This is a genomic window from Microbacterium sp. A93, assembly GCF_051842835.1.
Genome location: NZ_JBPXMT010000014.1, coordinates 113,266 through 169,161, shown reverse-complemented (window position 1 = coordinate 169,161; position 55,896 = coordinate 113,266). Strand labels below are relative to the sequence as shown.

At 69.7% G+C, this 55,896-nt stretch carries 50 protein-coding genes, 1 pseudogene and 1 riboswitch (2 of these 52 cut by a window edge); of the genes and pseudogenes, 31 read left to right on the top strand and 20 right to left on the bottom strand.

All coding sequences use genetic code 11. The annotated features are described in order from the left end of the window. The 6 genes in view from ACSU1G_RS29270 to mnhG are tightly spaced (each overlapping or abutting the next) and all read left to right on the top strand, a layout consistent with a single transcriptional unit that may run on beyond the window. Positions 1-503 carry the 3' end of a Na+/H+ antiporter subunit A gene (locus ACSU1G_RS29270; RefSeq protein ID WP_439284273.1) on the top strand. 2,641 nt of this gene lie to the left of the window's left edge, so 503 of the gene's 3,144 nt are visible here — the last part of the coding sequence; the start codon falls outside the window, past its left edge; it ends in the stop codon at positions 501-503. Next, positions 500-1,255, top strand: a complete 756-nt coding sequence (locus ACSU1G_RS29265) for a Na(+)/H(+) antiporter subunit C (protein ID WP_439284271.1) — start codon at positions 500-502, stop codon at positions 1,253-1,255. Before ACSU1G_RS29270 ends, ACSU1G_RS29265 begins: the two co-directional genes overlap by 4 nt. After that, the gene (locus ACSU1G_RS29260) at positions 1,255-3,024 is read left to right on the top strand and encodes a Na+/H+ antiporter subunit D (RefSeq protein WP_439284270.1); all 1,770 of its coding nucleotides are present in this window, start codon (positions 1,255-1,257) and stop codon (positions 3,022-3,024) included. Before ACSU1G_RS29265 ends, ACSU1G_RS29260 begins: the two co-directional genes overlap by 1 nt. After that, the gene (locus ACSU1G_RS29255; protein WP_439284268.1) at positions 3,021-3,680 is read left to right on the top strand and encodes a Na+/H+ antiporter subunit E; all 660 of its coding nucleotides are present in this window, start codon (positions 3,021-3,023) and stop codon (positions 3,678-3,680) included. Before ACSU1G_RS29260 ends, ACSU1G_RS29255 begins: the two co-directional genes overlap by 4 nt. Next, complete coding sequence (locus ACSU1G_RS29250) at positions 3,677-3,964, top strand: monovalent cation/H+ antiporter complex subunit F (RefSeq protein WP_439284266.1); 288 nt, start codon at positions 3,677-3,679, stop codon at positions 3,962-3,964. The genes ACSU1G_RS29255 and ACSU1G_RS29250 overlap by 4 nt, the downstream gene beginning before the upstream one ends. Then, positions 3,957-4,403: a monovalent cation/H(+) antiporter subunit G gene (gene mnhG / locus ACSU1G_RS29245; RefSeq protein WP_439284264.1), complete on the top strand. Its 447-nt coding sequence runs from the start codon at positions 3,957-3,959 to the stop codon at positions 4,401-4,403. Before ACSU1G_RS29250 ends, mnhG begins: the two co-directional genes overlap by 8 nt. Before the next feature lie 8 nt (positions 4,404-4,411). On the opposite strand, the gene ACSU1G_RS29240 is transcribed toward mnhG, so the two are convergent. Next, positions 4,412-4,693: a DUF4235 domain-containing protein gene (locus tag ACSU1G_RS29240; protein WP_439284262.1), complete on the bottom strand. Its 282-nt coding sequence runs from the start codon at positions 4,691-4,693 to the stop codon at positions 4,412-4,414. 142 nt (positions 4,694-4,835) lie between these two features. Continuing rightward, positions 4,836-4,941, top strand: a riboswitch (TPP riboswitch). Positions 4,942-5,032: 91 nt separating this feature from the next. On the opposite strand from ACSU1G_RS29240, the gene ACSU1G_RS29235 reads away from it, so the two are divergent. From ACSU1G_RS29235 to ACSU1G_RS29225, 3 genes are read left to right on the top strand one after another with little or no spacing between them, the layout of a single operon-like run. Further along, positions 5,033-5,674, top strand: coding sequence for an ECF transporter S component (locus ACSU1G_RS29235; RefSeq protein ID WP_439284260.1), 642 nt, complete (start codon positions 5,033-5,035; stop codon positions 5,672-5,674). A 3-nt stretch (positions 5,675-5,677) separates the two neighbouring features. Next, on the top strand, positions 5,678-7,336 hold the full coding sequence (locus ACSU1G_RS29230; protein WP_439284258.1) for an ABC transporter ATP-binding protein: 1,659 nt from the start codon (positions 5,678-5,680) through the stop codon (positions 7,334-7,336). 5 nt (positions 7,337-7,341) lie between these two features. Beyond that, on the top strand, positions 7,342-8,151 hold the full coding sequence (locus tag ACSU1G_RS29225) for an energy-coupling factor transporter transmembrane component T family protein (protein WP_439284371.1): 810 nt from the start codon (positions 7,342-7,344) through the stop codon (positions 8,149-8,151). Positions 8,152-8,236: 85 nt separating this feature from the next. On the opposite strand, the gene ACSU1G_RS29220 is transcribed toward ACSU1G_RS29225, so the two are convergent. Beyond that, positions 8,237-9,436 carry an aminotransferase class IV gene (locus ACSU1G_RS29220; protein ID WP_439284256.1) on the bottom strand — a complete coding sequence of 400 codons (1,200 nt, stop codon included), beginning with the start codon at positions 9,434-9,436 and terminating at the stop codon, positions 8,237-8,239. A gap of 56 nt (positions 9,437-9,492) precedes the next feature. After that, complete coding sequence (locus tag ACSU1G_RS29215) at positions 9,493-12,177, bottom strand: MMPL family transporter (RefSeq protein WP_439284255.1); 2,685 nt, start codon at positions 12,175-12,177, stop codon at positions 9,493-9,495. 222 nt (positions 12,178-12,399) lie between these two features. Between ACSU1G_RS29215 and ACSU1G_RS29210 the strand changes: the two genes are divergently transcribed. Then, positions 12,400-12,987, top strand: coding sequence for a TetR/AcrR family transcriptional regulator (locus ACSU1G_RS29210; RefSeq protein ID WP_439284253.1), 588 nt, complete (start codon positions 12,400-12,402; stop codon positions 12,985-12,987). A 9-nt stretch (positions 12,988-12,996) separates the two neighbouring features. After that, complete coding sequence (cls, locus tag ACSU1G_RS29205) at positions 12,997-14,496, top strand: cardiolipin synthase (RefSeq protein ID WP_439284251.1); 1,500 nt, start codon at positions 12,997-12,999, stop codon at positions 14,494-14,496. Between the two features lie 43 nt (positions 14,497-14,539). Here cls and ACSU1G_RS29200 read toward each other — a convergent pair whose 3' ends face one another. Further along, the gene (locus ACSU1G_RS29200; protein WP_439284249.1) at positions 14,540-16,729 is read right to left on the bottom strand and encodes a chorismate-binding protein; all 2,190 of its coding nucleotides are present in this window, start codon (positions 16,727-16,729) and stop codon (positions 14,540-14,542) included. Then, entirely contained in the window at positions 16,726-17,238 is a 513-nt protein-coding gene (locus ACSU1G_RS29195; RefSeq protein ID WP_439284248.1) for a MarR family winged helix-turn-helix transcriptional regulator, read from the bottom strand. The genes ACSU1G_RS29200 and ACSU1G_RS29195 overlap by 4 nt, the downstream gene beginning before the upstream one ends. Before the next feature lie 112 nt (positions 17,239-17,350). Between ACSU1G_RS29195 and ACSU1G_RS29190 the strand changes: the two genes are divergently transcribed. After that, entirely contained in the window at positions 17,351-19,864 is a 2,514-nt protein-coding gene (locus tag ACSU1G_RS29190; protein WP_439284247.1) for an MMPL family transporter, read from the top strand. A gap of 100 nt (positions 19,865-19,964) precedes the next feature. Here the strand turns inward: ACSU1G_RS29190 and ACSU1G_RS29185 are convergent, their stop codons facing one another. Continuing rightward, a complete protein-coding gene (locus ACSU1G_RS29185; RefSeq protein WP_439284245.1) occupies positions 19,965-20,495 on the bottom strand; it encodes a Dps family protein in 531 nt (176 codons plus the stop codon). 380 nt (positions 20,496-20,875) lie between these two features. Between ACSU1G_RS29185 and dnaK the strand changes: the two genes are divergently transcribed. The 5 genes and pseudogenes from dnaK to ACSU1G_RS29160 all read left to right on the top strand — a co-directional run bounded on the left by dnaK (position 20,876) and on the right by ACSU1G_RS29160 (position 26,190). Then, on the top strand, positions 20,876-22,762 hold the full coding sequence (dnaK, locus tag ACSU1G_RS29180) for a molecular chaperone DnaK (RefSeq protein ID WP_439284243.1): 1,887 nt from the start codon (positions 20,876-20,878) through the stop codon (positions 22,760-22,762). 164 nt (positions 22,763-22,926) lie between these two features. After that, the gene (locus ACSU1G_RS29175) at positions 22,927-23,604 is read left to right on the top strand and encodes a nucleotide exchange factor GrpE (protein WP_439284370.1); all 678 of its coding nucleotides are present in this window, start codon (positions 22,927-22,929) and stop codon (positions 23,602-23,604) included. 62 nt (positions 23,605-23,666) lie between these two features. Next, entirely contained in the window at positions 23,667-24,668 is a 1,002-nt protein-coding gene (locus tag ACSU1G_RS29170; RefSeq protein WP_439284241.1) for a DnaJ C-terminal domain-containing protein, read from the top strand. Further along, positions 24,665-25,081 (top strand): annotated as a pseudogene (locus tag ACSU1G_RS29165) (heat shock protein transcriptional repressor HspR); the annotation flags it as partial. The gene ACSU1G_RS29170 and the pseudogene ACSU1G_RS29165, both read left to right, overlap by 4 nt. Positions 25,082-25,392: 311 nt before the next feature. Continuing rightward, a complete protein-coding gene (locus tag ACSU1G_RS29160; RefSeq protein ID WP_439284240.1) occupies positions 25,393-26,190 on the top strand; it encodes an alpha/beta hydrolase in 798 nt (265 codons plus the stop codon). Positions 26,191-26,318: 128 nt separating this feature from the next. On the opposite strand, the gene ACSU1G_RS29155 is transcribed toward ACSU1G_RS29160, so the two are convergent. From ACSU1G_RS29155 to ACSU1G_RS29145, 3 genes are all read right to left on the bottom strand, one after another. Then, positions 26,319-28,343, bottom strand: coding sequence for a BCCT family transporter (locus tag ACSU1G_RS29155; RefSeq protein WP_439284238.1), 2,025 nt, complete (start codon positions 28,341-28,343; stop codon positions 26,319-26,321). Between the two features lie 144 nt (positions 28,344-28,487). Further along, positions 28,488-29,453: a tRNA (guanosine(46)-N7)-methyltransferase TrmB gene (gene trmB, locus ACSU1G_RS29150; RefSeq protein WP_439284236.1), complete on the bottom strand. Its 966-nt coding sequence runs from the start codon at positions 29,451-29,453 to the stop codon at positions 28,488-28,490. 46 nt (positions 29,454-29,499) lie between these two features. Then, on the bottom strand, positions 29,500-31,506 hold the full coding sequence (locus tag ACSU1G_RS29145; RefSeq protein WP_439284234.1) for a penicillin-binding transpeptidase domain-containing protein: 2,007 nt from the start codon (positions 31,504-31,506) through the stop codon (positions 29,500-29,502). A 76-nt stretch (positions 31,507-31,582) separates the two neighbouring features. On the opposite strand from ACSU1G_RS29145, the gene ACSU1G_RS29140 reads away from it, so the two are divergent. After that, the gene (locus tag ACSU1G_RS29140) at positions 31,583-32,023 is read left to right on the top strand and encodes a YccF domain-containing protein (protein WP_439284232.1); all 441 of its coding nucleotides are present in this window, start codon (positions 31,583-31,585) and stop codon (positions 32,021-32,023) included. A gap of 68 nt (positions 32,024-32,091) precedes the next feature. Here the strand turns inward: ACSU1G_RS29140 and ACSU1G_RS29135 are convergent, their stop codons facing one another. After that, entirely contained in the window at positions 32,092-32,901 is an 810-nt protein-coding gene (locus ACSU1G_RS29135; RefSeq protein ID WP_439284230.1) for a DedA family protein, read from the bottom strand. Between the two features lie 72 nt (positions 32,902-32,973). Between ACSU1G_RS29135 and ACSU1G_RS29130 the strand changes: the two genes are divergently transcribed. Further along, on the top strand, positions 32,974-34,635 hold the full coding sequence (locus ACSU1G_RS29130; protein ID WP_439284229.1) for an alpha/beta-hydrolase family protein: 1,662 nt from the start codon (positions 32,974-32,976) through the stop codon (positions 34,633-34,635). 48 nt (positions 34,636-34,683) lie between these two features. After that, a complete protein-coding gene (locus tag ACSU1G_RS29125) occupies positions 34,684-35,238 on the top strand; it encodes a VOC family protein (protein WP_439284227.1) in 555 nt (184 codons plus the stop codon). A gap of 84 nt (positions 35,239-35,322) precedes the next feature. Here the strand turns inward: ACSU1G_RS29125 and ACSU1G_RS29120 are convergent, their stop codons facing one another. Then, positions 35,323-35,964, bottom strand: a complete 642-nt coding sequence (locus ACSU1G_RS29120) for a class I SAM-dependent methyltransferase (RefSeq protein WP_439284225.1) — start codon at positions 35,962-35,964, stop codon at positions 35,323-35,325. A 76-nt stretch (positions 35,965-36,040) separates the two neighbouring features. On the opposite strand from ACSU1G_RS29120, the gene ACSU1G_RS29115 reads away from it, so the two are divergent. Then, positions 36,041-36,667: a hypothetical protein gene (locus ACSU1G_RS29115; RefSeq protein ID WP_439284223.1), complete on the top strand. Its 627-nt coding sequence runs from the start codon at positions 36,041-36,043 to the stop codon at positions 36,665-36,667. Between the two features lie 71 nt (positions 36,668-36,738). Here ACSU1G_RS29115 and ACSU1G_RS29110 read toward each other — a convergent pair whose 3' ends face one another. Further along, the gene (locus tag ACSU1G_RS29110; RefSeq protein ID WP_439284221.1) at positions 36,739-38,841 is read right to left on the bottom strand and encodes a glycoside hydrolase family 15 protein; all 2,103 of its coding nucleotides are present in this window, start codon (positions 38,839-38,841) and stop codon (positions 36,739-36,741) included. Between the two features lie 60 nt (positions 38,842-38,901). On the opposite strand from ACSU1G_RS29110, the gene ACSU1G_RS29105 reads away from it, so the two are divergent. Beyond that, positions 38,902-40,335 (top strand): glucose-6-phosphate dehydrogenase, encoded by a 1,434-nt coding sequence (locus ACSU1G_RS29105; protein ID WP_439284219.1) that lies wholly within the window; start codon positions 38,902-38,904, stop codon positions 40,333-40,335. 77 nt (positions 40,336-40,412) lie between these two features. Here ACSU1G_RS29105 and ACSU1G_RS29100 read toward each other — a convergent pair whose 3' ends face one another. Beyond that, positions 40,413-41,060, bottom strand: a complete 648-nt coding sequence (locus tag ACSU1G_RS29100; protein WP_439284217.1) for a sugar O-acetyltransferase — start codon at positions 41,058-41,060, stop codon at positions 40,413-40,415. Positions 41,061-41,094: 34 nt separating this feature from the next. Here ACSU1G_RS29100 and ACSU1G_RS29095 point away from each other — a divergent pair, with 34 nt between their 5' ends. Further along, the gene (locus ACSU1G_RS29095; RefSeq protein WP_439284215.1) at positions 41,095-41,619 is read left to right on the top strand and encodes an SRPBCC domain-containing protein; all 525 of its coding nucleotides are present in this window, start codon (positions 41,095-41,097) and stop codon (positions 41,617-41,619) included. Positions 41,620-41,751: 132 nt separating this feature from the next. Here ACSU1G_RS29095 and ACSU1G_RS29090 read toward each other — a convergent pair whose 3' ends face one another. The 5 genes from ACSU1G_RS29090 to ACSU1G_RS29070 form a co-directional block, all read right to left on the bottom strand. After that, entirely contained in the window at positions 41,752-42,519 is a 768-nt protein-coding gene (locus ACSU1G_RS29090) for an amino acid ABC transporter ATP-binding protein (RefSeq protein WP_439284213.1), read from the bottom strand. 11 nt (positions 42,520-42,530) lie between these two features. Continuing rightward, a complete protein-coding gene (locus ACSU1G_RS29085; RefSeq protein WP_439284369.1) occupies positions 42,531-43,316 on the bottom strand; it encodes an amino acid ABC transporter permease in 786 nt (261 codons plus the stop codon). A 71-nt stretch (positions 43,317-43,387) separates the two neighbouring features. Then, on the bottom strand, positions 43,388-44,230 hold the full coding sequence (locus ACSU1G_RS29080) for an ABC transporter substrate-binding protein (protein ID WP_439284212.1): 843 nt from the start codon (positions 44,228-44,230) through the stop codon (positions 43,388-43,390). Between the two features lie 97 nt (positions 44,231-44,327). Then, complete coding sequence (locus ACSU1G_RS29075) at positions 44,328-44,687, bottom strand: cupin (protein WP_439284210.1); 360 nt, start codon at positions 44,685-44,687, stop codon at positions 44,328-44,330. 92 nt (positions 44,688-44,779) lie between these two features. Continuing rightward, complete coding sequence (locus ACSU1G_RS29070; protein ID WP_439284209.1) at positions 44,780-45,274, bottom strand: small multi-drug export protein; 495 nt, start codon at positions 45,272-45,274, stop codon at positions 44,780-44,782. Between the two features lie 154 nt (positions 45,275-45,428). Here ACSU1G_RS29070 and ACSU1G_RS29065 point away from each other — a divergent pair, with 154 nt between their 5' ends. Both ACSU1G_RS29065 and ACSU1G_RS29060 read left to right on the top strand, forming a co-directional pair. Continuing rightward, on the top strand, positions 45,429-46,754 hold the full coding sequence (locus ACSU1G_RS29065) for a sensor histidine kinase (RefSeq protein ID WP_439284207.1): 1,326 nt from the start codon (positions 45,429-45,431) through the stop codon (positions 46,752-46,754). Then, entirely contained in the window at positions 46,751-47,353 is a 603-nt protein-coding gene (locus ACSU1G_RS29060; RefSeq protein ID WP_439284205.1) for a response regulator transcription factor, read from the top strand. The genes ACSU1G_RS29065 and ACSU1G_RS29060 overlap by 4 nt, the downstream gene beginning before the upstream one ends. Here the strand turns inward: ACSU1G_RS29060 and ACSU1G_RS29055 are convergent. Further along, positions 47,350-48,108 (bottom strand): SDR family NAD(P)-dependent oxidoreductase, encoded by a 759-nt coding sequence (locus ACSU1G_RS29055; RefSeq protein WP_439284203.1) that lies wholly within the window; start codon positions 48,106-48,108, stop codon positions 47,350-47,352. The genes ACSU1G_RS29060 and ACSU1G_RS29055 overlap by 4 nt on opposite strands. Before the next feature lie 146 nt (positions 48,109-48,254). Here ACSU1G_RS29055 and ACSU1G_RS29050 point away from each other — a divergent pair, with 146 nt between their 5' ends. Continuing rightward, positions 48,255-48,926, top strand: coding sequence for an SDR family NAD(P)-dependent oxidoreductase (locus tag ACSU1G_RS29050; RefSeq protein ID WP_439284201.1), 672 nt, complete (start codon positions 48,255-48,257; stop codon positions 48,924-48,926). A 31-nt stretch (positions 48,927-48,957) separates the two neighbouring features. Here ACSU1G_RS29050 and ACSU1G_RS29045 read toward each other — a convergent pair whose 3' ends face one another. After that, positions 48,958-49,920 (bottom strand): PaaX family transcriptional regulator, encoded by a 963-nt coding sequence (locus ACSU1G_RS29045; RefSeq protein WP_439284200.1) that lies wholly within the window; start codon positions 49,918-49,920, stop codon positions 48,958-48,960. A gap of 289 nt (positions 49,921-50,209) precedes the next feature. Here ACSU1G_RS29045 and ACSU1G_RS29040 point away from each other — a divergent pair, with 289 nt between their 5' ends. The 5 genes from ACSU1G_RS29040 to ACSU1G_RS29020 form a co-directional block, all read left to right on the top strand. Next, positions 50,210-51,547 (top strand): CaiB/BaiF CoA transferase family protein, encoded by a 1,338-nt coding sequence (locus tag ACSU1G_RS29040; RefSeq protein WP_439284198.1) that lies wholly within the window; start codon positions 50,210-50,212, stop codon positions 51,545-51,547. Next, positions 51,544-52,779, top strand: a complete 1,236-nt coding sequence (locus tag ACSU1G_RS29035; RefSeq protein WP_439284196.1) for a CaiB/BaiF CoA transferase family protein — start codon at positions 51,544-51,546, stop codon at positions 52,777-52,779. The genes ACSU1G_RS29040 and ACSU1G_RS29035 overlap by 4 nt, the downstream gene beginning before the upstream one ends. Then, on the top strand, positions 52,766-53,197 hold the full coding sequence (locus ACSU1G_RS29030; protein WP_439284194.1) for a Zn-ribbon domain-containing OB-fold protein: 432 nt from the start codon (positions 52,766-52,768) through the stop codon (positions 53,195-53,197). The genes ACSU1G_RS29035 and ACSU1G_RS29030 overlap by 14 nt, the downstream gene beginning before the upstream one ends. After that, the gene (locus tag ACSU1G_RS29025; protein ID WP_439284192.1) at positions 53,184-54,362 is read left to right on the top strand and encodes a thiolase C-terminal domain-containing protein; all 1,179 of its coding nucleotides are present in this window, start codon (positions 53,184-53,186) and stop codon (positions 54,360-54,362) included. The genes ACSU1G_RS29030 and ACSU1G_RS29025 overlap by 14 nt, the downstream gene beginning before the upstream one ends. Positions 54,363-54,425: 63 nt before the next feature. Then, on the top strand, positions 54,426-55,896 hold the 5' portion of the coding sequence (locus ACSU1G_RS29020; protein ID WP_439284190.1) for an ABC transporter substrate-binding protein. It continues 80 nt past the right edge of the window; the window shows 1,471 of its 1,551 coding nt (coding positions 1-1,471); its start codon is at positions 54,426-54,428; its stop codon lies beyond the right edge, outside the window.

Genomic DNA, 55,896 nt, shown 5'->3' with positions numbered 1-55,896 from the left:
TCCACGTGATCATCCTGCTCTCCATCTACCTGTTGCTGGCCGGGCACAACACCCCCGGCGGCGGCTTCGCAGGTGGACTGATAGCCGGCCTGGCCCTGACCATCCGCTACCTGGCCGGAGGGCGCTATGAGCTGGAGCAGGCCATGCCGATCCCGGCCGGCGTGCTGCTGGGCTCAGGCCTCGCCGTGGCCTCCCTGACGGGCGTGGCCCCACTGTTCTTCGGCGGCCAGGTGTTCCAGTCCGCCATTCTCGAGTTCTCGCTGCCGGTGTTCGGGGACATCAAATTCGTCACCTCCACCATCTTCGACATCGGCGTCTACCTCGTCGTGGTGGGCCTGGTCATCGACGTCCTGCGGTCCCTCGGCTCCCAGGTGGACCGCCGTTCCGAGGCCGAGGCGACGGCCCAGACCGAGGTCGAGCGCCGGCGTCGTGAAGCCCGCGCAGCGTCTCAAGGAACCGCCGGAACCGCCGGGACCGCCGGAACCGGGACGGTGAGCTCATGAGTGTGAACCTGTTGCTGCTCGTGGTCATGGGCGTGATGTATTCCGGGGGGATCTACCTGCTGCTGGAACGGACCCTCACCAGGGTGCTGTTCGGCATGATCCTGATGACCAACGCCACGAACCTGCTGATCGTCACGGTGGCCGGTGCGCCGGGCCAGGCACCGCTGGTCGAGAACGGGGTGGACCCGGAGGCGTACACGGATCCCCTCCCGCAGGCCCTGACACTGACCTCGATCGTGATCTCCTTCGCCATCACCGCCTTCATGCTGGGCATGATCTACCGGTCCTGGAAGCTCGGGCGCCGGGACGAGGTCATGGTGGACACCGAGGACGTCAAGGTGGCCGAGCAGCCCTCCTTCGACGCGGAGGAGGACGCCGAGCTGTTGGAGGAGCCCTCGGAGTTCCTGGACGAGGACGAGGACCCGAACGCGGACTACGAGCACGCCACCGCCATCAACCCCTCCACGGGGCCCCTGGCCGTGCGGCGCCGCCCGGACGGCACGGTCAAGGTCAAGAAGGACGCCAACCGGCAACCGTCCGGCCGCCGGCCGCGGCACCGGCACGAACCGGAGGAGGGGGAACATCCCGTGGGCTCGCAGGGGCATGATGACCACCTGCCGGATGAGGACGAACGCGCGGGCAGCCCCCGTTCGCGGCCCCAGGGCCGCAAGCCGGGCCGGCCGGGCGGCCCAGACAAACCACGCAGGCCCGGCCGACTCGGCAGGCCGGACAACCGGAAGGACGGTGAGTGATGGAGTTCGAGATCGTCTCGCTGGCCCCGCTCGCTGTCCTGCTGCCGATCCTCGGCTCCGCGTTGGCCTTCGTGCTGGTCCGCCGCCCGAAGGCGCAGATCGCCGCGACGGTCACCACCATCACGCTGACGCTCACGCTGGAATGCCTGCTGCTGGCCACCACCTGGGACACGGGGGCGGTCGCCGTGTTCATCGGCGGGTGGGAGGCCCCCTGGGGCATCACCCTGGTGGTGGACCGCTTCTCCGCCCTGATGCTGGTGATCTCCTCGGCCATCGTGCTGGCCGTGCTGATCTACGCCTCCGCCCAGGGCATCACGGACCAGGACCAGGGCGGCCCCGTCTCGATCTTCCACCCCACGTTCCTCATCCTGGTGGCGGGTGTCTCCAACGCCTTCCTGGCCGGCGACCTGTTCAACCTGTACGTGGGTTTCGAGATCCTGTTGACGGCCTCCTATGTCCTGCTGACGCTGGGAGGAACCGGGCCGCGGGTGAGGGCCGGCATCACCTATGTGGTGGTCTCGGTGATCTCCTCGGTGATCTTCCTGATTGCCATCGCCATGATCTACGGTGCCACCGGCACCGTGAACATGGCCGACCTGGCGGTGAAGCTCGCTGAGCTCGACCCGGACGTCCAGATGGTGCTGCACGTGATGCTGCTCGTGGGCTTCGGCATCAAGGCCGCCGTGTTCCCGCTGTCCTTCTGGCTGCCCGACTCCTACCCCACCGCCCCCGCGCCGGTGACCGCCGTGTTCGCCGGGCTGCTCACCAAGGTCGGCGTCTACGCGATCATCCGCACCGAGACACTGCTGTTCCCGGGAGACCGGGTGAACGCACTGCTGATGTGGGTGGCCCTGCTGACGATGATCGTCGGCATCCTCGGGGCACTGGCGCAGAACGACATCAAGCGCGTGCTGTCCTTCACGCTCGTCTCCCACATCGGTTACATGGTCTTCGGCGTCGCGATGTCCAGCATCCTGGGTCTGGGGGCCACGGTGTTCTACGTGGTCCACCACATCACCGTGCAGACCGGGCTGTTCCTGGTGACGGGCCTGATCGAGCAGCGGGCCGGGTCTGCCAACATCGACCGGTTGGGCGGGCTCGCCCGCATCTCGCCGGTGGTCGCCGTCCTGTTCTTCGTCCCGGCCATGAACCTCGGCGGCATCCCGCCGTTCTCCGGGTTCCTGGCCAAGATCGGCCTCCTGCAGGCCGGCGTGGCCATGGGCGAACCCCTGGCCTGGGCGCTGGTGGCCGGATCCGTGGTGACCTCGCTGCTGACCCTGCTCGTCATGGCCCGGGTGTGGACGCGGTCCTTCTGGCGCCGCGTGGAGGATGTGGAGCACCCGCCCGCCAAGCTGATGCTGGCCCTCGAGGACTCCGAGGCGCGGCGTCACGGCAGGCCCCACGTGCCCACCTTCCCCAAGGGTCCGGCCCGGGGCATGGTGTACCCGACCGCGGGGCTGGTGGCGCTCGGGCTGGCGTTCACCGTGTTTGCCGGGCCGCTGTACGCCTTCTCGGACCGGGCCGCCACGGACATGCTGGCCCGCACCCCCTACATCGAGGCCGTACTCGGCGCGGAGGAAGCCGAGCAGGCCGAACAGGACGTGGGGAGTCTCCTGGAGCGGGGCATCATCTCCCCGGGGCAGGAGAACTCCGGCCCGGGGGACCTCGACTCCATCCGGGGGGACTCCGAGGGACACCACACCGGATCGCGGCCCCCTGAAGGAGCCGACGCCCCGGACGCCGTCACCACCGGTGGGGGGCGGCCATGAGTACGGAACCAAGCGGCCAGACCGGCCGGGACAGCTCGGACAGCCCACGCTCCTTCTGGAGCCAGTGGCCCATCCTGATCGGCCTGAGCCTCACTTGGGGTGCCCTGTGGCAGGACTTCTCGCCGGGCGTGCTGCTGGCGGGCGCACTGTTCTCCACGTTGATCCTGTGGTTCTACCGCCTGCCGCGGGTGAACTTCGCGGACCGCTTCAATCCCTGGTATGCCCTGGTGTTCACGGGCCGGTTCTTGTGGCATGTGGTGACCGCCTCGATCTCGGTGGCCCGGGACGCCATCGTGAAGGGCCCCCGGATCGTGAACTCCGTGGTGGCCGTGCCGTTGCGCAGCCATGACGACCTGATCGTCACCCTGACGGGCCACGCGCTCGCGTTGGTGCCCGGTTCCCTCGTGATCGACGTGGACCGGCCCAGCTCCACCCTGTTCCTTCACTGTCTGAACGTGGAGAACGCCGAAGCGGTCGAGGCCTTCCGTGACGAGGCACTGCGGACCGAGGCAGCCATTGTCCGGGCCATCGGCACCAAGGCGGACCTGGAGCTGATCCGCCGGGACGAGGCGTCCCGCACCTCAGGTGCCGGAAGGACCCTGGGAGCCCGTGCAGGCCAAGCCACCCGTCCAGACCGGGGGAGGGAGCGCTCATGACCCTGTTGGAATGGGCGGGAATCGTCTGCGTCGCCCTGCTGGGGGCAGGGGCCCTGGCCGCGATCTACCGGATCGTGCGCGGGCCCTCGATCCTGGACCGGGCCATCGCCACCGACGTGTTGCTGATCGTCATCTCCTCCGCGCTGTGCGTGGACATGGCCGTGCACCACCACACGGACCACCTCGTCTTCGTGGTGGTGGCCTCGGTGATCGGGTTTGTGGGCTCGGTGACGCTGTCTCGGTTCGTGACCGACGCGAAGAAGGAGCCGAGCGAACATGCTTGAGACCGGTACCACCCTGGAGGTGATCATGGACGGAATCGCCGCCGTGCTGCTGGTGCTCGGCGCCCTGATGTCCACCGTGGCCGGGATCGGCCTGTTCCGCTTCCCGGACCAGCTCTCCCGGATGCACGCGGGCACCAAGCCGCAGGTGCTGGGCCTGCTGCTGGTGCTCATGGCGATGGCGTTCGCCGGGCGGGCCTGGGTCTGGGTCCCGGTGCTGCTGCTGGCCTGGGTGCTGCAGATGCTCACGGCCCCGGTCTCGGCGCACCTGGTGGGCCGAGCCGGCTACCGCACCAAGCACCTCCAGCCGGAGTACCTCTACGTGGACGAGTTGGCCCACGTGGTCGCCAGCCATGACGACGCCGGCCGGCCGGCCGCCTCGGTGCCGGACCAGCGGACCGTGCCCCAGGAGGACCCGAACGACGACCACGGGCGGGACTGAGGCCGGCCTCAGACCTCGCCGTGTCCGGCCCTGGACGCCGAGCGGGCCTGCAGACGCTTGACGGCCGAGTTGGCGCCGCGCTTGGAGGTCACCCGGATGATGGCCGAGATGCCGGCCGAGATCACTGCGAAGGAGATGGCGCTGAGAAGGTGCTCCTCGGTGTCGTCGAGGTCCTTCGGGGCGTCGTTGCCGGTGACCGCCTTCCAGCCGAACTCCACGAGTTTGGCGCCGACGATTCCTCCGCCGATGGTGATGCCGGTAGCGATGAGCTTTTCCATGAGGTTGTTCACGTCGGTTCCTCCAGTACTCCAGGACGATGTCGGTGGTCGGTGTCAGCCTAACGGCTCGGGGCCCACCGCCGCGCCCGTATTTGTGGCCCCGCACTTACACCCACGCACCCCAGCATCCGGGTGGACTATGATGGCCGGACACTGTGAACGACAGGGGAGCACCGCACCGGTGCTGAGAGTGCGCGGACGCGCAGACCCTCGAACCTGCTCCGGCTAACACCGGCGAAGGAAGTCGAGTTCTCTGATGAAACGTCAGAACACCGTCCACCGAGACCCGGCTACCGGGTCCTGGCGGAGTGCCGTTTCATCCCCCTCCTTGGATCCTTGAGGAGGACAACCATGGTCCCTGTACAGACCGAATCAACCGCATCAGACGTCAAGAACTCCCACCAGCCGCGCCGCTCCTGGCGGGTGGTGGACATCGTGGTGGCAGCCGTCATCGCGGTGGCCTGCGGCGTCATCTTCTGGGCCTGGAACCTGGCCTATGCCGGGCTGAGCCCCGCCTTCGCGGCCTTCCCGCCCTCCTCCGCCCTCCTGGCGGGGATGTGGCTTTTCCCGGCCGTCTTGGGCGGACTCATCATCCGCCGCCCCGGCGCCGCGCTGTTCACGGAGCTCGTGGCCGCCACGGTCTCGGGGCTGCTCGGCTCCCAGTTCGGACTCACCGTGCTGGCCTCGGGGCTGATCCAGGGCCTGGGCGCGGAGCTGGTGCTGCTGCTGTTCCTGTACCGCCGCTTCACGCTGCCCGTGGCCCTGTTGGCCGGGCTGGTGACCGGGATCTTCGGTGGTATCAACGACGCCTTCATCTTCAACTGGTTCCCGGACTACACGCTGGAGTGGAAGTACCTCTACGTGGTCTTCGTGGCGGTGTCCGGCGTGGTGATCGCCGGGCTGCTGTCCTGGCTGGCCACCCGCGGGCTCGCCGCCACCGGGGCACTGTCCGCCCTGCCGTCCCGCCGGGCGCACCAGGAGCCGGTGGTCTGATCCGTGCCTGGAGCCCTCCTGGAGGCCGCGGGCTGGGGCTGGCGTCACGCCGGCCGGTCCGGGGCCGCCGTCGCCGGTCTCGACCTGACGGTTCCCGCCGGGCAGAAGGTGCTGCTGGCCGGCCCTTCCGGGGCCGGCAAGTCCACCCTGCTGTACGCCCTGGCCGGGGTGCTGGATCCGGCCGACGAGTCGGAGGAGACCGGCCGGCTGCTGGTGGATGGGGTCCCCTCTCGGGAGCTGCGCGGCCACGCCGGCCTGGTGCAGCAGGATCCGGAGACGCAGGTCATCCTGTCCCGGGTGGGCGATGACGCCGCCTTCGGCGCCGAGAACCTGCAGGTCCCGCGGGAACAGATCTGGGCCCGGGTCCAGGACGCGCTGGCCGCGGTGGGGCTCGGTGAAGAGCAGGGGATCGCGCTGTGGCGGGACACCTCCAAGCTGTCCGGCGGGCAGAAGCAGCGGCTGGCCCTGGCCGGGCTCCTGGCCATGCGGCCGCCCGTGATCCTGCTCGATGAGCCCACGGCCAACCTGGACCCGGCCGGCGTCCTGGAGGTCCGCGACGCCGTGCTCGCCGTGGTCGAACGCACCGGCGCCACCCTGGTGGTGGTGGAGCACCGGCTCGCGGTCTGGGCCGAGCACGTGGACCGCCTGCTCGTGCTCGAACCGGGTGGCGGCATCAGCCATGACGGCACCCCGGCCGAGCTGCTGTCCGCGGGACCCGGCTCGGTGCGGGATGAGCTGGTCGCCGCCGGCCTCTGGGTCCCCGGCCACGTTCCCACCCCCGCCCCGAGCAGCTGGAGGTCGATGGATGACCCGACACGCCGGGAAACGCCCGATTCCAGGTCACCCATCGACCTCCCGCTGCCAGGCGGGCGGGAGGCATGGCAGGAGGGCACGACGCCGGCTGGTCCCGGTGCGCTGCCGGCGCACCGACTGCTGAGCGCGAGAGGCCTGGCCGTCTCCCGGGAACCGGTGCGGCCCGGGTGGCGCCGCCGCTTCGGGCCCGCGCCCGAGCCGGTCCAGCAGGAGCTGGACCTGACGCTGGAAGCCGGTGAGGCCGTCGTCGTGACCGGGGCCAACGGCTCCGGCAAGTCCACCCTGCTGCTGACCCTGGCCGGGCTGATCCCCGCACACGCCGGCACGCTCACCGCCGGGCCGGAGCTGAAGGGCGAGCGGGGGGAGCAGTTGCCCGAGGATCCGTACCGGTGGAAGGCCGCCGATCTGGTGAGCCGGATCGGCACCGTGTTCCAGGAACCCGAGCACCAGTTCGTGGCCACCACGGTGCGGGACGAGCTGCTGTTCGGTCCGCGCCACGCCCGCGATCCCCGGACCGGGCGGCGACTCTTCTCGGACGAGGAGGCCGCGAACCGGGCGGAGGCCCTGCTGAGTGCACTGCGGCTCACCGCGCTGGCCGAGGTCAACCCGTTCACGCTCTCGGGTGGGGAGAAGCGGCGGCTGTCCGTGGCCACTGTGTTGGCCGCCGGGCCCCAGGTGGTGTTCCTCGACGAGCCGACCTTCGGCCAGGACGCCGCCACGTGGGCCGTGCTCGTGGGCCTGTTGCGCGGGATCGTGGACGAGGGCCGCTCGGTCATCGCCGTGACGCACGACAGGGACTTCGCCGCCGCGCTTGGGGCCCGCACGCTCACCCTGGAGGCCGCGGCGTGACCGGGCTGCGCGTGCCCAGCGTGACGGTGGCGCCGTCCCGGCCGGTCGCGGTGTCCGCGTTCGACCGGGCCAACCCGCTGGCCAAGCTCGTGGCGCTGCTGCCGGTGACCGCGGTGCTCGTGGCCACCATGGACTGGGTCTCCTCGGGAATCGTGCTGGCCGCCGCCCTCGCCCTGCTGCCGGCGTCCGGGATCCGTGTGGGCGAGTTCCTCCGCCGCGCCTGGGTGCTACTGGCCGCGGCCCTGGTCTCGGCGTGGGGCACCGCGCTGGTGGGGGAGGACTCCGGTGCCGTGCTGCTGGCGGCCGGGCCCGTGACCCTCTCGGAGGGTTCGGTGCTCGCCGGGCTGGCCACGGGCCTGCGTATCCTTGCCGTGGCCCTGCCCGGGGTGATGGTCTTCATCACCACCGATCCCACCGACCTGGCGGACGCCCTGTCCCAGAAGTTGCGACTCTCCGCCCGGTTCGTGCTCGGCTCCCTGGCCGCCTTCCGCCTGCTGGGCGTGCTGACGGAGGAATGGCGGACTCTGGGCCAGGCCCGCCGGGCGCGCGGCGTCGGGGCCGGCGGCAACCCGTTCGGGCGGCTCGGCTCCTGGCTGGGACAGGTGTTCGGCCTCATGGTGCAGGCCATCCGCCGCGCCACGAAACTCGCGGTCACCATGGAGGCCCGCGGTTTCGGCGCCGGGGAGCGCACCTGGGCCCGGGACTCGAGCTTCGCCCGGATCGACGTCTGGGTGATGCTGGGCGGCTTCGCGCTCGCCGCACTGGCGCTGGGACTGGCGCTGGCGAGCGGCACCTTCAACCTGGTGTGGACCTGAGCCCAGAACGCGTCTGGGCCTCACCCCCGAACATCAGTTGCGGGATCTGGTGGGGGTGTGGGCCGCCACACCCCCACCGAAGCCATCAACTGATGGGGGCCGGGCCCGCCCCGTTCGGCCCGTGGTCACCCGGGGCGATGTCCTCGGCCAGGAAGGCACTGAGCTGCTCGGTCAGCTCTGCGTCCTGGGGCAGCTCCTCGCCGTCCAGATGCGTCACGGGTGCCACCAGGCGCACGGAGGACACCAGCCACACGGCATCGGCGTCGAACAGGTCCGACGGCTCCAGCGGACCGTAGCCCAGCGCCCACCCGGCCTGCGCGGCGGCGGCGAAGATGGTGCCCTGGGAGGTGCCGGCCAGGATGCCGGAGCTGCGCAGCGGCGTGGAGAGCTCCACGCCTTGGGTCCCGTCCGCCTGCGGGACGCGACGGGCCATCAGCACGGTCGAGGTGGGCCCCTCCAGCACCTTGCCGTCCGAGGAGGTGAAGATCACGTCATCGGCCCCCTGGGAGGCGGCGAAGCGCAGGGCGGCCATGTTCACGGCGTAGCTCAGCGACTTGGTGCCCATCAGCAGCCACGGGGCCCGCTCGGCAGCCCCGGAGTCGAAGCCCCGGTCCAGCAGCAGGACCTTCAGCCCCCGTTCCCGCGCCGAGGACATCCCCGCGGAGACGGGGGAGACCAGTACCCAGTAGGTCCCGGTGAGCTGCGCCGGTGCCGGCCGGCCCGGTTCCGGGGCCTCGGCCAGTTCTCCGTCGGAGCCTACGTCGGCCGCGCCCCGCACGTAGTGCCCGCCCCCGGGCGCCCCCTCGGGGCCGCGGGTGGCGACCAGCTTGACCACGGCATCCGCGCCCGGCATGCCCTGCGCGAACGATTCCAGCCCTGCTGCCGCCGCGCGACGCCACGCGTCTGCCGGGGGGAGGGGGATCTCCAGGGCCGCGGCGGAGGAGGCCAGGCGCTCCAGATGTGAATCCTCCTTGCGGACCCGGTACGCCGCGCCGGAGCGGGAGCCGGAGCCGGAGGCCACCGCCGTCATCGTCTCGAACACCCCGTCGCCCCGGGTCGCCCCCTGGTCGGTCACGAGCAGCGCCGGCAGACGTGGATCGGCGACCCGCAGGCCCACACCGGGACCTGGACCGGGACCTGGACCTGAACCGGCGCCGGAACCGGCACCCGCAGCGGTACGGGCCGGGCCGGCGTCGGGCTCCAGGAAGACGACGACGGACCCCCCGGGGCCCGGGACGAAGGAACCGGAGGAGGGGGAGGAGGGTGAGACAGGCGTGGCGGACATGGTCCCAGACTACGCAGGACGGCGGGGCGTGCCGAAGGGTGCGCCCCGCCGTGCCCTCACACCTCGGCAGGCTCGCGGGCGGCGGCCAGCTCGGGATCCGAGTAGCCGTGGCTGCGCTCCAGGGAGGAACCCTCCACGTCCACGTTCGGCAGGATCCGGTCCAGCCACTTCGGCAGCCACCAGGCGCCGTCGCCGAACAGGTGCATCAGGGACGGCACCAGCAGCAGGCGCACGATGAACGCGTCCACCAGCACGCCGAACGCCAGGCCGAAGCCGATCGGCTGGATCATGGCGGACTCCGAGAACACGAAGCCGCCGAACACGCTGATCATGATGATGGCCGCGGCGATCACCACGGACCGGCCGGCGTGCAGGCCCTGCTGGACGGCCGTCTTGGCCGGTGAGCCGTGGGCGTAGGCCTCGCGCATACCGGAGGAGACGAACAGCTGGTAGTCCATCGCCAGCCCGAACAGCACACCCACCAGGATCGTCGGCAGGAACGCCAGGATCGGCGCCGGGTTGTGGACCTGGAAGATCGGCGCCAGCCAGCCCCACTGGTAGATGGCCACCACGCCGCCCATCGAGGCGAACGCGGAGAGGATGAAGCCGCCGGTGGCCACGAGCGGCACCAGCAGCGAGCGGAACACCACGATCATGATGATCAGGGACAGCCCGACGACGACGCCCAGGTACAGCGGCAGGGCGGCGGCGAGCTTCTCGGCCACGTCCACGAACCCGCTGGTGCTGCCGGCCACCGCGAGGTCCGAGGACTCTGAGGTCGGTTCGGTGTCCCGCAAGGTGTGCACCAGTTCCTCGGTGGAGACCGCGTTCGGGCCCTCGGCGGGGATCACCTGGAACATGGCCATGCCCTGGTCCCCGGAGACGGCGGCCGGGACCGCGGAGACCACGTGGTCCATCTCCGCCAGCTGCTGGGCCACGGCGATCTGCTCGCCCGTGACCTCGGAGTCGTTGAGCCCCTCGGGCAGGTCGGCCGTCACCACCAGCGGCCCGTTGCGGCCCTCGCCGAAGGACTCGCCGATGGCCTGGTACGCCTGGTAGCTGGCGGACTCCACGGGTTCGGAGGCGCCGTCCGGCAGTCCGAGACGCATGGAGAAGAAGGGGATGGCGATGACGGCCAGCACGGCGATGGAGACCGCGGAGGTGAGCACCGCCCGCAGGTTGGACATCGGCTTCGGCACCTGGCGGGCCGCCGGGATCGCGGCCTTCACTTCCTGGGGGGAGGCGGCGTGCTTGCCGGTGCTGTCCGTTCTGGTGGTCGCCGCCACCAGGGCGTCGGCGGCGGCGCGCTCCTTCTTCGAGAGCACCCGGTACCCGGCCAGGCCCAACAGGGCCGGCAGCATGGTGATGGCGATCAGCACGGCCAGGGCCACGCAGACGGCGCCCACGGTGCCCATCAGGCCCAGGAACGGGATGCCGGTGACGTTCAGGGCGGCCAGGGCGATGACCACCGTCAGCCCGGCGAACACCACGGCGTTGCCGGAGGTGCCCGTGGCCAGCCCGATGGACTCGTGCAGGGCCACGCCGTCCTTCAGCTGGCGGCGGTGGCGGTTGATGATGAACAGGGCGTAGTCGATGCCCACGGCCAGGCCGAGCATGAGCCCGAGCACGGGGGTCACGGAGAGCATGTCGATGACGCCGGAGAAGGCCAGGGCACCGGCGGCCCCGATGCCCACACCGATCAGCGCGGTGAGGATCGGCAGGCCGGCGGCCACGAAGGTGCCGAGCATGATGAACAGCACGATCGCGGCGATCGCGAGGCCGATGACCTCAGCGGGGCCGACGACCGAGGGGATGGCCTGGGACAGGTCGTTGGCGGGCAGGACCTCGACGCCGTCGATCTCCGCCTCCGTCAGGGTCGAGACGACCTCGTCCTTCACGGCCTGGTCGATCTCCATCATGGGGGCCGTGAACGTGATGGAGCCGATGGCGGTGGTGCCGTCCCCGGACACGGTGGAGTAGGTCTCGGTCAGGGCCAGCAGCTGTTCGCCCTGGGTCAGCTCGGTCTCGCCGTCCTGCAGCTCGGCGGCGGAGGAGTCCAGGGTGGCCTGGTTGGCCTCGATCTCCGCCTCGCCCTCGTCGAGCTGGGTCTGGCCGGCCTCGAGCTGCTGACGCTGGGCGTCCAGTCCGGCCTGCTGCTGCTGCAGCTGGGCCATCATCGCGGCCGGTGAGCCGGCCGCCTCCGCCTGGGCGCGGGCCTCGTCCAACTGGGCCTGGCCGGCGTCGAGCTGTTCGGCGCCGGAGTCCAGCTCGGCCTGGGCGTCCGCGGCCTGGGCGCGGGCCTCGTCCAGCTGGGCTTGACCGTCCTGAAGCTGCTGACGGCCATCCTCCAGCTCGGCCCTGCCGTCCTCGAGGTCCCGCTGGCCGGAGGCCTTCTGCTCCTCGGTGGCGAAGGGGTCGAGGATGGAGTCGACCCCGTCGATGCCCTCCACCGTGGTCAGCAGCTCGGAGATCTGCCCCTGCTGGTCTGCGGTCAGCTCGGTGCCGCCGTCCGTGCGGAACACCACGGTGCCGGCGCCGTTGGCCGCCTCCGGGAACTCCTCCTGCAGCCGGTCGGTGACCTGGCTGGTGGGGGTTCCGGGGATGGTGATCGAGTTGGTCAGTGTCCCGCCGAAGGCCAGGAACCCGCCGACGGACAGGGCCAGCACCACCAGCCAGGATCCGATCACGGTCCAGGGTCGTCTCGAGGATCCGAATCCGAGTCGGTAGAGCAGTTCGGCCATGCGGCATTTCTCCTTGCGGGACAGCGGGACAGCGGGGACAGCGGGACAGCAGGGGCGTCTGGGGACGGCGTGCTGAGAGGCCTGCAGGGATAGCTGCAGCCCGCGGAACACTATAGTAGACGTAACGTCTCGTATTGAAATGAAAGGTGTGGAATGGACCGCGCCGTCGGGGACGGAACATGTGATCTGGAGACATCCGGAGGCATCCGGAGAAGAGGGGGAATGTCTGTGAGCATGGGACACCGCGGCCGACCGCGCAGCGAGAAGTCACGCGTGGCCGTGCTGGAGGCCACCGCCGGGCTGATGGTGGACTCCGGTTACGAGGACCTCACGATCGAGGGCATCGCCGCCTCCGCGGGGGTCGGCAAACAGACCATCTACCGCTGGTGGGGCTCCAAGGCCGGCGTGGTGGTGGAGGCCCTGGCTGAGGGATACCTGCAGATGCCGCTGACGGCGCCCGCGGACACCGGAGACCTCCGGGGCGACCTGCGCGGCTGGCTGCTCGGGCTCAAGGGGGAGATCGAGGCCCCGGAGGTGTCCCGACTGGTGCAGGCCATCATGTCCGCCCTGACCTCGGCCGGCGAGACCTCCGCGGCCATCCACGAGACCCTGATCCAGCCGATCATGGACGGACTGGACACGAGGTTCGACGCGCACGAGACCACCCATCCGGCCGGGCTGTCCGCGCCGCCGCACTTCCTCGCCGAGACCGTGGGGGCCTCGTTGCTGCTGCGCGTGATGTTCGCCCGGCCGCTGACGGTCGAGTGGGTGGATCAGCTGGTGGACCTGGTGGTCCCGCGCTCACCGTAGGCTGGGGCCATGCTCTGGCCCGTTGCCGAGTTCGGCTCCTACCCCGTCTGGCTGACCGTGACCTTCTGGATCGTCGATGTCGGCATCCGTGTGCTGTTGCTGGGCATCGTCCCCGGCGGGCGGCGTCCGGCCGTGGCGATGGCCTGGCTGCTCGTGATCTTCTTCCTGCCGTTGCCCGGCCTCGTGCTGTTCCTGCTGCTGGGCACCTTCCGGCTCGGCGGGCAGCGCCGCTCCCGGCAGAAGGCGGTCAACGAGGCGCTGGGTCAGGCCACCGCCCACCTGCGCCTGCCCAATGACGCCGGCATGGCACCGCGGTACGTGGTCTCGGCGGCGCGGTTGACCCGGAACCTGACGAGCTTTCCGATGCTGGACGGCAACGGCTTCGAGTTCATCACCGACTACCGCGTATCCATGGCGAAGATGGCCCAGGAGATCGACCGGGCCACGGACTACGTGCACATGATCTTCTACATCCTCGCGGACGACCCCGAGGACCGTCAGGGCTATTCCTCCGTGGTGCTGGCCGCCCTGGAGCGGGCCCACGCCCGGGGCGTGACGGTGCGGATCCTGTTCGACCACATCGGCTCCATGCGGGTGAAGGGGTACCGCCGGCTGCGGCGCCGACTGGATGCGGCCGGCCTGGAATACCACTTGGCCATGCCGGTGCTGCCGTTGCGCGGCAAGTACCAGCGCCCGGATCTGCGCAACCACCGCAAGATCCTGGTGGTGGACGGCCTGGTCGGTTTCACCGGTTCGCAGAACCTCATCGAGCCGGGTTACCGGCGGGCCACCTCCCGCCGGATGGGCCGCGAATGGGTGGACCTGATGGCCCGGGTCACCGGCCCCGTGGTGTCCTCGCTGGACATCGTGTTCGTCACCGACTGGTATGCGGAGACCGGCGACGAGCTGGAGGGCAAGTTCCGGGAGCCGGACCCCTCGGAGTACGAGATCGACGACGGCAGCATCGCCCAGGTGGTCCCCTCCGGTCCGGGGTTCTCCACCGAGAACAACCTGCGCCTGTTCAACCACCTGTTCTACTCGGCCCGGGAACGTCTCGTAGTGGTCTCGCCGTATCTGGTCCCGGACGACTCCATGCTCTACGCCCTGACCACGGCCGCCCAGCGCGGCGTGGAGGTGGAGCTGTTCGTGTGCCGCAAGGCGGACCAGTTCATGGTCCACCACGCCCAGCAGTCCTACTACGAGGCCCTGCTGAAGTCCGGTATCCGCATCCACCGCTACCCGGACCCCAACGTGCTGCATTCCAAGCTGTTCACCATCGACAACGACGTGGCGGTCTTCGGCTCCTCCAACATGGACATGCGCTCCTTCTCACTGAACATGGAGGTCTCCGTGCTCACGGTGGGCTCCGAGATGGTGGAGGCGCTCCAACCGGTGATCGAGCAGTACCGGGAGGTGTCCGAGGAGCTGACCCTGGAGCAGTGGGAGTCCCGCCCGCGGATCCACCGCTGGGTGGACAACGTCTTCCGCCTGACCTCCGCCCTGCAGTAGATCTCACAGTAGGTGTCAGGCTCCGGGCCTCAGGCCTCGGCCCTCAGACCTCCGGGAACACCGAGCCGAGCACGCGCAGCACCCCGTGCGCCTTGGTGCGCACCTCGTCCCACTCCTCCGCCGGCACGGAGTCCGCGGTGATCGCCCCACCCACACCGAGCGAGAGGTGGGTGGCCTGCGGGGCGGGGCCGGCCGCCGTCGTGCCCGGTCCGTGGGGTTCCGCCCCCGGGACCGGCACGGCCACGAGCGTGCGGATCAGCACGTTCAGGTCCGCGGCGCCGTCGGCGGAGAGGTAGCCGGCCACGCCCGAGTAGATCCCGCGGGGGCCCGTCTCGAGCCGTTCCAACAGGTCCATGGTGGAGATCTTCGGCGCCCCCGTCATGGAACCGGGCGGAAAGGCGGCGGCCAGCGCGTCTGCCCGCGGCACCCCGGGCTCCAGCTGCGCCGTGACGGTGGAGACCATCTGGTGCACGGTCGGGTAGGACTCGATGGCGCACACTCGCGTGGTGGCCAGGGACCCGGGCCGCGCGAAGCGGGAGAGGTCGTTGCGGGCCAGGTCCGTGATCATGATGTTCTCGGCCCGGTCCTTGAGGGAGGCCGCCAGCTCCGCCGCCAGGGCCTGGTCCTGGGCCGGAGTGGCCCCGCGCGGCCGGGTCCCCTTGATCGGCTCGGTCACCAGCCAGCTGCCGCCGGCCACGGAGGAAACCGCGAGGAAGCGCTCGGGGCTCGTGGAGAGGATCTCCAGAGGTCTCACTGAGCCGTCGGCCTCGACCGTGGCACCGGCCCCGCCCCGGTGCCCGACGCCGGCCCCCGCCACCGCGCGCAGGTACAGGGTGAAGGGGGCCCGGTTGGCGGCCGCGAGGCGGCGATAGGTGGACCAGCCCTCGAAGGTGTCCACCGTGGCGTGGAGGTGCGTGGTCAGGCAAACCTCGTAGGTGTTGCCCTCGAAGATCTCGTCCTGCGCCGCGCGGATGGCGGCCAGGTACTGCTCGCGGGTGTCCCGCAGGGTGAACTCCGGTGCCGGACCGGGTGCCGGGCCGGATGCTGAAGCCGGAGGGGGCTGCAGTCCGCGGACGGCCCGGTCTGCCCAGGCCGCGCCGTCGGGGTCGTCGGCCGGCCAGTACAGCACCGTGGTGCCGTCCACATGGTCCACCGTGGCCCCGCGTCCGGGACGGAACAGCAGTGCCTCGGGTGGGGTGGGTTCCGGTGCCGGTGCCGCCAGCGTGGCCGCCCCGTCCGGTGAGCCGGTCTCACGTTTGATGCCGTAGCCGATCCAGCCCATCCACCCGGGGTGGAACGGACCGCTCCCGGCCGCCGGGCCACTCCCGGTCTCGGGCGCGGCCCCCGCGGGCCCGGGCCAGACGGTCGCCAGCCACGGGAAGAACCCGCCGGGGCGGCGCACCGTCACGTGGCCGGAGCGCACGGTGGTGGTGCCCGCGCGGTGCTCGGCGAACGAGGAGGAGGCCGTGGCCAGGCCGATGAGTGAGTAGCGGCTGCGTTCCGGGGCGGGGGTGACGTCCCGGTCCGAGCTCTCCAGCAGCAGTGCGGTGTCCGCCGTCGGCCCGCCCGCTGCCTCGAAGAGCCCCCGGGGGTCTACGGCCGTGGACAGGGTGCGGCGCTCCCAGCGGTCCGGGCCGGGCGCGGGGACCAGAGCCAGGGCGGAGTCCCATCCGGGCAGTGACCGCAGTCCCTCCACAAGGTCGGCGGCGGCTCCGGGTGTCGAGGCGCGGCCCTCCACGTGCAACCAGGCGGCCTCCGCCACGTCGTCGTTGGCGAGGTATAGCTCCTCCTGCGCCGCCCAGCGGTCCCAGTGCTCGGTGAAGGTCTCGCCGTCACGGGCCAGGGCGCGCCGTTTGCGCTCGGTGTCGTCCATGCTCACCCAGGCCACGGCATCCACGAGCGGCCGGGCCTGCCGGTGCCCGGCGCCCACGCCCTCCAGGATCACGACGTCGGCCGGTTCCGTGGTGTCCGCGGACCCCGGCGCGTGGGTGGTCCAGTCCCACCACCTCCAGTGGGCGGGACGGCCGGCGGACAGCGGGGTGACGACGTCCCGGACATAGTGGGGGAAGGAGGCGGCGAGCCCGTCCCATCCGGGGTACACGGAGTCGAGGTGGAATACGGCCACGCTCACATGGGGGCGCAGCAGGGCGGCGGTCTCCGCGGCCAGGGAGGTCTTGCCGGCGCCGGAACGTCCGTCGATCGCGAGGATCAGGGGCGTGGGTGTGGTGTTCATGCCGGGCCTGCCGAATCCGGGCGAGCGGTTTCCGGGGTCACAGCGGGGTCGTCGAGGGTGTTCAGGGCATCGGTGGCTGCCGTCAGCACCCGCATGGCGGACTGCATCTCGTCCGGGGTGAAGCCAGCGAGGTGAGAAGCCAGGTGCCGGGCCATGGGGACGAAGACCCGGCGGCCGTCCTCGGCGGCGGTCTGCGTGTGGTTGACCCTGACCCGCCGCCGATCCGTGGTAGAGGGGCTGCGCTGCGCGTGCCCATTGGCCTCCAGGCGGTCCACGAGAGCCGTGGTGGAGGCGGAGGTCAGGCGCAGCAGCCGGCCGAGATCGGTGGGGCTCGTGTCCAGTCCGGCGGCCTGGCGCTGCATGAGGATGGTCAGGGCGCGCAGGTCCGTGCGGTGCAGCCCGCTACGCTGGCCGGCGGCGTCCACGGCGCGGTCCGAGGCCTCGGCATAGCGCCTCAGCGACTGGATCAGCTGGTGGATTGCGGCGGAATCCTGTGCCGGGTACGCCATGGACCTTCCTTCAACCAGTTCGTGGTCCTTGATTCTACTGAGCAGTCCGCACCGCAGATAACGACGGAGAGAAGTATCTCGACGATCGAGATAATACTGTAGCGTAAGCACCATGCCACAGACCCCTCGCCACCGTGCCGAGCCCCCTGAGCCCACCGAGAGCCCCTCGGGCGGTCCTGACGCCACGGCCTCCCCATACTCCGACTCGGCCGATTCCCCTACCGGTTCCATCGCTGACTCCACGACTGCGGACGCTTCCGCTCGCACGCGGAAGGAAGGCAGTGTGTGGGTGCGGGTCGCGGTGGCCGCCGTCCTGGTGCTGGCCTGGCTGGCCGGTACCGGCATCGGAGGCCCGACGTTCGGCAAGCTCAGCGAGGTCTCCACCAATGACCAGTCCACCTTCTTGCCTGCCTCTGCCGAGTCGACCCAGGCGGGGGAGTGGGTGGCCCAGTTCAGCGGGGATGACCAGATCCCCGCACTGATCGTCGCGGGCCTGCCGGACGGCCAGTCCCTGCCGGAGGAGGCGGGAGCTGAAGAGGACGCCCTGGCTGCCTTCGGCGAGGACATCGGTTCCACCGAGGGCGTGGACCGGCTCGTGGGCCCGACCATCTCGGAGGACCGTGAGGCGGTGCAGTTCATCGCCATCATCGACACCTCCACCACGGAGTCCGAGACCGTGGTCGAGGAGCTCAGGGCGCTCGCTGGGGATTCCTCTGAGAGTCTCGCCGCCGCTGGCAGCGGTGCTCTCTCCGGCCTCGAGATCCATGTGGCCGGTCCGGCCGGCCTCTCGGCGGATCTGGGCGGTGCCTTCGCCGGCATCGATGGCCTACTGCTGGCCGTGGCCCTGGGTGTGGTCTTCCTCATCCTGCTGCTGGTCTACCGTTCCCTGCTGTTGCCCGTCCTCGTGCTCCTGAACTCGGTGGCCGCGCTCAGCGTGGCCGTCCTCGCGATCTACTGGATGGCCCGCGCGGACTGGATCAGCCTCAACGGCCAGTCCCAGGGCATCCTGTCCATCCTCGTGATCGGCGCCGCCACGGACTACTCTCTGCTGATGGTGGCCCGCTACCGAGAGGAGCTGCGGCAGCAGCCGCGGGCGTTCGGTGCCCTGACGTCCGCCTGGCGGGGATCCTTCGGGGCCATCACCGCCTCGGCGGCCACCGTGGCCGTCGCCCTGCTCTGCCTGCTCGTCTCCGACCTCAACTCGAACAGCTCGCTCGGCCCGATCGCGGCCGCCGGCATCGTCCTGGCCTGGGCGGCCACGCTGACCTTCCTGCCTGCCGTGTTGTCCCTGACCGGGCGGGTCGCCTTCTGGCCGTCGATCCCGCGCGCCGGTGTCCAGCTCAAGACGAAGAAGGCCTTCGTGCAGCCGGTGGACGCCTCGGGTGCCCCTATCAAAGGCCTCGAGGAGAACCATGGCGTGTGGAGCCGGGTCGGCTCACTCGTGGCGCGCAGGCCTCGCGCCGTGTGGTTGATCACCGCGGCCGTCCTGGCCGCCGGGGCCATCGGGGCCACCCAGCTGCAGGCCAGCGGCGTGTCCCAGACCGATGTCATCCTCGGGGATTCCGATGCCAAGGCCGGCCAAGTCATCCTCGAGGACCACTTCGATGCCGGTACCGGTTCCCCGGCCTCCGTCATCGCCCCGGCAGACCTCGCCGACGAGGTCCTCGAGGCCGTCGAGGCCAGTGCGGGCGTCGGCTCCGCTTACCTCACCGCCGAGGGCGGCGCTCCGGCCGGTACCCCGGACCCGGAGGCGGTCGAAGCCCTGCAGGAGCAGGCCGCTGCCGGCCAGCCAGGGGAAGGCGGGGCCCCCGAGGACGCGGCCGGCCCACCGGCCGGAGCGACCGATGGCTCCGGCGAGGCTCCCGAGGGTGCCGGCGGACCGCCGTCGGGCCTCCCGGACGACACCCCGACCCTGGAGCCACAGGAGGTTGACGGCCGCGTCTACCTTCAGGCGACCCTCGAGGACGCGGCAGACTCCAAGGAGGCCGAGCAGACCATTGTCGAGCTGCGCGAGATCCTCCATGGGATGGACTCGGAGATCCTGGTGGGGGGCACCTCCGCCACCGCGCTGGACACCAACACCACGGCCCAGCAGGACCTGCGCACCATCATTCCGCTCGTGCTGCTCGTGGTCTTGGTGATCCTGATGATGCTGCTGCGCTCGATCGTCGCCCCCGTGCTGCTGGTGCTGGCTACCGTACTCAGCTTCGGCACCGCCATCGGCGTCTCAGCGCTGGTGTTCAACGGGGTGTTCAACTTCCCGGGCGCCGACCCCTCGGTACCGCTGTTCGGATTCGTCTTCCTCGTGGCACTCGGCGTGGACTACACGATCTTCCTGATGACCCGGGCGCGGGAGGAGGCCGTCCTTCAGGGCACCCGCGCCGGCGTGCTCAAGGCACTGACCGTCACCGGCGGCGTCATTACCTCCGCAGGAATCGTGCTGGCGGCGACCTTTGCCGCACTGGCTGTCATCCCGCTGATGTTCCTGGTGCAATTGGCCTTCATCGTGTCCTTTGGAGTGCTGCTAGACACGTTCCTGGTGCGCTCGCTGCTGGTGCCGGCACTGACCTATGACATCGGCCCGAAGGTCTGGTGGCCGTCGAAGCTGTCCCGTGCCGGTCGGTAGGCCTCGCATCCGGTGACACAGCAATCGTGCCGGGTCACAGTGATCATCACTGTGACCCGGCACGATTGGTTTGGCGGCTGTTTGAGGAGCCCCTGCTGACTCAGTTCTTGTGCTTGAGCTCACCGGAGGCATTGGACAGGAACGAGCGCAGGAACCACTGGAACAACTCGAGCTCGCGGGTCTGTCCCACGAGCAGGTCCTCGGCCATCGGATCCAGCTTGCCGGCCTCCTCGATGGCGTTGCGGTGGTCCGCTATGACGCCGTCGTAGACCTTGTCCAGGGCGGAGATGTGGGTCAGGGTGTCGGCGCGGCCCAGGGAGTAGTCCTCCCAGGTGCGCTCGGAGGTGATGGCGCCCGGGGTGCCCTTCGGGGACAGTCCCATGGTGGCCACGCGCTCGGCGGTCTCGTCCACGAAGCCGCGGACCACGTCCACCTGCGGGTCGAGCATCTCGTGCACGGCGATGAAGTTGGGGCCGACCACGTTCCAGTGGGCGTGCTTCAAGGTCAGGGCCAGGTCGTTGAGGGCGTGCAGGCGCATCTGCAGGATCTCGGCGACGCGGTGGCCGTCCGCTACCTCCAGGCCGGGAACGGTGTACTTCGCGGTGGTGTCCTTGGTGTCTTTGGCTGCCATGGTGACTCCTTCGTGTGGTGTCCCTGCGGCGCGGAATGGTGGGTGTCGCATGCGCCGCGGTGTTGATGGTCCCACCCAACCACCACATTAGTTTCCTCGCAAGGAAACTTAGCCTTGCCTTAGTTATTCTGAGTAGCTCAAAACAATGGGCGACGCCGGCCGGCCGGGAATGATTTCAGAGTCATCGGAGTTGTAACGGGTGATGCAAACATGAGTCGGGTCGACTCAAGGCAGATTGACAGGGAATGCCCCGCCATGAAACCTTGAGTCTTGAACGCTCAGGTGACCGGATCGCAGGATTTCCTGTAGCCGACCCGGCCACCGCGTAGCGTCCGGCTCTTGCAGCCTGAACCAATCGTCCGTGAAGGAAGGAACAGCTCATGTCCCGTGCAGTGGGAATTGACCTCGGTACCACCAACTCCGTCGTATCCGTTCTGGAGGGTGGCGACCCGGTCGTCATCGCCAACGCCGAAGGATCCCGGACCACCCCCTCCGTGGTGGCCTTCTCCAAGTCCGGCGAGGTGCTGGTCGGCGAGATCGCCAAGCGCCAGGCCGTGAACAACCCGGAGCGCACGCTCTCCTCCGTCAAGCGCCACATGGGCACTGACTGGTCCACCGAGGTGGACGGCAAGAAGTACACCGCGCAGGAGATCTCCGCCCGCACGCTGATGAAGCTCAAGCATGACGCCGAGGACTACCTGGGTGAGAAGGTCACGGACGCGGTCATCACCGTGCCGGCCTACTTCAACGACGCCGAGCGCCAGGCCACCAAGGAGGCCGGCGAGATCGCCGGCCTGAAGGTCTCCCGCATCATCAACGAGCCCACCGCGGCCGCGCTGGCCTACGGCCTGGAGAAGGGCAAGGAGGACGAGCTCATCCTGGTCTTCGACCTCGGTGGCGGCACCTTCGACGTCTCCCTGCTCGAGGTGGGCAAGGACGAGGACGACTTCTCCACCATCCAGGTCCGTTCCACCGCCGGTGACAACCGCCTCGGCGGCGACGACTGGGACCAGCGGGTCGTCGACTGGCTGCTGGCCCAGGCCAAGTCCAAGGGTGCCGACCTGTCCAAGGACAAGATCGCCCTGCAGCGCCTGAAGGAAGCCGCCGAGCAGGCCAAGAAGGAACTCTCCTCGGCCTCCTCCACCAACATCTCCCTGCAGTACCTCTCCGTGACGGCGGACGGACCGGTGCACCTGGACGAGCACCTCTCCCGCGCGAAGTTCCAAGACCTGACCTCGGACCTGCTGGAGCGCACCCGCAAGCCCTTCGAGGACGTCATCAAGGAAGCCGGCGTGTCCGTCAAAGAGATCGACCACGTGGTCCTCGTGGGCGGTTCCACCCGGATGCCCGCGGTCGCCGAGCTGGTGACCGAGATGACCGGCGGCCAGGAGCCGAACAAGGGCGTGAACCCGGACGAGGTCGTGGCCGTGGGCGCCGCCCTGCAGGCCGGTGTGCTGGCCGGTGAGCGCAAGGACGTGCTGCTGATCGACGTCACGCCGCTGTCCCTGGGCATCGAGACCAAGGGTGGTGTGATGACCAAGCTCATCGAGCGCAACACGGCCATCCCCACCAAGCGGTCCGAGACCTTCACCACCGCCGAGGACAACCAGCCCTCCGTGTCCATCCAGGTGTTCCAGGGCGAGCGCGAGTTCACCCGGGACAACAAGCCGCTGGGCACCTTCGAGCTGACCGGGATCGCCCCGGCACCGCGCGGCATGCCGCAGGTCGAGGTCACCTTCGACATCGACGCCAACGGGATCGTCCACGTCTCCGCGAAGGACAAGGGCACCGGCACCGAGCAGTCCATGACCATCACGGGCGGCACCTCGCTGTCCAACGAGGACATCGACCGCATGGTCAAGGACGCCGAGGCGCACGCTGACGAGGACAAGAAGCGCCGCGAGGCCGCCGAGCAGCGCAACCAGGCCGAGCAGACCGCGTACTCCGTGGACAAGCTCCTCAAGGACAACGGGGACAAGCTGCCAGAGGACATCAAGACCGAGGTCCAGGCCGACGTCGACGCCCTCAAGGAGGCCCTGGAGAAGCCGGGCGAGGAAGGTAACGACGACGAGGTCAAGGTCGCCTACGAGAAGCTGCAGGCGTCCCAGACCAAGATCGGTGAGGCCCTGTACGCCTCCCAGGCCGCTGACGCCGGCGCTGCCGGTGCTGAAGGCGCCGAGGGCGCCGCCGGCGCGGCCGAGGACGAGGACATCGTGGACGCCGAGGTGGTGGACGAGGAGGAGCCGAAGGACGGCGAGTCCAAGTAAGGGCCTGTCCCTGACCACCCACCCCAGTTGAATCACCGGCCCGCCGTTTTCACGGCAGGCCACCGGACCCGGGCCGGTCGATCCTGTCGTTCCGCTTCACGTGTCACACGCGAGGCGGCACTGGGTCGGCCGGCCTCGGGGCACCGGAGGAAAGGACGATGGATATGTCGCAGCACGGTAACGACGAAGAGCAGGAGCGCGAGGAGCCTGTGAGCTTCCAGGACAAGCGCCGGATCGACCCGGAGACGGGCAAGGTCCGCGAGCAGCCGGGACAGGGCTCCACCGGTGGTGGGACTGCCGAGGGTGATGCACTCTCCCAGGCGGAGCAGATCCTCAACGAGGCCGGTGTGGACTCCGGCGACGCCTCGGATGAGGGCGTCACCGGTGCGCAGGACGAGGAACTGGCCGGTGCGACCGCCCGCGAGGAGGAACTGCGCAACGACCTGTTGCGCGTCCAGGCCGAGTTCGTGAACTACAAGCGTCGCGTGGAACGGGACCGGGACGTGGCCAAGGAGAATGCCGTCCAGTCCGTGCTGACCGCACTGCTGCCCGTCCTGGACGACGTGGACGCGGCCCGGGCGGCCGGGGACCTCACGGACGGCCCGTTCGCCGCGATCGCCGCGAAGCTGGACACGGTCCTCACCGGCTTCGGCCTCCAGCGCCATGACCAGGAGGCGTTGGCGGGCCAGCCGTTCGACCCCACGCACCACGAGGCGGTGATCCGCCAGCCCCACCAGGAGGTTCCGGAGGAGCACATCGTCCAGGTCTTCCGCAACGGCTACGTGCGCGGCGAACGCGTGCTGAGAGCCGCTCAGGTGATGGTCTCCGCCGGGGAGGGCTGATCACTCCCCGCTCACTCCCCGCTGTCGACTGAGTACCCGAACGCCACAGGAAAGGAGGCACCATGGCCTCGCAGGATTGGGTGGACAAGGACTTCTACGCCACCCTCGGTGTCTCCAAGGACGCCTCGGAAGCAGACATCAAGAAGGCCTACCGCAAGCTGGCCCGGAAGTACCACCCGGACCAGAACCCCGGTGATGAGGCCTCCGAGGTGAGGTTCAAGGAGGTCACCGAGGCGAACTCCGTGCTCTCCGACCCCGAGGAACGCCAGCAGTACGACGCGATCCGGGCCATGGGCTCCGGGGCCCGGTTCTCCGCGCCCGGGTCCGGCTCCGGCGGCGGTGCGGGCGGTTCCGGAGGCTTCGAGGACATGTTCGGCGGCCTGTTCAACGGCGGTGGCGGTGGCAGGTCCCGCGGGGGCGGCGCCGGTGCGGGGGACCTCCCGCCCGAGTTCGCCGACCTGTTCGGCGGCTTCGGCGGCCAGGGCGGGGGCCGGGGCGGCTTCGGCGGTTACGGGGCGCCCAGCAAGGGCGCGGACCGTACCGCCACCACGTCGATCTCCTTCGCCGGTGCCATCCGGGGTACCACGATCTCCCTGCGGGCGGCGGATGGCGAGGTCATCGACGTCCGCATCCCCGCCGGCATCAAGGACGGGCAGAAGGTCCGCTCCCGGGGCAAGGGATCCCCGGGGTCCGCCGGCCCCGGCGACCTCATGGTGACGGTCCACGTCAAGGACCACCCGTTCTTCCACCGTGACGGGCTGAACCTCCGGGTCGAGGTGCCCATCACCTTTGACGAGGCCGCCCTGGGCGCCACGATCGAGGTGCCCACGGTGGACGGCTCCGTGAGGCTCAAGGTCCCGGCCGGTTCGTCCTCCGGGCGCGTGTTGCGTGTCAAGGGCCGGGGCGTGAAGACGTCCAAGGCCACCGGAGACCTGCTGGTGGAGCTACAGGTCGATGTGCCCGCCAACCTGTCCGAGGAGGCCCGCGCTGCCGTGGAGGCCTTTGCCGCAGCCTCGGCCGGACACCATCCGAGGGCGGGGCTGGCTGACAAGGCCCGGCTGTGACCGCCTTCTGGGATGAGCCCGTCTATGTGATCTCGGTGGCCGCCGAACTCGCGGGCATGCATCCGCAGACCCTGCGGCAGTACGACCGGATCGGCCTGGTGGTGCCACAGCGCCAAGGCGGACGTCAGCGCCGGTACTCACGCCAGGATGTGGACCGGCTGCGCACCATCCAGCAGCTCAGCCGCGAGAGCGTGTCCCTTGAGGGCATCCGCCGGATTGTGGACCTGCAGTCCGAGGTGGAGCAGCTCCAGAACACCGTGGCCGAGCTCGCCGGCCAGATCCAGGCCTTCCAGTCCTTCGCCCGGTATCCGCGGGTGTTCACCGCCGGCGCGGCCGGGGACGTGACCACCACCTTCGACGCCGGCTCGGAGACGTCCGCCCGGCGGTCCCGTTCCCGGGCGGAGACGGAGGCCACCATCGAGCGGGCCCGCCGGGCCGCGCGCTGGCGCCGTCCGGCCGGGGTCCTCGGGGCCGCTCCTGACGTCTTCGAGATCACCACCGGTACCGGCCGGGCGCAGCTGGCGCCCCCGCTCCGTTCCCCCCAGCCACCCCGGACGCGGAAACGCCAGGGATGAACGGGGCCTCGGCCCGGGACCCGTGGGGTGTGGCGGAGCGCCAAACTCTGCGGGACCGGCTGCGGGCGGACATGCGCGGAAGGTCCGCGCTGGGGCCACGTCAGAGATCGGCCCTGGACGGCCTCGTCCACGCCCTGAAACCTGACTCGATGAGCCGGTCCTACCCCGAACGCCAGCTGCTCAGCTATGACCTGGGGACGGCCCTCGTCCCGCCCTCCGCCGTGGTGGCCGTGGGGGAGCCCGGAGCGGCCACCCAGATGACCTGGCAGGTCTCCGGCATGGGCATCCTCGCGCACACGGCCCTGTGGGGGTCCGTGCGGGAGGCGGGCCAGCTGTGGGCGGCGCAGCGTGAGGCCGGGGCGGAACGACCCTGCGTGGTGGCCTGGCTCGGATACCATCCGCCGGGACCGTGGGGCGCCCTGACGGGCCGGAACGCCCTGCGCGGCGGGGCCCGGCTCGCCCGCCACCTCGAGGGGTGGTTCGCATCCTCTGACCGCATCGGCGGGCCGCGGCCGCACACCGCGGTGGAAGCCCATTCCTACGGGACCGTGGTCGCCGCCCGGGCCCTGCAGATCCTCCAGCGTCGCCGGCCACCGCGGACCCTCGACGTGCTCGTGGTGTCCGGGGCCGTCGGGCTGCCGGCCGACCTGGCCGCGGACCCCGAGGCGCTCGGGTTGCGGGAGGACCAGGTCTACTTCGCGCTCACGGAGACCGACTACCTGTCCCGGGCCGGGCTCTGGCTGTCCCGGCGCCGTCCATGGTCACGCATGACCCGGTTGGACACCGGGGCGGATGCCGCCCGGAACCTCGCCGGTGCCGCCGGACACAACACCTCCCGCCACCGGCCGGACTCCGGCCTGTTCGGCCGCGGTCACGGTTACCGGGATGTCGGCACGGCCTCGCTCTACCGGATCGCCCGGGCCACCGCGGGCCTGCCCCTCGACTGACCGCAGAACGCCTCGCCCGACCCCGACAGCCCCCCGGGCACAGAGTGACCGGACCCCCTCCGTTGTGACGGGGTCCGGTCACTCTGTGCCCCCGCCATCCCCAGAAGCGCTTTGAGGGGAACAGGGGATCAGGAGGTGGCGGTGGGCTTCCCCCCGTCGGGACCCTCCGTCGCTGTCTCGCCGCCGCCCTCAGCCGGGTACGGATCACCGGTGCTGTCCGTGCCGCCCTCGGGGGTCCAGCCGTCGGCGTAGGTGCCGGTCCCGTAGTCGTAGTCCACGGGTTGGCCCCTCTCGTCCGTGCGCCGGTACCACTCAGTGACCTGCTCCGCCGTGGAGTCGAACTCTGCGCCGGCCCCGCGGCCTTCGGGGGCCTCGCGGACGGAGAGCTCGAAGTCGTCGCCGTGTTCCTCGATGCCCCGCCGCACGGCATTGGAGATGGCCGTGCGTGCGTAGTCGCCGCGGATGGCGTCCGGGTCCGTGGACAGGTCCTTCAGGAACGCCACCACCATCAGCAGCAGGATGACGGAGAACGGCAGGGCGATGAGGATGGTCAGGTTCTGCAGCGCGGTCAGCACGGTCTCACCGCCGGCCAGCAGCATGACCACGGCGATGCCCATCATGCATAGGCCCCAGAAGATGACCACGAGCTTGTTGGGCGCCGGGTTGCCGCGGGAGGACATGGTGCCCATCACCACGGAGGCGGAGTCTGCGGAGGTGATGAAGAAGATGGCCAGCACCGTGATCACGATGAACGGGGTGATCTGGGCCAACGGCAGCTGGTCGAAGAGAGAGAACAGCAGGGACTCCGCGGAGGCCTCACCGTCCATCCCCTCGACCCCGTTGCGATTCATCCAGATGGCGGCTCCACCGAAGATGGTGAAGGCGAAGACCAGGATGGAGGTGGGCACGCCCATGACCACCAGCGCGAACTCGCGCAGGGTGCGCCCGCGGGAGATGCGGGCGATGAACACGCCCACGAACGGGGTCCAGGCGATCCACCAGGCCCAGTAGAAGGCGGTCCAGAAGGACTGGAACTCCACGGTGTCCGCGCCCCAGGACAGGGACTTGCCCATCATCGAGAACATCTCGTCCGCATACTCCATGACCCCGGAGGGCAGCAGGTTCAGCAGGAACAGGGTGGGCCCGGCGATGAACACGAACAGGATCAGGCCCAGGGTCATCAGGATGTTGATGTTGGACAGGTAACGGATGCCGCGGGCCACGCCGGACACGGCGCTGACGATGAAGGCCAGGGTTAGGATCCCGATGATGATGATCAGACCGTTGTTGCCCAGGGTTCCAGCGCCGGAGACGATCTGCACCCCCTCGCCGATCTGGATGGCGGCCAGGCCGAGGGTGGCCGCAGTGCCGAACAGGGTGGCGATGATGGCGAAGATGTCCACGACCTTGCCGGCGAAGCCGTCCGTCAGGCGGGCGCCGAACAGGGTGCGGAACACCGAGCTGATCAGCGGCACCCGGCCGCGCCGGTAGGAGGCGTACGCAATGGCGCCGCCCACCAGGGCATACATGGCCCAGGCGTGGAGTCCCCAGTGGAAGTGCGACTGCGCCATGGCCTGGTGCAGGGCCGAGTCGGTGGCTGCGGCCACGGTGTCCGGTGGCGGGGAGAGGTAGTGGGACAGCGGCTCGGAGGGGCCGAAGAAGAAGATCCCGACGCCGATGCCGGCGCCGAACATCATGGCCACCCAGGAGAACCGCGAGAACTCGGGCTTCTCGTCATCGCGGCCCAGCCGGATCTTGCCGAAGCGGCTGAAACCGATGTAGAGCATGGCGCCAAGGGCCACGATCGCCGTGATGTTCAGCAGCCAGCCGGCGTTGGTCATGGACCAGCCGAACGCTGACGAGGAGGTCGCGGACACGGACTCCGGCGCCAGCACGCCCCAGGCCACGAACCCGATGATCAGCACGGCCGTGACACCGAAGACGATCTTGTCCAGACCGAAGCGGTTGCGTTGCTCGTCCACGCCGATGCCCGGCACCAGGCCGGGGTGGATGTCGTGGGGGTACAGGCCGACGCCGGAACTGGCGCCGGGGCCGTCCGCATCCTGGTGAGATGCAACGGGGGCGCTCCCAGGCCGGGACGGTGGTCCGGGCGTGGGATCCGAACTGGCGGGGGAGGGCGTGGTGTCGGGCACCGAGGTCCAATCGTTGTGACCAGCCCAGGGCGCCGTGCCACAACCGGGCGCAACGGTGGCGCCCTGGGTGGAGGCCGGTGGGTGATTCGGCCTACCAGTATTCACCCCCGGCCGTCCAGGCGCAAAGGCACCGGCGCGGCGGTGTCAGCGCCGGCGGTAGCCGAGGTCGAAGACCAGCCGTCCCGCGTTCAGCGCCTTGGACTCGAAACTCGTCAGCGGCCGCCCCTCGAACCGGGGCGCCCAGCCGCCGCGGTGATCCACCGGGTCCTCCACGGAGGCCCCCGCGGTGGCCTCGCTGACACCGGCCCGCAGGGTCCCGACGCGCGGGGCTACCGGTTGCGCTCCGACCTCCAGTTCCCGGCCCTCCACCCGGACGCGGGTCAGCGGGGACCCGGCTCCGGCGGCGCGGCCCGGATGCATGGACTCGAACTCCGGGTGGGCGTCCATGACCTCACGCATGTGGACGGCATAGCTGGACCAGTCGGTGGCCAGCCGCAGCACGCCGCCGGGGGCCAGCACCCGGGCCACGCGCTCGGCGAAGGCGGGGGAGACCAGGCGGCGCTTGTGGTGTTTCGTCTTGTGCCACGGGTCGGGGAAGAACACCCAGACCTCCTGGACGCCGCCGGCGGGCAGCAGCCGGTCCAGGACCTCGGGGGCGTTGGCCTGGATGCCGCGGACGTTGCCCAGGCCCCGATCCTCGATCTGCACCAGCAGTGCGGCCAGGCCGGGGGTGTAGACCTCCACGGAGATGAGGTCCCAGTCCGGGTGGTCCACGGCACCCTGCACCGTGGACTCGCCGAGGCCGGAGCCGATGTCCACCACGAGCGGGGCGCTGCGGCCGAAGACGCGGGCCCAGTCGAGTTGGGTGCCCTCGGCCACCGAGGTGGCGGCGCGGTCCCGGGGTACGTCCACGATGTAGGTGCCGGCGGCCCGGTCCCACGTCCGCTGCCGGCGTGTGGTCAGGCGGTCGCCGCGGCGCACGAAGGAGACCGGTTCGGAGCGGTACAGCTCCGGATCACGGCGGTGATTGTGACCGTGCGCGTGCTGTGCGGGGGCGCTGCCGGGCGCGCCGTCATGCGTGCCGTCGGGGGAGGGGTGTTCGCTGCTCATCAGGAGACCAAGGCTACCGGGGCGGGGCGTGCCCGGCTCAGCCGGCTCAGCCCTCGGACGGCAGGAACTCCTCCACGGCGGTCAAGAAGTCCCGTACCACCGGCCCGTTGTCATGGCCGCCGCCGAGCCCCTCGTTGAAGAACAGGGCCACGGCCAGGTCCCCGTGGATGGCCACCAGCCAGGTATGGGCCAGGTCCTCGCCATCCGCCACGAACTCGGCGGTGCCGGTCTTGGCCAGCACCGGCGCCCCCGGGACGTCCTGCAGCATCTCGGCCGTGCCGGTCTGCACCACGCCGGCCATCAGGGACCGCAGCTGCTCGGCCTCGGGTTCGGTGATCCCCGTCTCGGGGGCCGGGGCGGTCTCAACGGCCGGGTCCGAGACGAAGACGGGGCGGACCGTGTGCCCGGCGGCCACGGACGCGGCCACGGTGGCCATGCCCAGTGGGGAGGCCCCGACCACGCCCTGGCCGAAGAGGTTGGCCGCGTGCTCGGTGCCGGTGGAGTCGTCCGGGACCGACCCCAGGACAGCCGAGGACAGTCCGGTCTCGGGCTCGGCAGTCAGCCCCAGTGCCGCGGCCGCCTCCGCCTCATCAGCCGCGGAGACGGTGTCGTGGGCCCCCACGAACACCGTGTTGCAGGACTCGGCGAAGGCCTCGGAGAACGGGATCTGGCCCACAGAGGCCGCCGGATAGCCGTCATAGTTGCCCACCACCATGCCGTCCACCGTGACGGTGTCCGGGCACTGGACGGTGTCCTGCGGGGAGAGCCCGGTCCGCAGCAGCGCCAGCGCCGTGACCACCTTGAACGTGGATCCGGGGGCGTAGGTGCTGGACACCGCCACCGGCCAGCCCTCGGGTCCGGAGGCGGCGGCCAGCACCTGACCGTCCGAGGGGCGGATCGCGACCAGCCCGGCCGGTACCTCCGAGGCGGCGACGACGGCCTCGGCCTGGGTCTGCACGTCCCGGTCCAGCGTGGAGACCACGTCCTGGCCGGGCACCGGCTCGGCGCTGAAGACGACGGTCTCACCCGGCGGGGGTGAGGCGGAACCGGACGGCCCGGCGTCCTCGTCCTCCGTCTCCGGCGGGTTGGTGATGGTGACGGCGAGGCCGGGGGAGCCGCCCAGCCGGTCCTCCCAGTCGGCCTGCAGCCCGGAGAGCCCCACCTGGACGCCGGCGGTGAGCTCGCCGTCCGAGGCCTCGATCTGCTCGGCGTCGGGCGCGCCGTAGGTCCCCAGGACGTCACGGGCGAAGGACCGGGTGGGGGCCAACATCTCCGTGTCCTCAAGGACACGGCCGCCCGGGATTGCCTCCATCTGTGCGGTGGGGATCTCCGTGGCCCCGTTGTCGCGCAGGGTGATGGCCGGGACGAAGGCCTGCTCCCCGGCGGCCTCAGCCCGGGCCACGTAGGCCTCCACGTCCACGCCGGCGACCTCCGCCACGGCCGCCGCGGAGGTCGCGACGGCCTCGGCGCGTGCCTCGTCGTCGGCCTCATCGTCAATCGCCAGCCGGGACTTGTCCAGGCCGAGCACGGCCACGTCCCGCTCCATCATGAGTTCCTCGCCCGCGCCGTCCAGGATGGCGCCGCGGTCCGCGGGGGGCCTGGTCACGGTGACTGAACCGCCGGTGGCGAGCCCGGCCACCACGTCATCCGGGCGCAGGTCCACGAGCCACTGCTGCGCCTCGTCACCCCAGACCAAGTGGGCATCCGTGGAATAGCTCCAGTCAGCGCCGTCCAGGTCCCAGGCCACGCTCAGGTGGGCGGTCGCGCGGTCCGGATCTTCGCCGTCGACCTCCGCCGAGTCCACCGTGGCCGAGGCCGAGGCCTCCTGGTCCTCGAGTCCGGCCAGTACGTCTTCGAGCTGGTCCGAGACCTGTGCGGCCGAGGCGGTCACCGGCACGGCGGAGAAGTCACCGGTGGCGACCGCCGTGGCCAGGGATGCCGCGGCGTCCTGGGGTGAGGGGCGCGAGGCGCCGAAGCAGCCGGTGGCCGTGAACAACAGCGCCGAGGCCACGGTGACCACCGCAACGGACCGCACGGTCCTGATTCTCTTCATCTTCTCTCCACGGGTTCGCCTGAGCAGACTCCCGTCAGGGTAGCCCCTGACCCGGACCTACTGGGACCATGGGGGGATGAACAGCACCCTGAACCTGATCCTCAACATCATCTGGCTGGTCTTCGGCGGCCTGTGGCTGGCGCTGGGCTATCTCCTGGCCGGCCTGCTCTGCTGCCTGCTGATCGTCACGATCCCGTTCGGCATCGCCTCGTTCCGGATCGCCGGCTACGCCCTGTGGCCGTTCGGGCGGACGGTGGTGGACACCCAGCCGGGTCTGGGCGTCTTCACGGGCCTGGGCAACATCATCTGGTTCATCGTGGCCGGCCTCTGGATCGCCATCGGCCACGTGCTGACCGCCATCCCCATGTTCATCTCGATCGTCGGGATCCCGTTGGGCATCGCCAACCTGCGCATGATCCCCGTCTCCCTGATGCCGCTGGGCAAGAAGATCGTGGACTCCGGCCAGGCCCGCTCCCTGCCGCAGTACCTCCCGGCCTCCCAGGCCGGCTACCGCTGAGGCTCCGCCGCACCCTCTCCTCCAACTTTCAGGGCAGAACGCACCGGTTCGTACTGCCCTGAAAGTGATCAGGGGTGCGGGGTCCGCTGGTTCTGCTGGTTCTGCTGGCTCCGCTGGTCCTCGGGGCCGTCCGAGAGCAGGGCCTCCATGCGGGCCGCCGCCTCCTCGGGGGTGGTCTGCCGGAACTCCGGGACCCGCGCGCGCCGGCGGTTGCGCAGCACGCGGGCGGTGATCCACACGGCCAGGAAGACGAGGACGGCCGCGAGCACGATGTTGGAGAAGACGTCCGCGTAGTCGGACACCACGTGCCAGTTCTCCCCGAGCATGAACCCGCCCCAGACGAAGATCGTGTTCCACACTCCGGAGCCGATCAGCGTGAACAGCGTGAACAGCCACAGGTTCATCCTCTCGATCCCGGCCGGGATGGAGATCAGGGAGCGGAAGATCGGGACCATGCGCCCCAGCAACACCGTCCAATAGCCGTACCGGTTGAACCAGCGCTCGGTCTTCTCCACGTCATCGATGTCCACCAGCGGCAGCCAGTTGGCGATCCGGTACATGCGCACACGGCCCAGCCACGCGCCGACGCCGTAGAGCATCAGGGCGCCGACCACGGAGCCCACGGTGGCCCAGATCGTGGCCTCCCAGGGACCGAACTGCCCACCGGCCGCGGTGAAGCCCGCCAGCGGCAGGATCAGCTCAGAGGGGATCGGTGGGAAGAGGTTCTCCGCGAACACCGCCACAGCCACGCCGATCGGGCCGATGGCCTCCATGATGGACACGACGATGTCCCCCAGCCAGCCGTAGGAGACCTCACCCGAGGAACCCGAGGCCCCCGCAGTGCCGGCGGCGGATGTGATGGTGCTCAGAGGAGTCATGCCACGTATTCTCGCGGACGCGGGGTGAACCGCCGAAATGTCAGCATCTGAGCGGCAGGCATAATGGGGACCATGCGGTTGAAACCCGACACATCCGGGCTGGTCGGAGCTCACATCATGAGTTGGGTCTCACTGTCCCCGAGCTTCATCCCGCGCACCTGGTGGATGACCTCGGCGGCCACCGGGGTGTCCCAGACGGTCGGCTACGTGGTCGGCGCCGCCGGAGCGTCCGCCGCCCGGGGCCTGGGTCGAACCCTCGGTGTGGAGGTGCGGATCGATGAGGAGAAGTTCCGTCCCGTCGCCGAGTCCCTGCCCTGGGTCATGTTCGGCATCAGCGGGCTGACCTGGCTCAGGAACCTCCGGGCCCAGCGGGAGATCGCCGGCCTGATGGAGTTCCGTCCCGTCCGCACCCGGGAACATGTGCTGGGGGTGGCCGGTGGGCTGGCGCTGACCGCCGGGCTCGTCACCACCGGCCGTGGCATCAACGCCGTGGCCGCCCGCCTCTCACGGGCCCTCAATCCGGTGATGCCGGACCCGGTGGCCGCTGCGATCGGCGCCACCGCCACCGCCGCCGGCACCGCACTCATCCTGGACAGGGTGGTCTACCGGCGGGTGCTCGAGCGGCTGTCCAAGACCGCCCAAGAGACCAACGCCAAGCTGCTGCCGGGCCGGGTCCCGCCCCTGGAGCCCGAACGCTCGGGCTCGAAGGCATCCTATGAGCCGTGGAGCACCCTCGGGGCGAAGGGCCAGGCCGTGGTCTCGGACGGACCCCGCGCCGTGGACATCGAGGGGGCCACCGGGCGGCCGGCCCTCACGCCCATCCGGGCCTATGCCGGGTGGCAGGAGGGCCGGGACCTGGAGGCCACAGCCGCGGCCGTCGTCGCCGAGCTGCGCCGCACCGGCGGCTTCGAGCGTGAGGTGCTACTGGTGCAGACCACCACCGGGACCGGCTGGCTGCAGGAATGGTCGGCCTCCTCGGTGGAGTTCCTCACGGGTGGCAACTGCGCGCTCGCGACCATGCAGTACACCTACCTGCCCTCCGGCATCGCCTTCGTCGCCGACCGCACCACTCCCGTACTGGCCGCCAGTACCCTGCTGTCCGCCGTCGAGGCCGAGTTGGACACCCTGCCGCCCGGCCGGCGGCCGAAGCTGCTCGTCGGCGGGGAGTCCCTCGGCGCCCTCGGTGGCACGGCGGCCTTCGACGGCTTGGAGGACATGATCCGCCGCGTGGACGGGGCGGTCTGGTCGGGGCTGCCCCGGTTCGCCGGCTTCTGGACCTCGCTGGCCCCGTTCCGGCGCCGCGGCACCCCGGAGATCGCGCCCGTGGTGGACGAGGGCCGGCACGTCCGCTTCGCGACCAAGCCCGAGGACCTGGTCACCGACTTCACCGGCGTGCCGTTCGGCCCGTGGTACGGCCCGCGGATCGTGGTGGCCCAGCACGCCTCCGACCCGGTGGTCTGGTGGAGCCCGGAGTTGATGTGGCGCAAGCCCGACTGGGCCAAGGAGAACGCCGGACTGGACGTCTCCCGCACCCTGCGCTGGCTGCCCTGGGTCACGTTCTGGCAGGTGGCTTCGGACATGCCGCAGTCCGTGTCCGTCCCGGGCGGACACGGGCACCGCTACGTGGAGGAGATGCTCCAGTACTGGGCCGCCGTGCTCGGCCAGGATCCACTGCAGGACTTCTCCGCCATCGCCCAGGCGATCCGCCGGACGATCGTGCCGAACTTCGCCTGAGGGTCGTCAACCATGGCCTCCGCGGTCGCCCCGGAGAACACTGATGGTATGGACGCGAAACCCGCCACCCCGCAACGTTCCCAGCTCGTGACCAGCCTGTGGTTCAACGGCCAGGCCGAGGAGGCCGCCCGGTTCTACGTGCACGCGTTCGCCGGCTACCGCCCGGACTCCCGGGTGGAGGCCGTGCACCGAACGGACATCGACGTCGCCCCGGACGGAGACGAGGTCGTCCTGCACCGCGGCGACGTCCTGACGGTGGACTTCACCCTCGATGGCCAGCGGTTCACCGCCCTCAATGGCGGCGGCGACGTGCCTTACACGGACGCGGTCTCCGTAGAGGTCCGCTGTGCGAACCAGCAGGAGGTGGACCACTTCGCCGACGCGCTGAGCGCCGGCGGCGGGCAGGAGGTCGCCTGCGGTTGGGTCACCGACCGGTTCGGCATGCGTTGGCAGGTGGTCCCCGAGGTGGTCTACGAGGTCATGGGCGGCGATGACCGGGAGGCCTCCGCGCGTCTGCAGTCCGCTCTCATGGGCATGAACCGCCTGAGCATCGAGGTCCTCATGGACGCCGCCAAGGACGCGCACGGCGCCGAGGAGGAGTAGCGGCACACCTCGGGCGGGACGCGGGCACACAGTGACCGGCGCATGTCACAACGGCGGGGGCGCGGTCACTGTGTGCCCGGGGGATCAGCGGGCGAGGACCGCCACCAGGAAGTCCGCCTCGGCCTCGTCGGCGGGGAAGGGGTCCAGCTGCCACGTGGCGAACCGGCCCTGGACGTCGAACCCGGCCCGGCCGGCGTCGTCGGTGAAATCCGCGAAGTCATAACCGCGGCCGGCACCGAAGCCGATCACGGCCCGGCCCCCGTCCCGCAGCAGCGCGTACAGGTGGCCCAGCACCTCGCCGCGGGAGGTGGGGGAGAGGAACCCGAAGACGTTGCCGGCGGAGAACACCAGGTCGAAGGGCTCGGACTCGCCCACAGCCGCCAGGGCGGCGGCATCCAGGGTCTCGAGGTCGGCCACGTACCAGTCGCCCTCGGGGTGGTCCTCCGTGGCCACCTCGATCAGGTGCTCGTCCAGGTCCACGCCCGTCACCCGGTGTCCGCACCGGGCCAGGTATCCGCCCACCCGGCCGGTGCCGCACCCGGCGTCGAGGATCCGGGAGCCACGGGAGGCCATGGCATCGATCAGCCGGGCCTCCCCGTCCAGGTCCACGCCCTCCTCGGCCATCCGGCGCCAGCGGTCGGCGTAACGGCGTGAATGTTCGGGATCGTCGGCCACCATCCGGGCCCACAGATTCTGGTTGGCGGTGTCCTGCGCATGATCTTCCATGTCTCCAGTATCCCGCGGCCCCCGGGTGGTTATAGGCTGAGGTCGGAATCAGAGAAGACCATCGGAAGGACTTTCCATGAGCATCGCCCAGATCCCGCTTCGGCTGACAGCCGGCGCCTTCATCCTCAACTCCGGCATCAACAAGACCAAGCTCACCGACGAGCAGGCCGAACAGATGCGGGACCTGGGGGCCAACGGCCTGCCGTTCCTCAAGGACCTGACCCCGAAGCAGTTCAAGCAGTTCATCGCCGTCTCGGAGATCGGCGTGGGCGCGGCCTGCCTGCTGCCCTTCGTGCCGGGCTGGATGGCCGGCGTGGCCGTGACCGCCTTCTCCGGCGGCCTGCTGGCCATGTACAAGAACACGGACTTCATGACCGAGTCGGACGGCATCCGCCCCTCCGAGCAGGGCACCGCCGTGGCCAAGGACGTGTTCCTGTTCGGCATCGGCACCGCCCTGTTGATCGATGGCGCGGTGAACCGCACCGGCCGCAAGAACGCCGCCGCGACCAAGCGCGCCCACAAGCTGGACGCCGCCAAGGACGCCAAGGTGGCCGCCATCGAGGCCGCGAAGTCCGAGCAGGCCGAGGCCATCCGCGCTGCTGCCGCTGAGAAGGCCGAGGCCATCAACAAGGCCCGCGAGGAGCAGACCGGTGCCCTGCGCGCCGCCCGCAAGGACCTGCAGAAGATGCGCAAGAGCATCTGACAACCCGTGCCCGACGACGGCCCGGCCCCTTCCCCACGGAAGGAGCCGGGCCGTCGTGGTTCAGGGGATGGTCAGCGGCCGGCGCCCCGCGCGAGCTGGATGGCGTCCGCGGCGCGGATGAGCGCGAGGTGGGAGAACGCCTGCGGGAAGTTGCCCGCCAGCCGTCCGGAGCCGGCGTCGTACTCCTCGGCCAGCAGGCCCAGGTCGGTGGCGCAGGCGCACAGCAGGGCCATGGTCTCCTCGGCCTCGTTCAGCCGGCCCGAACTGGCGTACTGCTCCACGAGCCAGAACGAGCAGATCAGGAAGGCGTACTCGTGGCCTTGAAGGCCGTCGAGCTCGGAGGTCGTGCGGTACCGGTGGACGAGGCCACGGGCACCCATCAGGTCCCGTTCGATCGCGGCCACGGTGCCGAGCATCCTCGGATCGTCGGCCGGGAGGAAGCCGGTGTGCGGCAGCTGCAGCAGGGAGGCATCCACCTCGCTCCCGCCGTAGGTCTGCGTGAACGAGTCCCGTGACTCGTTGAACCCGCGGTCCAGGATCTCCACGCGCAGGGCGTCACGGTGCCGGGTCCAGGTCTCCACGTCCCCGTCCAGGCCGTGCTCGGCCACCGCCCGGAGGCCCTCGTTGAAGGCCGCCCACATCATCACCCGTCCATGGGTGAAGTAGTGCGGTTCGCCGCGCATCTCCCAGATGCCGTGGTCCTTGCGGTCGATGTTCCGCACGCAGAACTCGAGCAGGGACTTCTGCAGTCCCCAGGTGTACTCGTCCTCCTTCACCCCGGCGTCCCGGAGCTCCGCCAAGGCCAGCATCACCTCGCCGACCACGTCGGCCTGGTACTGGTCCGCCGCGCCGTTGCCGATCCGCACGGGCCGGGAGTCCGCGTAGCCGGAGAGGTGGTCCAGCTCCTTCTCGTCCAGTTCCCGCTCGCCGCCGAGCCCGTACATGATCCGCAGCTTCTCCGGGTCTCCGGCCACGGCACGCAGCAGCCAGTCGCGCCAGTGCAGGGCACCCTCCGTGAGGCCGTGCGAGACCAGGACCTCGATGGTCAGGGCGGCATCGCGCAGCCAGGTGTACCGGTAGTCCCAATTGCGGGAGCCGCCGAACTCCTCCGGCAGCGAGGTGGTGGGCGCGGCCACGATCCCGCCCGTCTTCAGGTTGGTCAGGGCCCGCAGGACCATCAGCGACCGGGTCACGAGGTGCTCCTCCGGGGAGGTGACGTCCAGCCGTGAGGCCCATTCGGTCCAGAACTCGTGCGTATGCCGCTGGGCCTCGTCGGCCTCGAGGGGGACCGGCGCCTGGTCCCAGGACGGGAACCACGTCAGCACCCAGTCGAGACGCTCACCGGCGCGCAGCCGGAACCGCCCGGCCAGCCGGGGTGCCAGGTTGCCGGCGGGATCGGGCGAGCCCTCCGGATGGCCGTCATGGTCGATCTCCCGGCCCTGCTCGGCGTCCCCGCACACCGGATTGCCGACCCCACTGCCCCCCTGGGAACCCCCGGCGGCCTCCCCGGGGCGGTCGTCGGCGGTGGGACGCGTGGTCGCGTAGAGCAGCGGACCGCTCAGCAGCACGCCATCCGGTCCGGCGGTGCACAGCAGGGCCGACCGTGGACCGGCCCCGGCGTCCGCGGCCCCGCTCGAGGTGCCGGCCTCGGCCTCGTCGGTGCCCAGGGTCGTGTCCCCGGTATCCGCGCCCGAGGTGCCGCCCGGTCTCTCGCCGGCTCCGCCGTCCGGCCCGGGGGTCCGGACGCGGCGGAACCACGGCAGGGCGCGTGCATAGTCGAAGCGGATCCGCAGATCGTGCTCCACCGCGACCTCCCCCTGAAGGCATTCGACTCGTCGATACAGGTCGTCCTGGGCCTCCGCCGGCGGGAGGAAATCGGTGATCCTGACCGTGCCGGTGGGTGTACGCCAGGTCGTCTCCAGGATGAAGGTGTGGGGGATGTACCGGCGTTCGACGACCTCGCCGTCCACGGCCCAGAGCTTCCAGCGGCCGTCGTCCGGACCGCCGAGCAGCGCCGCGAACATCGCCGCCGAGTCGAAGCGCGGCAGGCACAACCAGTCGATCGAACCGCGGCGCGAGACCAACGGGCCGGTACTCAGGTCGGACAGCAGGGCGTAGTCCTCCAGCGGGGTGCAACCGGAGGGCCGGGTGGAGGCTGGTCTGTGCTCGGTCATGCTCCCTGTATAGCGAACGGCAGGGTTCCGGGGACAGGTCCGAGCCGTTACTGTGAGCCCATGAGCGAGCTGCGCACCCTGGTCATCCTCGGCGCTGGGGGAGACCTCACCCGCCGTCTCCTGCTCCCCGGGCTGGCCACCTGCCTGGCCGCGGGGGTGCCCGAAGGGGGCCTGGCCGTGGTGGGGGCAGGTCAGGAGGACCACCCCGATTTCCCGGACATGGTGCGCCAGGCCTTCGACGAGGTCCTCGACGCCGGGCAGATGGAGGGCCCGGCCGTCCGCCAGACGCTCGACTCGACCCGCTGGGTCACCGCCGATGCGAGCAGTCCGGAGGACCTCGCCGGACTGCTCCAGGACGCGGAGGGCCCGGTTGGGCTCTACTTCGCCCTGCCGCCGTCGGTGACCGTGGCCGCCTGCGAGGCACTGCGGGAGCTGCACGGCCAGGATCGGCTACCGGCCGACGTCGTGCTCGTGTTGGAGAAGCCGTTCGGCACGGACCTGGACTCCGCCCGGGAACTGAACGCCCTGCTGGCCGGCTTCGTCCCCGCCGAGCGGACCTTCCGGGTGGACCACTTCCTCGGCCAGCCCGGCGTGCTGGGGTTCGTGGGCCTGCGGTTCGCGAACCGGATCCTGGAACCGTTGTGGAACCGCGATCACATCGAACGGATCGAGATCGTGTTCGACGAGACGCTGGGGCTGGAGGGCCGGGCCGGGTTCTACGACGCCACGGGGGCCGCACGGGACATGCTCCAATCCCATCTGGTGCAGGTGATGGCCCTGGTCATGATGGACCCGCCGACCCGGTTCGACGGCGTGGAGATCCCGGCGAACACCGCGCACGTGCTCCGGGCGACCCGGCTCTGGAAGGACGGGAAGGACGGGAAAGACGGGAAGGAAGGCTCAGACCGTCCGTCCGTGGTCCGTGGCCGGTACACGGCCGGCACGGTGGGTGGACGGGACCTGCCCTCCTACGTGGACGAGGACGGGGTGGACCCGGACCGCGGCACGGAGACCTTCGCCCAAGTGGTCCTGGAGGTGGATTCCTGGCGGTGGAACGGGGTGCCGGTGGTCCTGCGCTCCGGCAAGGCCATCGGCTCCCCGCGGCAGGAGATCACGGTGGTCTTCCGGCGACCGCCGCACGATTACGTGCAGTTCCCCTCTTCCGGGCCGCTGCCGGCAGACGCCCTCCGGGTCGGCTTCGAGGACGAGGGCATCAGTCTGGAACTCAACGCGGGTGGCCCCTTCGATTCCCGCGGCATGACCCGCACCGTGCTGTCCGCCGAACTACCCGAGCCCGGGCTGACCGCGTATGGCTCGGTGTTGCGCTGGGTGCTCCAGGGCCGGCGCGCCTTCACCATCCGGGGCGACGGAGCCGAGGAGGGCTGGCGCATCCTCGCTGAGGTGACGGACGCCTATGAATCCGGGGCGGCGCCGTTGCTGGACTACCAGGCCGGTTCCTCCGGTCCGGCTGTCCCGGCCGGACCCCGCCCCTGACTTTCAGTCGAGTTCGGGTGGGTGTTCAGGCCGATGACCCACCCGAACTCGACTGAAAGCGCCGTGGTGGGGAGGTCTCAGGCATCCTCCGCAGCGCCGCGGTCCCAGCCGCCGCTGGGATCCGCGGGCAGGTCCTTGATCGGCCGGGCCGGCACGCCCACCGCCACCACGTCCGCCGGCAGGTCCCGGGTGACCACGGATCCCGCGCCGACCACGGTGTTCTCGCCGATGCTCACCCCGGGGCCCACGATCACCCCGCCGCCGAGCCACACGTTGTCCCCGATCGTGATGGGAGCGGCGCCCTCCCACCCGTCCCGGCGGGGGCCCGGTTCCAGCGGGTGTGTGGCCGTGAGCAGCTGTACATGGGTGGCGATCTGCACGTCGGCTCCGATCCGGATCTCGGCGCAGTCCAGGGCGACCAGTCCGAAGTTGGCGAAGGTGCGGTCTCCGAGGTGCAGGTGCCGGCCGTAGTCCACCCGGAACGGCGGACGGATCTCGATCCCCTCGCCGTTCGTGCCCAGCAGCTCGTCCAGCAGCCGGCGCCGCAGGCCGCCCTCGGTGATCGAGGTGGCGTTGTACTGCTCGGTGAGCAGCTGGGCCCGGGTGGACAGCGCCGCGATCTCGGCATCGTGGGCCAGATACGGTGCGCCGGACACCATGCGCTCGTACATGGTCCGGTCATCGGGGAAGAACGGGGAGGTGGGGGTCTCGGCGGCTGGAGTCATGGACCCAGCGTGCCAGAGGGGACAGAATGGGCGCATGCCTGAGACCGGACCCCGCGAACCCACCGGCACCCTCGTGGACGGGCCGGAGGGGCTGACGATCCAGATCCAGCGGACGCTGGGCCATCCGCCGGAGGACGTGTGGGCGTACCTCACGGACCCGGAGCTGCTGCGTTGGTACGGCACCTATACGGGGGACCCGGCCTCCGGCAGCGTGCAGCTGGCCATGGTGGAGGCCCCGGAGGCGCCGGGGAAGTGCGTGATCGAGGTCTGTGAGCGGCCCTCACGCCTGGACGTGACGCTGACCGACCCGGAGGGCGCGGACTGGCGGCTGCGGCTATCCCTGGACCACGCGGAGTCGGGGGCCGGGACGGAGCTGGTCTTCCGCCAGCCGGTGGCCGGCTTCGAGACCATGACCGGCGACGTCGGCCCCGGCTGGGAGTACTACCTCGACCGGCTCACGCTGGCCCTGGGCGGCGGGGACGTGGAGGCGGTGGACTTCGCCGACTACCACCCCGCGCAGAGGGACCACTACACCCCGGAGACCCTCGCCGGCTCCTGACCCGGCCGGCACGACCGGTGCCCTGCGCGGTTGCCACCACGATCCTGCCGGGCCACGGCGATGATCACTGTGCCCCGGCAGGATGACGGTGGCCGGGCGTATGACCCGCCGACCCCTACAGATCCACCTCGGTCACAGATCCACCTCGGTCGGGTTCAGCACCCGGCGCAGGAAGTCCTGGGTGCGTGGCTGGGCGGGGGAGCCGATGACCTGCTCGGCCGAGCCCTCCTCCACCACCACGCCGCCGTCCATGAACACCACGCGGTCCGCCACGTCCCGGGCGAAGCCCATCTCGTGGGTGACCACGAGCATGGTCATGCCGGCCGCAGCCAGGCGCCGCATCACGGAGAGCACCTCACCCACGGTCTCGGGGTCCAGCGCGGAGGTCGGCTCGTCGAAGAGCATCAGCTGTGGGTCCATGGACAGTGCCCGGGCGATCGCCACACGCTGCTGCTGGCCGCCGGAGAGCTGGTCCGGGTAGCGCTCCTCGAAGCCCTCCAGACCCACGCGGGCCAGGTTCTTCCGGGCGACGTCGGCCGCCTCGGCCGTGCTGCGCCTGAGCACCTTGGTCTGGGCCACCGTGCAGTTCTGCAGCACGGACAGGTGTGGGAACAGGTTGAACTGCTGGAAGACCATGCCCACGTGGCGGCGCATGGCATTGAGGTCCACCTCCGGGTCCGTGGCGTCGAAACCGCTGACGGTCACGGTGCCCTGGTTGGGGGTCTCAAGCAGGTTGACGCAACGCAGCAGGGTGGACTTACCGGACCCCGAAGGCCCGATCAGGCAGACCACCTCGCCGGGGGCGACCGCCAGGTCGATGCCTTTGAGGACCTCGTTGGAGCCGTAGGACTTGTGCAGTCCGGTGACGTTGACGCCGCCGGCGTGGATGCTCTCGGTCATCTTCTTCCCTCTCAGACGCGGGTGCGGTTGGAGCGCGATTCGAACCTGCGGGCCAACAGGGACAGCGGGACGGTGATGATCAGGTACATGACGCCGGCCACGAGCACGGGGGTCAGCCCCGCATCCAGGGCGGTGATGCCGTCACGGCCGAACTTGGTCAGCTCGTACTCGTGGGCGGCCAGGCCGAGGACATAGACCAGGGAGGAGTCCTTGGTCAGCAGGATGACCTCGTTGGTCAGCGGCGGCAACACCAGACGGAAGGCCTGGGGGATGACGATGGTCACCATGGCTCGCCAGGCGGGCATCCCGAGGGATCGGGCGGCCTCGACCTGACCCTTCGGGACGGCCTGCAGGCCGGCACGCAGCGTCTCGGCGATGTAGGCGGAGGACACCAGCCCCAGGGAGATCATCACCACCAGGGGGATGGGCCACTGGACTCCGAAGGCGAAGGGGACGCCGTAGCCGAAGGCGATGAACACCAGCAGCGCGGGCAGGCCACGGAACAGCTCGATGTAGCCGGTGGCCAGCCAGCGGTACGGCGGGAAGGAGGACAGACGCATCAGGGCCAGCAGCATGCCGCCGAACAGGCCGACCACGAAGGAGGTGACCGTGTAGAGCAGGGTGTTGCCGAGGCCGACCAGGATGATGTCCGGGAACAGCGGGCCGATCTCCGCGAAGTTGAAGACGGACTGGCCCAGCGTCTCCCAGTCCATGATCGCGATCAGGACCACGATCACCACCACGAAGAGCCCGGCCTGCAGGCCGAGGGACAGCTGGCGGCGGCGGCGGTTGGTCATCTTCCGCGGCGCGGTGCCGGTGGGTGGGGTGCCGGTGGGCGCGGAGTCCGGGCCGGAGGTGTCAGGGGTGCTCATTCGGTGCCCTCCGTTGCGCTCTCGCCGAACCAGCGGGCCCGGGACTCGTCCAGGCTGCCGTCCTCTTCCATCCCCGCCAGGGAGGCATTGACCGCTGAGAGCAGCTGCGCCTTGTCTGACGCCACGGCCATCCCGAGCTGTTCGCCCGTGGGTAGTTCGGCGACCACCTCATAGTTGGGGTCGTCCTTGATGTTGTAGAGGACCACGGACTGGTTGCCCAGGACGGCCTCCACCGTGCCGGCCCGCAGCGCCTCCATCTGCATGCCCCCGTCCTCGAACTGGACGGGGCTGAGCCCGTTCTCCTCGGCGAAGCGCTCGCCGGTGGTGGCGGCCTGCACGCCGACCCGCTGGCCCTGGGCCGATTCGAGGTCCGTGATGTCGGATCCCTGTGCGGCCACCAGGACCAGGTCGTCATCCAGATAGGGGATGGAGAACGCCATGACCTGCTGGCGCGGCTCGGTGATGGAGATCGAGGAGGCATTGACATCACAGCCGGTCAGTGAGGAACCGGACTCGATGGCCTCGAAGGAGGAATCGACCACCGACAGCTGCACCCCGAGGTCGTCGGCGATCCGCTGCACGAGGTCGATGTCGTAACCGACCAGCTCACTGCCCTGTTGGAACTCGAAGGGCGGATAGGGGATGTCCGCGCAGACGGTGAGCTGGCCGGGGTTGACCAGGTCAAGGCTCTCGACCAGGGGGTCGGCCTCGCCGGCGGCGGTACCGCCGAGCTGGGGGCCGATGAGGGCACAGCCACTCAAGGTCAGTGCCCCGGCGCTCAGGACGGCCGCAGCGGCTACGGTGGCCGCACGGGTACGGCGGGTGCGGGACGGGGTCATGGGGGATCTTCCGGTGCGGGGGCCTCCCGGCGGACTGCAGGGCGGCATCGAGAGCGTCAGTTTACCGGCAGGCGGCCGGCTGCCACCGGAAGGCGGATCAGCCGTGGGTCTCGTCGTGGACTCCGGTCACGGTAGTCAACAGGAACACGCTGTCCTGCAGGGCCGTCACACCGTGGCGCTCCTTGGTCAACTGGACCAGCTGGCCCATCGGCAGATTCACGTCCTCCCCGGGGCCGGCGGTGACCACCACCTCCCCCTGCAACACCTGCAGGGTCGCGGCGGTCGGGGCATTGTGGTCCGCCAGGACGGAGCCGGAGGTCAGGGCGAGGATGGATTGGCGTAGGTGGCCGTCCCGCAGCAACAGGTCTCCGTGCCGGCCGTGCGGGTTGTCCCGGGCGGCCTCCATGGTCGCTCGGATCAGGGCGGGTAGGTCGTGGGGTCCCGGCGAGTAGGTCATGGTGTCACCGTAGCCCGCTCACGCGCGGACCGGGAGGGGCGCCGTCCCTGTCAGCCGGTGCCTACCGGTGGACCCGGCCGCCGGCGGTCCGGTCAGTAGACGGCGCTGACCACGCCATAGCCGAGCAGCCCGAAGACGGTGGCGTACAGCACGATCGCCACGGCCTGCCAGGTGATGACCCGGCCCTTGGCCACCCCGAAGGACGTCAGCGCCGCGGCGGTGAAATGGGTGGGCAGCAGGAAGGGGCCGAGCAGGGAGACGCCGGGGACGCCGTATCTCTCCAGGGCCCGGCGCACCTTCTGCTGCTTCTCGGTGGCGGGCTGGGGGGTCTTGCCGGCGGCGATCCGCCGGTTGATGATCCCGGCCCGGATCCGCTCGAAGGACAGCACGATCAGGGCCACGACGGCCACGTTGGCGAAGATCGCCACCGGGATGGCGATCCAGGGGTTGATCCCGGTGATGGCTCCGATGATGGCGGCGCCCTCGCCCTCCACATAGGGCACCAGGGCGGCAGCGGCGATGCCGAGGAACTGCAGGGCCGTCGGCAGGGATTCGGTGAAGGATTGCAGGTGGGCCACGAAGTCCATGGTGGAGCCTCTCTCAGGCGGTGAATGCAGGTGGTGGATGATGCTTCCAGCCTCGCGTCCACGCCTCGCCTGTAGTAGTGCCCCGGTGTCATCCTGCCCGGCGAAACCGTCATCGCCACCCCGTGACAGTTGTCACCGGCCTACTGTGGGAGCCGTGAACCTGACCGCACCGCACCTGAACCGCTCCTCGGGGCAATTGCCTTCGGCGGTTCCCGGCCGGTCCGCCCGCGGCGTCCGCGTCACCTGGTGGTACACGTACCTCTCGATGGTCGTGTTCGCCCTGTTCATGGCCGTCATCACGGCGGCGCAACTTCTGTTCTTCCACGCCGAGGCCGGCGGACACTCCTCGTGGCTGGTGATCACAGCCGCCGTGCTGACCGTCCTCAGCGGACTGACCCAGTCCGGCTGCAGTTGGTCGGTGCGGCACGGCATCGGGACGGGCTGCCCGCGGCCGTGGGCCACCGCGCTCCTGATCGTGCCACCGGCGGTGGTGTGGGTGCTGACCTTGGCACTGCCCGGTGGGGCCGTCCCCGGGGGCGTACCCCTGTGGATCGCCGCGAACATCCTGGCCCTGCTGGTCCGCGGCGTGCCCCGGCGGCTGGTCCTCGCCGCGGGGCTGGGCCTGTTGGCGGTGCACTGGTGGGCCGGGGCACAGTTGACCGGGGTGGTCGTCCCCACCGAGGCGGCCGCCGAGCAGCTGCCCCCGCTGGTCTTCTTCATCCTCTTCGTGCCGGTGGTCTTCCTGTTCTCGGCGTGGTGGTGGAACATCGTGGTCCAGCTGGATGCCGCCCGCCGGGACGCCGGCCAGCTGGCGGTGGCCCGCGAGCGCCTGCGGTTCGCCTCGGACCTCCATGACATCCAGGGCCACCACCTCCAGGTCATCGCCCTGAAAGCCGAGCTGGCCGAACGACTGCTCGCAGCTGGCCAACCAGAGGCGGCCGGGGCCAATATCCACGAGGTGCGCACCCTGGCCCGCACCGCACTGGAGGAGACCCGCTCGCTGGTGCGCGACCTGCGGGAGATCTCCCTCGAGGAGGAGATCGCCAACGCCAGGGACGTGCTGGCGGCCTCCGGAGCCACCGTGACACTCCGCGGCAGCTACGTACACGACCCGGCGGCGCGGACCCTGCTCGGACTGGCCGTCCGGGAGGCCGCCACGAACATCCTGCGCCACGCCCCCGAGGCCACCGAGGTCTCGATCCTGCTGGAGGCCGGTGCCGCGGGTGGCCAGCGGCTCGTCGTCACCAACGACGGCGTCGAGGACCCGGGGCCGGACGAGACGGGAGCCGGGGCGCCCGGGGTGACCGGGCCGGCGTCGGGCACGGGGTTGTCCGGGCTGAACCGGAGGTTCGCCGCCTCCGGAGGGCGGGTGACCGGCCGGCGCGTTGCCCGCAGCTTCGTCCTGGAGGCCCGCGTGCCGGTCCTGCCGGGGGCAGGCGACGACGTGAGTGAACAGGACGAGAGGGAGCTGAACGCATGATCCGGTTGCTGATAGCGGACGACGAGGTACTGATCCGGGGAGCGCTGGAGTCCCTCCTCGGGCTGGAGGAGGACTTCGAGGTGGTGGCCGGCGTGGACAACGGGGCCCAGGCCGTGGCCGCCGCGATCCGGCTGGCACCCGACGTGTGCCTGCTGGACCTGGAGATGCCCGAGCTGGACGGGGTGGAGGCCGCCGGGCAGATCCTGCGCCGGGTGGCCACCAAGATCATCATCGTGACCCGTCACGCCCGGCCCGGGGTGCTGCGCCGGGCGCTGAACGAGAAGGTCTCGGGATTCGTGCCGAAGTCCACCCCCGCCGAGGAGCTCGCCAAGGTCATCCGGGACGTGGCCGCGGGCAAGCGGTACGTGGACCCGGACATCGCCGCCACGGCCCTGGGTGGCGAGCGCAGTCCGTTGACCGACCGCGAGCTGGACGTCCTGCGGGCCGGCCGGGACGCGGCCACCGTGCAACAGATCGCCGAGCGGCTGCACCTGGCCCCCGGGACGGTGCGGAACTACCTGTCCTCCGCCATGGGCAAGCTCGGGGTGGGAACCCGGCGGGAGGCCTCCCAGGTGGCGTGGGAGCAGGGCTGGATCTAGACGAGCGAGCGTCCCCCGTCGACCAGGATCACCTGGCCGCGCAGATGGCGGGCCCGTTCGGAGAGGAGGAAGGCCATCCAGTCGCCGATCTCCTCCGGGCGTGCGCGCCGACCCGCCGGGGCCCGCATGGGACTGGTCACCATCGTTCCGGAGCCCACGGCGGCCGCCCCGAAGCCGGTCTCCACCGATCCGGGGCAGATGCAGTTCGCGCGCACTCCGGCGTCGGAGAACCGGGCGGTCAGGTGCCGGACCAGCTGGGTGACGGCCGCCTTCGAGGCGCCGTAGGCGGGGGTGGAGGTGGGATGCCCCGATCGGAACGCGCCGAATGAGCCGGTCGTGGCGATGGCGCCCCCGCCGGCGGCGATCATCGGGTCGAGGAAGCGCTGGGCCGCCAGGAACTGCGATTCGAGGTTGACCGTGAAGGTGCGCCGCCAGTTCTCGAGGCTCAGCGAGCGGATGTCACCCTCACCTCCGATGCCGGCGTTGAGGCACAGTCGGGTGGCCGGTCCGCGCCAGTCTTCGGCGGCTGACGCGATCCGCTCGACTCCCTCCACGGTGGCGGCATCCCCCGAGGCTGCCAGGGCACTGCCGCCTGCCGCGGTGATCTCGGCGGTGACCGCCTGGGCGCGTTCGTCCGAGAGATCGGCAACGACCACGTCGGCACCTTCTTGAGCGAGCCGAAGGGCCGTCGCACGCCCGATGCCGCTGCCACCGCCGGTGACCACGGCGACCTTGCCGTTCAATTCGAGATCCATGGTTGCCTCCTCCTCAGGTTCCGATATGTACTATAGCAACATATGACCGAAGAATAGTTGTTCCATTTTGTGCGCGTGATGCGGTGTGGCAGACGAGTCGCCGGGGTCAGAGTGACACGGCGGCTCGCAGAGGCAAGGGGAAGTTGATGGATCTCGAACTCAAGGGCAAGACGGCATTGGTGACGGGGGCCGGATCGGTCATCGGTGAGGCCGTCGCTCGGCGGCTGGTGGACGAGGGGGCCGCCGTGCTGCTCGCGGACGAGTCCGCGGCTGCGGCCGACGAGCTGGCGGCCGCACTTCGGGGGGCCGGCGGGGAGGTTGAGTCGAGTACCTCAGATCGGGGTGTGGACGCACTCCTGGCCGCTGCAACGGAGTGGCGCGGAGGTGTCCAGCTCGCCTGGCTCGGGGACATGGCCGGCACCTCGGACCTCGCCGAGGTGATCGGATCGGTGGAGGCGGTGGCCGATCACCTCGCCTCTCGGGGTGGCGGCAGCATCGTGATGCAGTCCACCACGGCAGCGGCCTGGGACGTACCGGGCGTCAGCGCTGAGTACGCGGCCATGGGTGCGGCGATCGTTCAGCTCGCCCGCCAGGCCGGCGCACGCCGTGCGGGTGACGGCGTGCGGGTCAATGCCGTGTGCCCGGGAGGCATCGAGGATTCCCGCACTGGCCGGGTGATCGACCAGGCCGCCGTGCCGCTGGCTGGAGCGGCCCCTGCCGCCGAGGTGGCCGATGTGGCCGCGTTCCTGCTCTCACCGCGTGCCGACTACACGACCGGTCAGGCCATAGTGATCGACGGCGGGGCCTCGATCATCTGAGTTTGCCTGGCCCGCGATGTCTCGAACGCGCTCAAACGTCGACAGCGGTGCAGAATGCGCAGTCCACGGTGCCGGCGGCCACATGAAGGAAGTCCTCGGGCAGATGGGTGTGCACGAGGGGTGCGAGGTCGGGCGCATGCTCCGCGATGGCGGAGGCCACGTGGCTGGTGGCCTGGGTGGCCGTCCCGAGGTAGATCGAGTGGAACAGTTTCCGGGCCTGTGCTCGGGAGTCCGCCCAACCTTCGGGCAGCGTGCTGTCCGGGAGATTGGGATCGAGGCTGATCAGCCGGCGGTAGTCGTCCGTCATGGACGTCCGCACGATGAAGCTCTCGGCTGGCGTCAGGTCCGGCATATCCACCGTTGCCGACTGCCATCGAGTTCCGAACGCGTCGAGTTGTTTCCGGAGGTCGTCGAGGTCCTGTCCGATGGACAGCGCGGGCCGTCCCTCGCGGGGATTCTCTATGGCGGTGAAGACCGAACCGGAATCGACATCCAGCTCATCCAACAGGGCTCGTGCTGAGTTGGCCCTGGACAGGGGTGAGGCCCAGAGGCCGTCGTAGACGGGTGCGAACCCCAGCATCCGCAGTCGGGAGCGCAATTGGCGGCGTGTCTCCTTGCGTGAGTCGGGCAGGGAGAACGCGCAGAGTGTCCATTTCCCGGACCACTCTGCGTCCGAACCGTAGGAGGCGATGGCCCGGCCTACCATGTAGGCCCCAGGGATGATGGCGTCTGCGAAGCGATAGGCGGTGCGCCTGCCCGTCTTCTGCGCCTGGAGGATGTTCCGCCGCGCCAATCGCCCGAGAGAAACGCGCCCGCTGTCCGCGGAGACGCCGAGCTCGCCGACGAGGCGGATCAGCGCTGCCGTCGGGAAGTACTCGCGAGATCCGATCCAGTAGTCGCCGACGATGGTCACCAGCAGGTGCTGCGGGTTGTTGCCCACTTGCCAGCGGGGTCCGTTGGCGTCGATGTCAACCGCTGTGGGGTGTGCTGCCATGTTGCCTCCTGCGTCTTCCTGTCGGTCGGCGCAAGTGCCCGATCTGCTGACAGCTGTCTCGTTCCCCGCCTGCTCACGTGTGTGGCCTGAGGGTGATTCGCCTTTGAGGCGGTGAGGCTGTGAGGACGATTCTAGTGCTGCAAAGACGTGACGTTCGAAGTGGGGGCCGACTCGGGGAAGGTTTCAACGCCCCAAGCCACATTTGTGGTTGACGTCACACCCACGTTCTGGAACACTCAAATGCACGAGCAGTCTAGAAACTGTTCTCTAATGTGCGGAGGAGTGACAAGTGGTCAAGGTAGAGGAAGGACGCACGGGTGCGCTGGCCGGGGTGCGGGTACTCGATTTCAGCTGGGTCGTGGCGGGTCCGATGTCGACGGCATTGCTGGCGGGGCTCGGCGCGGAAGTGATCCGCGTGGAATGGCCCGAACGGGCCGACAACATGCGCCGGGCGCTGTTTGCACCGGGTATCGAACCGACGCTGGACACCAGTTGCATCTTCGCAACCGTCAACATCGGCAAGCGCGCCCTGTCGATCGATGCGCGTCACCCGGAGGGACGTGAGGTGCTGGAGAAGCTGATCCGGGAGGTGGACGTGGTGACCGAGTCGTTCTCAGCTGGCGTCCTGGCTGGTTGGGGGTTCTCCTATGAGCGGATGCGCGAGCTCAACCCCCGCATCATCTACGTCAGCCTCTCCGGCTTCGGGCACACCGGCCGATACAAGGATTTTCTGTCTTACGGGCCGACCGCCCAGTCCTTCAACGGGATGACTCATATGTCCGGCCTGCCGGGGGAGCAGCCGGCCGGGTGGGGCTTTTCCGCGATGGATGTTGTGGCCGGTTGGCACGCCGCGATCGCGGTCAACGCGGCCCTGTATGAGCGATCAAGCAGCGGCGAAGGACAACACGTCGATATAGCGCAGGTCGAGACCGGGCTCGCCTTGCTGGGGGGTGCCTTCCTTGACTCGACGGTCAACGGCAACGGGGACGGGCGCCACGGCGTGCCGCCCGGCAATCGCAGTGAGTGGCCAGATGCGGCCGATGCTCGCGGACTGCGGGGAGAGGTGGGGGCCCCCTACAACTGTTACCCCACCAACGGCGGCGAACGATTCGACTACTGCGCGATCACGGTCATGACCGACTCGCAGTGGCACGCCCTGGTCCGTGCGATGGGCTCCCCCGAATGGGCACTGGACCCCCGGTTCGAAGGCGTCGACGGTCGGCTTGCGGCACAGGAATATCTCGATGAGAAGGTCGCCGAGTGGACACGAGGCCAGGACAAGTTCGATGTCATGAACGTCCTGCAGGCCGCGGGTGTTCCCGCCGGTGCCTTGCAGTCGCCCGAAGAGATCGCCGAGAAGGATCCCCAGTTGGAGCACCGAGAGCTCCACATTGATGCGACGCACCCCTTGCTGGGCCGGCGTCGGTGGGAGTCTTTCGCCTTCTCTCTCTCGGATACTCCGCCCGTGTTCACGGAACACTGGCCTCTGCTCGGCGGCGACAACGACTACGTCCTCGGGGAGATCGCAGGGTTGTCGGCTGAGGAGATCGAGCGTCTTGACCGGGACAACGTGACATGGCCGGCGGGAATGCCCCGATCGGTGAAGGTGGAAGGAGCATTGTGGTGACGACAGCAGGCAATCAGAGTGAGGAACGTGCAGTGGGCGCGCTGTCCGGAGTCCGGGTGATCGAGCTCGAGGGGACGCTGGCGCAATACTGCGGAAAACTCCTGGCGGACTTGGGCGCCGAGGTGATCCGCGTGGAACCGCCCTCAGGGGCGGCGGCTCGCGCCGTGCCACCGTTCGTGCGGGACGACTCGGGCGAGGTGCACAGTCTGCACTTCTGGCACTACAACACCAACAAGGAGTCAGTGGTCCTCGACCTGAGCGAGAGCCAGGACGTGGAGCGGCTCGCCAGCCTGCTGCGGGAAGCAGACGTGCTCCTCGACGCGAGCGCGGACGGCGTGCTCGAAACCCTCGGGTGGACGGCTGAGGACCTTGAACAACGCATGCCCCGACTGGTCCACGCCCGCATCACCCCGTTCGGTGAGACGGGTCCATGGGCAGACTTCGAAAGCACCGACCTGGTGCAGCTGGCCATGGGCGGCACGATGGCGATGACCGGCTACGACGACCTGGAGGGCCACGACTCCTTCCCGATCGCGCCGGCAGGCGGCCAGGCTGCCCACTTCACCGGGATGATGGCAACCTTCGCCATCACCGGAGCGTTGAACGCGCGCACCTTGACCGGACGAGGACAACGCGTCGACGTGGCGGCGCATGACGTCGTCGCGATCTCAAACGAGATGGCCTTCCCACACTGGGAGTATGAACGGAAGAACGTCTACCGGCACACGGCACGTCACGCCAACACGAAAGAGCACACGGCTCGGCAGATGTTCCGGTGCCGTGACGGGAAATACGCGATGTGCCTGACGCTCTACCTCCGCGAGAGCAGCAGGTGGAACGGACTGGTCGACTGGCTTGACGAACACGGGCTGGTCGAGGACCTGCGCGATGAAGCCTACGCATCGCCAGCGTATCGAGCACAACACCAGCCGCACATCATCGATGTCATCGAGAGGTTCTGCGCGCACATCGATTCAGACGAGCTCTTCCTCGAAGCACAGAAGCGCAGGCTTCCCTGGGGTCCGGTCAACCGGGTCTGGGACCTGGCAGACGACCCGCACCTGCGTGACGACCGCGGGGCGATCGTCAACGTACGCCAACCCGAGCTCGGCCGGGAAGTCGCCTATCCGGGCGCTCCCTATGTGTTCTCGAGGACACCCTGGCAGCTGCGCAACACGGCTCCGAAACTCCAGGCCGACTCGAAGGAGGTGGAGCAGGATGTCGACGCATGAGTCGCCGCAGCGACCGATCCCCTCGGAGATCGAGCCGCACTACGCGCAGTACTTCGAAGGACTCGCCGAGGGGAGGTTGACCGCCCCGCAGTGCCGCGGATGTGAGCGGTGGCAGTGGCCGCCGCGGCCGATGTGCGGTGACTGCCACGGCGTCGACTTCGACTGGTCTGAGCTTCCCGGTCAGGCCGAGATGTTCAGTTTCACCACGATCGAGCGGGCGTTCCATCCCTGGTTCGCGGAACGTATACCCTACACCGTCGCCATCGGCGACTTCGGGAACGGGGTGCGCATCATGGGTCTGCTTCAGGACTCTGGCGACGGTCCTGAACCTGCCTGCGGGCAGGCCCTCGCCCCCGTATTCACGCCGGCGGGCGACATCACCGTTCTGGAATGGAGGCAGGCGCATGACACACAGTGATCGGGAGATCGTGATCTCGGGGGTTGGCGAGACAGCGTACGGCCGCAACACTGGCGTCTCCGGCAAGAAGTACGTGCTTCAGGCGGCAGTGGCCGCCTGTGTGGACGCGGGGGTGGCCCCGGAGTCAATCGACGGCGTCATCGCTTACCGCACCTGCACCGTCGAAGACTATGTGAACAGCCTGGGGATCCGGGACCTGCGGTTCCACTCGGTGCTCTACCACGCGATGGGTGCTGCCGGTCATGCCTCGGCGCTCGGCCTCGCAGCCGATGTCATCCGATCCGGTCGGGCCAGTCGGGTCTTGGTCTCCGGCGGCGGATCGAAGGCTGACGGTGGGCCGAAGCTGTCCGACCCGACCGGCAAGGTCATGTCCGGTGAGCAGCGGCTCGCCGGTGGAGACATCCGCAGGCACATCGAATTCCCCAGCGGCATCAGTGTGCCGATGCAGTGGCACAGCTTTCACGCGAATCGCTGGATGCACGAGTTCAAGCCGGCGCCAGGTGGGATGAAGACCGTCGCGCTGGAAACTCGACGCCATGCCCAGAACAACGAGAAGGCATACTTCCGAGGGCGTGAGCTCACCAGTGAGATGTATGACGAGACTCCGTTGCTGACAGCTCCCTTCCGCTTGTTCGACATCAGCATGGAATCGGATGGTGCGGGCGCGGTCATCGTGGAGTCCGCGGCGGCTGCCGCCGAACGATCGCGGCGCCCGGTGTACATTGCCGGGGCGGCCGAGGGTCAGCCCGATTCTCCCGACGACCAAACCGGCCGCCAGGACTTCTTCACCATGGGGATCACGAAGGCCGCTGCCCGACTGTTCGATCAGCTGGGAGTGAAGCCGAAGGACTTCGACTTTGCCGAGGTCTACGACTGCTTCACCTTCGTCGTCCTCCGCCAACTCGAGGAGATGGGGTTCTGCGGAAGGGGCGAGTCGCCGGACTTCGTACGGGAAATCGGGATCGGCCCTGGCGGTGGACTGCCCGTCAACACCCACGGTGGTCTGCTGTCCCAGGCGCACATCGGCGGCATCAACCACATCGTCGAGGCGGTGCGGCAGCTGCGGGGAGAAGCTGGCCCTGCGCAGGTTCCGGGGGCGCAGCTCGGCCTGGTCACCGGGTTCGGGCAGTTCGGCAAGGGATCGCTCGCGGTTCTGCACAACTGACCACCACAGGCTCCAGGCATCGACGCGGTGCTCTCGGGGATTTCAACCACCAAGGAGTGAGACATGAAGAAGAAGTTCACACGGATCCACCGTGTCCCCGGAATCGCCGTTGCGCTCGTGGCGGTCCTCATGGCGACGGGGTGCGCAGGCGGCGGTGCCTCGGAAGCCGGCCAAGCCTCCTCGGCGATCGACGAGGACGCGACCCTCAGGGTTGGGGTGAAGTTCCTGGGAGAGTCCTGGGATCCCTCCCAATCGAAGGCGCCGGCCGACCTGCCAATGCTGAGGCTGGTGTACGACGGACTTCTGGAGGTTGACGCCGATCGCAACCCGGTGCCCGCGCTCGCCGAATCCTGGGAGACCGACGACGGCGGCGTCACCTGGGATTTCCACCTCCGCGACGATGCCGTCTTCAGCTCGGGGGACACCTTCGATGCGGAGGACGCCAAGGCCACCCTCGACTACTACCGAACGGAGACCTCGACCCTCCGACCCGACCTGTCGCTCGTCGAAGAGGTCCAGGTCATCGATCCCCAGACGCTGCGGATCGTCAACTCCAGCCCCAACGCTGAGACGCCCGGTGTCTTCTCCGGCAGGGCTGGACTCATGTTGAGTTCCGACGAGATCGACGCCTCTGATGTGGCCAGCCCCATCGGCACGGGACGTTTCACCCTCGCCGAGGAGACCACAGGCATCTCCTTCGATTTGGAGGCCCATGATGCCTACTGGCAGCGGGAGGTCGTCAAGGTGGGGGGTGTGCACGTCGAGGCGATTGAGGATCCGATCTCCATGGCGAACGCGTTGCGCTCCCAGGAGATCGACCTCGGCATCGTCGATCCCACCCAGGTGTCGACCGTGACGAGTGCAGGATTGCAGACCTATGAGTTCCCTTCGCAGCTCGTCGCGCTGGGGCTGAATCCGGACCTCGCTCCGGAGCTCGCCGACCAGCGCGTGCGGAACGCGTTGAGTCTGGCCATCGACCGTGAGGGCATCGTGAACGGAGTCCTGTTCGGCCACGGCCGGGCGGCGAATCAGTTCTTCGATGAGAGCTCGTCCGGGTTCGACGCCGGTCTGCCGCCGTTCGAGTACGACCTGGAGGCGGCGAAGGCGCTGCTGCAGGAGGCAGGATACGGCGACGGCTTCTCGTTCACGATCGCGGTGCAGGCCGCGAACCGCCAATTGATGGAGGCCATCCAGGCGGGATGGGCGGAGATCGGTGTTGACGTGGAACTGACCTTCCCAGCCGGTAGTGGTGTCACCGAAGCGGCCTGGGGAGAATCGCCCACGGTGGCGGTTGCTCCAACGAACGCCTCGCCTCCGCACGGGCAGTCGTCATTCTTGAGGCGCATGCTGGACCCCGCTTCACCGCGGAATCCTGGCGGTATCGGCGATGACCGAGTGACAGCACTCATTGCAGACAGCTATGGCACGGTGGATGACGATGCGCGGGCCGAGGTCTATCGAGAGATCTCCGGAATCGTGCACGAGGACACCCAGTCCTACATCCCCGTGGTCTGGCGTCATGAGACGGTCACCG

Excerpts from the sequence above, each read along its gene's own strand:
- ACSU1G_RS29110 (WP_439284221.1), bottom strand. The coding sequence starts at position 38,841 with ATGACCGAGCACAGACCAGCCTCCACCCGGCCCTCCGGTTGCACCCCG.
- ACSU1G_RS29200 (WP_439284249.1), bottom strand. The coding sequence starts at position 16,729 with ATGAACACCACACCCACGCCCCTGATCCTCGCGATCGACGGACGTTCC.
- ACSU1G_RS29195 (WP_439284248.1), bottom strand. The coding sequence starts at position 17,238 with ATGGCGTACCCGGCACAGGATTCCGCCGCAATCCACCAGCTGATCCAG.
- ACSU1G_RS29115 (WP_439284223.1), top strand. The coding sequence starts at position 36,041 with ATGAGCATCGCCCAGATCCCGCTTCGGCTGACAGCCGGCGCCTTCATC.
- ACSU1G_RS29175 (WP_439284370.1), top strand. The coding sequence starts at position 22,927 with ATGTCGCAGCACGGTAACGACGAAGAGCAGGAGCGCGAGGAGCCTGTG.
- ACSU1G_RS29160 (WP_439284240.1), top strand. The coding sequence starts at position 25,393 with ATGAGCCGGTCCTACCCCGAACGCCAGCTGCTCAGCTATGACCTGGGG.
- ACSU1G_RS29215 (WP_439284255.1), bottom strand. The coding sequence starts at position 12,177 with ATGGCCGAACTGCTCTACCGACTCGGATTCGGATCCTCGAGACGACCC.
- ACSU1G_RS29145 (WP_439284234.1), bottom strand. The coding sequence starts at position 31,506 with ATGAAGAGAATCAGGACCGTGCGGTCCGTTGCGGTGGTCACCGTGGCC.
- ACSU1G_RS29135 (WP_439284230.1), bottom strand. The coding sequence starts at position 32,901 with ATGACTCCTCTGAGCACCATCACATCCGCCGCCGGCACTGCGGGGGCC.
- ACSU1G_RS29220 (WP_439284256.1), bottom strand. The coding sequence starts at position 9,436 with ATGTCCGCCACGCCTGTCTCACCCTCCTCCCCCTCCTCCGGTTCCTTC.
- ACSU1G_RS29090 (WP_439284213.1), bottom strand. The coding sequence starts at position 42,519 with ATGACCGAGAGCATCCACGCCGGCGGCGTCAACGTCACCGGACTGCAC.
- dnaK (WP_439284243.1), top strand. The coding sequence starts at position 20,876 with ATGTCCCGTGCAGTGGGAATTGACCTCGGTACCACCAACTCCGTCGTA.
- ACSU1G_RS29185 (WP_439284245.1), bottom strand. The coding sequence starts at position 20,495 with ATGGCAGCCAAAGACACCAAGGACACCACCGCGAAGTACACCGTTCCC.
- ACSU1G_RS29055 (WP_439284203.1), bottom strand. The coding sequence starts at position 48,108 with ATGGATCTCGAATTGAACGGCAAGGTCGCCGTGGTCACCGGCGGTGGC.
- ACSU1G_RS29060 (WP_439284205.1), top strand. The coding sequence starts at position 46,751 with ATGATCCGGTTGCTGATAGCGGACGACGAGGTACTGATCCGGGGAGCG.
- ACSU1G_RS29190 (WP_439284247.1), top strand. The coding sequence starts at position 17,351 with ATGCCACAGACCCCTCGCCACCGTGCCGAGCCCCCTGAGCCCACCGAG.
- mnhG (WP_439284264.1), top strand. The coding sequence starts at position 3,957 with ATGCTTGAGACCGGTACCACCCTGGAGGTGATCATGGACGGAATCGCC.
- ACSU1G_RS29080 (WP_439284212.1), bottom strand. The coding sequence starts at position 44,230 with ATGACCCCGTCCCGCACCCGCCGTACCCGTGCGGCCACCGTAGCCGCT.
- ACSU1G_RS29045 (WP_439284200.1), bottom strand. The coding sequence starts at position 49,920 with ATGGCAGCACACCCCACAGCGGTTGACATCGACGCCAACGGACCCCGC.
- ACSU1G_RS29260 (WP_439284270.1), top strand. The coding sequence starts at position 1,255 with ATGGAGTTCGAGATCGTCTCGCTGGCCCCGCTCGCTGTCCTGCTGCCG.
- ACSU1G_RS29030 (WP_439284194.1), top strand. The coding sequence starts at position 52,766 with ATGTCGACGCATGAGTCGCCGCAGCGACCGATCCCCTCGGAGATCGAG.
- ACSU1G_RS29210 (WP_439284253.1), top strand. The coding sequence starts at position 12,400 with ATGTCTGTGAGCATGGGACACCGCGGCCGACCGCGCAGCGAGAAGTCA.
- ACSU1G_RS29085 (WP_439284369.1), bottom strand. The coding sequence starts at position 43,316 with ATGACCAACCGCCGCCGCCGCCAGCTGTCCCTCGGCCTGCAGGCCGGG.
- ACSU1G_RS29170 (WP_439284241.1), top strand. The coding sequence starts at position 23,667 with ATGGCCTCGCAGGATTGGGTGGACAAGGACTTCTACGCCACCCTCGGT.
- ACSU1G_RS29265 (WP_439284271.1), top strand. The coding sequence starts at position 500 with ATGAGTGTGAACCTGTTGCTGCTCGTGGTCATGGGCGTGATGTATTCC.
- ACSU1G_RS29050 (WP_439284201.1), top strand. The coding sequence starts at position 48,255 with ATGGATCTCGAACTCAAGGGCAAGACGGCATTGGTGACGGGGGCCGGA.
- ACSU1G_RS29250 (WP_439284266.1), top strand. The coding sequence starts at position 3,677 with ATGACCCTGTTGGAATGGGCGGGAATCGTCTGCGTCGCCCTGCTGGGG.
- ACSU1G_RS29125 (WP_439284227.1), top strand. The coding sequence starts at position 34,684 with ATGGACGCGAAACCCGCCACCCCGCAACGTTCCCAGCTCGTGACCAGC.
- cls (WP_439284251.1), top strand. The coding sequence starts at position 12,997 with ATGCTCTGGCCCGTTGCCGAGTTCGGCTCCTACCCCGTCTGGCTGACC.
- trmB (WP_439284236.1), bottom strand. The coding sequence starts at position 29,453 with ATGAGCAGCGAACACCCCTCCCCCGACGGCACGCATGACGGCGCGCCC.
- ACSU1G_RS29235 (WP_439284260.1), top strand. The coding sequence starts at position 5,033 with ATGGTCCCTGTACAGACCGAATCAACCGCATCAGACGTCAAGAACTCC.
- ACSU1G_RS29025 (WP_439284192.1), top strand. The coding sequence starts at position 53,184 with ATGACACACAGTGATCGGGAGATCGTGATCTCGGGGGTTGGCGAGACA.
- ACSU1G_RS29255 (WP_439284268.1), top strand. The coding sequence starts at position 3,021 with ATGAGTACGGAACCAAGCGGCCAGACCGGCCGGGACAGCTCGGACAGC.
- ACSU1G_RS29075 (WP_439284210.1), bottom strand. The coding sequence starts at position 44,687 with ATGACCTACTCGCCGGGACCCCACGACCTACCCGCCCTGATCCGAGCG.
- ACSU1G_RS29140 (WP_439284232.1), top strand. The coding sequence starts at position 31,583 with ATGAACAGCACCCTGAACCTGATCCTCAACATCATCTGGCTGGTCTTC.
- ACSU1G_RS29105 (WP_439284219.1), top strand. The coding sequence starts at position 38,902 with ATGAGCGAGCTGCGCACCCTGGTCATCCTCGGCGCTGGGGGAGACCTC.
- ACSU1G_RS29070 (WP_439284209.1), bottom strand. The coding sequence starts at position 45,274 with ATGGACTTCGTGGCCCACCTGCAATCCTTCACCGAATCCCTGCCGACG.
- ACSU1G_RS29095 (WP_439284215.1), top strand. The coding sequence starts at position 41,095 with ATGCCTGAGACCGGACCCCGCGAACCCACCGGCACCCTCGTGGACGGG.
- ACSU1G_RS29100 (WP_439284217.1), bottom strand. The coding sequence starts at position 41,060 with ATGACTCCAGCCGCCGAGACCCCCACCTCCCCGTTCTTCCCCGATGAC.
- ACSU1G_RS29130 (WP_439284229.1), top strand. The coding sequence starts at position 32,974 with ATGCGGTTGAAACCCGACACATCCGGGCTGGTCGGAGCTCACATCATG.
- ACSU1G_RS29120 (WP_439284225.1), bottom strand. The coding sequence starts at position 35,964 with ATGGAAGATCATGCGCAGGACACCGCCAACCAGAATCTGTGGGCCCGG.